Origin of the sequence: Micromonospora sp. NPDC002296 (assembly GCF_040296145.1) — a bacterium.
Taxonomy (GTDB): domain Bacteria; phylum Actinomycetota; class Actinomycetes; order Mycobacteriales; family Micromonosporaceae; genus Micromonospora.
In genome coordinates, this window is sequence record NZ_JBEOWQ010000015.1 from 1 (window position 1) to 57,671 (window position 57,671).

The 57,671-nt window shown below is 72.5% G+C and carries 42 protein-coding genes (1 of these 42 running past the window's edge); 19 read left to right on the forward strand and 23 right to left on the reverse strand.

The window, feature by feature from the left end:
• Position 1 precedes the first annotated feature (1 nt).
• The 7 genes from ABT023_RS14490 to ABT023_RS14520 all read left to right on the forward strand — a co-directional run bounded on the left by ABT023_RS14490 (position 2) and on the right by ABT023_RS14520 (position 20,417).
• Positions 2 to 3,097 (forward strand): non-ribosomal peptide synthetase, encoded by a 3,096-nt coding sequence (locus ABT023_RS14490; RefSeq protein ID WP_350885414.1) that lies wholly within the window; start codon positions 2 to 4, stop codon positions 3,095 to 3,097.
• Positions 3,094 to 10,860: a non-ribosomal peptide synthetase gene (locus ABT023_RS14495; RefSeq protein WP_350885416.1), complete on the forward strand. Its 7,767-nt coding sequence runs from the start codon at positions 3,094 to 3,096 to the stop codon at positions 10,858 to 10,860. Before ABT023_RS14490 ends, ABT023_RS14495 begins: the two co-directional genes overlap by 4 nt.
• Before the next feature lie 95 nt (positions 10,861 to 10,955).
• Complete coding sequence (locus ABT023_RS14500; RefSeq protein ID WP_350885418.1) at positions 10,956 to 12,731, forward strand: carbamoyltransferase family protein; 1,776 nt, start codon at positions 10,956 to 10,958, stop codon at positions 12,729 to 12,731.
• Positions 12,728 to 16,207: a non-ribosomal peptide synthetase gene (locus tag ABT023_RS14505; RefSeq protein ID WP_350885420.1), complete on the forward strand. Its 3,480-nt coding sequence runs from the start codon at positions 12,728 to 12,730 to the stop codon at positions 16,205 to 16,207. Before ABT023_RS14500 ends, ABT023_RS14505 begins: the two co-directional genes overlap by 4 nt.
• Positions 16,188 to 17,390, forward strand: a complete 1,203-nt coding sequence (locus ABT023_RS14510; RefSeq protein ID WP_350885422.1) for a cytochrome P450 — start codon at positions 16,188 to 16,190, stop codon at positions 17,388 to 17,390. Before ABT023_RS14505 ends, ABT023_RS14510 begins: the two co-directional genes overlap by 20 nt.
• Positions 17,391 to 18,677, forward strand: a complete 1,287-nt coding sequence (locus ABT023_RS14515) for an MFS transporter (RefSeq protein ID WP_350885424.1) — start codon at positions 17,391 to 17,393, stop codon at positions 18,675 to 18,677. It begins immediately after the preceding gene.
• A 45-nt stretch (positions 18,678 to 18,722) separates the two neighbouring features.
• Positions 18,723 to 20,417, forward strand: coding sequence for a condensation domain-containing protein (locus ABT023_RS14520; RefSeq protein WP_350885426.1), 1,695 nt, complete (start codon positions 18,723 to 18,725; stop codon positions 20,415 to 20,417).
• A 294-nt stretch (positions 20,418 to 20,711) separates the two neighbouring features.
• On the opposite strand, the gene ABT023_RS14525 is transcribed toward ABT023_RS14520, so the two are convergent.
• From ABT023_RS14525 to ABT023_RS14535, 3 genes are all read right to left on the reverse strand, one after another.
• Positions 20,712 to 21,692, reverse strand: a complete 981-nt coding sequence (locus ABT023_RS14525) for a DUF2804 domain-containing protein (protein WP_350885428.1) — start codon at positions 21,690 to 21,692, stop codon at positions 20,712 to 20,714.
• Between the two features lie 93 nt (positions 21,693 to 21,785).
• On the reverse strand, positions 21,786 to 24,044 hold the full coding sequence (locus tag ABT023_RS14530) for a carbohydrate-binding protein (protein WP_350885430.1): 2,259 nt from the start codon (positions 24,042 to 24,044) through the stop codon (positions 21,786 to 21,788).
• A 143-nt stretch (positions 24,045 to 24,187) separates the two neighbouring features.
• A complete protein-coding gene (locus tag ABT023_RS14535; RefSeq protein ID WP_350885432.1) occupies positions 24,188 to 26,197 on the reverse strand; it encodes a ricin-type beta-trefoil lectin domain protein in 2,010 nt (669 codons plus the stop codon).
• Between the two features lie 477 nt (positions 26,198 to 26,674).
• Between ABT023_RS14535 and ABT023_RS14540 the strand changes: the two genes are divergently transcribed.
• The gene (locus tag ABT023_RS14540; RefSeq protein WP_350885434.1) at positions 26,675 to 27,757 is read left to right on the forward strand and encodes a prenyltransferase; all 1,083 of its coding nucleotides are present in this window, start codon (positions 26,675 to 26,677) and stop codon (positions 27,755 to 27,757) included.
• 249 nt (positions 27,758 to 28,006) lie between these two features.
• Here the strand turns inward: ABT023_RS14540 and ABT023_RS14545 are convergent, their stop codons facing one another.
• Together ABT023_RS14545 and ABT023_RS14550 are read right to left on the reverse strand one after the other, a co-directional pair.
• Positions 28,007 to 28,564, reverse strand: a complete 558-nt coding sequence (locus ABT023_RS14545; protein ID WP_350885436.1) for a DUF2087 domain-containing protein — start codon at positions 28,562 to 28,564, stop codon at positions 28,007 to 28,009.
• Positions 28,565 to 28,630: 66 nt separating this feature from the next.
• Complete coding sequence (locus ABT023_RS14550; RefSeq protein WP_350885438.1) at positions 28,631 to 28,960, reverse strand: DUF6204 family protein; 330 nt, start codon at positions 28,958 to 28,960, stop codon at positions 28,631 to 28,633.
• A 286-nt stretch (positions 28,961 to 29,246) separates the two neighbouring features.
• On the opposite strand from ABT023_RS14550, the gene ABT023_RS14555 reads away from it, so the two are divergent.
• Positions 29,247 to 30,506: an MFS transporter gene (locus ABT023_RS14555; RefSeq protein ID WP_350885440.1), complete on the forward strand. Its 1,260-nt coding sequence runs from the start codon at positions 29,247 to 29,249 to the stop codon at positions 30,504 to 30,506.
• 187 nt (positions 30,507 to 30,693) lie between these two features.
• On the opposite strand, the gene ABT023_RS14560 is transcribed toward ABT023_RS14555, so the two are convergent.
• Entirely contained in the window at positions 30,694 to 31,398 is a 705-nt protein-coding gene (locus tag ABT023_RS14560) for a TetR/AcrR family transcriptional regulator (protein ID WP_350885442.1), read from the reverse strand.
• A 64-nt stretch (positions 31,399 to 31,462) separates the two neighbouring features.
• Here ABT023_RS14560 and ABT023_RS14565 point away from each other — a divergent pair, with 64 nt between their 5' ends.
• From ABT023_RS14565 to ABT023_RS14575, 3 genes are all read left to right on the forward strand, one after another.
• Entirely contained in the window at positions 31,463 to 32,245 is a 783-nt protein-coding gene (locus tag ABT023_RS14565) for a HipA family kinase (protein ID WP_350885444.1), read from the forward strand.
• Positions 32,242 to 32,637, forward strand: coding sequence for a DUF3037 domain-containing protein (locus ABT023_RS14570; protein WP_350885446.1), 396 nt, complete (start codon positions 32,242 to 32,244; stop codon positions 32,635 to 32,637). Before ABT023_RS14565 ends, ABT023_RS14570 begins: the two co-directional genes overlap by 4 nt.
• A gap of 152 nt (positions 32,638 to 32,789) precedes the next feature.
• Entirely contained in the window at positions 32,790 to 33,530 is a 741-nt protein-coding gene (locus tag ABT023_RS14575; protein ID WP_350885448.1) for a DUF1275 family protein, read from the forward strand.
• A 69-nt stretch (positions 33,531 to 33,599) separates the two neighbouring features.
• Here the strand turns inward: ABT023_RS14575 and ABT023_RS14580 are convergent, their stop codons facing one another.
• The 9 genes from ABT023_RS14580 to ABT023_RS14620 all read right to left on the reverse strand — a co-directional run bounded on the left by ABT023_RS14580 (position 33,600) and on the right by ABT023_RS14620 (position 41,884).
• Positions 33,600 to 35,264 (reverse strand): ammonium transporter, encoded by a 1,665-nt coding sequence (locus ABT023_RS14580; RefSeq protein ID WP_350885450.1) that lies wholly within the window; start codon positions 35,262 to 35,264, stop codon positions 33,600 to 33,602.
• Positions 35,265 to 35,270: 6 nt separating this feature from the next.
• Entirely contained in the window at positions 35,271 to 36,317 is a 1,047-nt protein-coding gene (gene yut, locus ABT023_RS14585) for an urea transporter (protein WP_350885452.1), read from the reverse strand.
• Positions 36,318 to 36,336: 19 nt separating this feature from the next.
• Positions 36,337 to 37,254 carry an urease accessory protein UreD gene (locus ABT023_RS14590; protein ID WP_350885454.1) on the reverse strand — a complete coding sequence of 306 codons (918 nt, stop codon included), beginning with the start codon at positions 37,252 to 37,254 and terminating at the stop codon, positions 36,337 to 36,339.
• The gene (gene ureG, locus ABT023_RS14595) at positions 37,251 to 37,880 is read right to left on the reverse strand and encodes an urease accessory protein UreG (protein WP_350885456.1); all 630 of its coding nucleotides are present in this window, start codon (positions 37,878 to 37,880) and stop codon (positions 37,251 to 37,253) included. The genes ABT023_RS14590 and ureG overlap by 4 nt, the downstream gene beginning before the upstream one ends.
• A 105-nt stretch (positions 37,881 to 37,985) precedes the next feature.
• Positions 37,986 to 38,663 carry an urease accessory protein UreF gene (locus ABT023_RS14600; RefSeq protein WP_350885592.1) on the reverse strand — a complete coding sequence of 226 codons (678 nt, stop codon included), beginning with the start codon at positions 38,661 to 38,663 and terminating at the stop codon, positions 37,986 to 37,988.
• Between the two features lie 21 nt (positions 38,664 to 38,684).
• A complete protein-coding gene (locus ABT023_RS14605) occupies positions 38,685 to 39,248 on the reverse strand; it encodes an urease accessory protein UreE (protein ID WP_350885457.1) in 564 nt (187 codons plus the stop codon).
• A gap of 62 nt (positions 39,249 to 39,310) precedes the next feature.
• On the reverse strand, positions 39,311 to 41,029 hold the full coding sequence (locus tag ABT023_RS14610; protein WP_350885459.1) for an urease subunit alpha: 1,719 nt from the start codon (positions 41,027 to 41,029) through the stop codon (positions 39,311 to 39,313).
• A gap of 48 nt (positions 41,030 to 41,077) precedes the next feature.
• On the reverse strand, positions 41,078 to 41,539 hold the full coding sequence (locus ABT023_RS14615; RefSeq protein ID WP_502890676.1) for an urease subunit beta: 462 nt from the start codon (positions 41,537 to 41,539) through the stop codon (positions 41,078 to 41,080).
• Positions 41,540 to 41,581: 42 nt separating this feature from the next.
• Positions 41,582 to 41,884 (reverse strand): urease subunit gamma, encoded by a 303-nt coding sequence (locus ABT023_RS14620; RefSeq protein WP_350885461.1) that lies wholly within the window; start codon positions 41,882 to 41,884, stop codon positions 41,582 to 41,584.
• A 298-nt stretch (positions 41,885 to 42,182) separates the two neighbouring features.
• On the opposite strand from ABT023_RS14620, the gene ABT023_RS14625 reads away from it, so the two are divergent.
• Together ABT023_RS14625 and ABT023_RS14630 are read left to right on the forward strand one after the other, a co-directional pair.
• A complete protein-coding gene (locus ABT023_RS14625) occupies positions 42,183 to 42,728 on the forward strand; it encodes a hypothetical protein (protein WP_350885463.1) in 546 nt (181 codons plus the stop codon).
• 16 nt (positions 42,729 to 42,744) lie between these two features.
• On the forward strand, positions 42,745 to 43,755 hold the full coding sequence (locus ABT023_RS14630) for a hypothetical protein (RefSeq protein WP_350885465.1): 1,011 nt from the start codon (positions 42,745 to 42,747) through the stop codon (positions 43,753 to 43,755).
• A gap of 64 nt (positions 43,756 to 43,819) precedes the next feature.
• Here ABT023_RS14630 and ABT023_RS14635 read toward each other — a convergent pair whose 3' ends face one another.
• Positions 43,820 to 45,049 (reverse strand): S8 family peptidase, encoded by a 1,230-nt coding sequence (locus ABT023_RS14635; RefSeq protein WP_350885467.1) that lies wholly within the window; start codon positions 45,047 to 45,049, stop codon positions 43,820 to 43,822.
• 715 nt (positions 45,050 to 45,764) lie between these two features.
• Here ABT023_RS14635 and ABT023_RS14640 point away from each other — a divergent pair.
• From ABT023_RS14640 to ABT023_RS14660, 5 genes are all read left to right on the forward strand, one after another.
• The gene (locus tag ABT023_RS14640) at positions 45,765 to 45,938 is read left to right on the forward strand and encodes a hypothetical protein (protein ID WP_350885469.1); all 174 of its coding nucleotides are present in this window, start codon (positions 45,765 to 45,767) and stop codon (positions 45,936 to 45,938) included.
• The gene (locus ABT023_RS14645) at positions 45,935 to 46,948 is read left to right on the forward strand and encodes a glycosyltransferase family 4 protein (RefSeq protein ID WP_350885471.1); all 1,014 of its coding nucleotides are present in this window, start codon (positions 45,935 to 45,937) and stop codon (positions 46,946 to 46,948) included. Before ABT023_RS14640 ends, ABT023_RS14645 begins: the two co-directional genes overlap by 4 nt.
• A gap of 166 nt (positions 46,949 to 47,114) precedes the next feature.
• Positions 47,115 to 48,251 carry a glycosyltransferase gene (locus tag ABT023_RS14650; protein ID WP_350885473.1) on the forward strand — a complete coding sequence of 379 codons (1,137 nt, stop codon included), beginning with the start codon at positions 47,115 to 47,117 and terminating at the stop codon, positions 48,249 to 48,251.
• A complete protein-coding gene (locus tag ABT023_RS14655) occupies positions 48,248 to 49,312 on the forward strand; it encodes a glycosyltransferase (RefSeq protein WP_502890677.1) in 1,065 nt (354 codons plus the stop codon). The genes ABT023_RS14650 and ABT023_RS14655 overlap by 4 nt, the downstream gene beginning before the upstream one ends.
• Entirely contained in the window at positions 49,309 to 50,841 is a 1,533-nt protein-coding gene (locus ABT023_RS14660) for a glycoside hydrolase family 130 protein (protein ID WP_350885474.1), read from the forward strand. Before ABT023_RS14655 ends, ABT023_RS14660 begins: the two co-directional genes overlap by 4 nt.
• Positions 50,842 to 50,866: 25 nt before the next feature.
• On the opposite strand, the gene ABT023_RS14665 is transcribed toward ABT023_RS14660, so the two are convergent.
• The 7 genes from ABT023_RS14665 to ABT023_RS14695 all read right to left on the reverse strand — a co-directional run.
• Positions 50,867 to 51,889, reverse strand: a complete 1,023-nt coding sequence (locus ABT023_RS14665; RefSeq protein WP_350885476.1) for a fatty acid desaturase family protein — start codon at positions 51,887 to 51,889, stop codon at positions 50,867 to 50,869.
• A gap of 318 nt (positions 51,890 to 52,207) precedes the next feature.
• A complete protein-coding gene (gene eda, locus ABT023_RS14670) occupies positions 52,208 to 52,831 on the reverse strand; it encodes a bifunctional 4-hydroxy-2-oxoglutarate aldolase/2-dehydro-3-deoxy-phosphogluconate aldolase (RefSeq protein ID WP_350885478.1) in 624 nt (207 codons plus the stop codon).
• A complete protein-coding gene (locus ABT023_RS14675) occupies positions 52,818 to 54,161 on the reverse strand; it encodes an FGGY-family carbohydrate kinase (protein ID WP_350885480.1) in 1,344 nt (447 codons plus the stop codon). The genes eda and ABT023_RS14675 overlap by 14 nt, the downstream gene beginning before the upstream one ends.
• A complete protein-coding gene (locus tag ABT023_RS14680) occupies positions 54,158 to 55,141 on the reverse strand; it encodes a 1-phosphofructokinase family hexose kinase (RefSeq protein WP_350885482.1) in 984 nt (327 codons plus the stop codon). Before ABT023_RS14680 ends, ABT023_RS14675 begins: the two co-directional genes overlap by 4 nt.
• A gap of 4 nt (positions 55,142 to 55,145) precedes the next feature.
• The gene (locus ABT023_RS14685; RefSeq protein ID WP_350885484.1) at positions 55,146 to 56,132 is read right to left on the reverse strand and encodes a sugar phosphate isomerase/epimerase family protein; all 987 of its coding nucleotides are present in this window, start codon (positions 56,130 to 56,132) and stop codon (positions 55,146 to 55,148) included.
• A 28-nt stretch (positions 56,133 to 56,160) separates the two neighbouring features.
• A complete protein-coding gene (locus tag ABT023_RS14690) occupies positions 56,161 to 57,195 on the reverse strand; it encodes an ABC transporter permease (RefSeq protein WP_350885486.1) in 1,035 nt (344 codons plus the stop codon).
• Positions 57,192 to 57,671, reverse strand: the 3' end of a protein-coding gene (locus ABT023_RS14695; protein ID WP_350885488.1) for a sugar ABC transporter ATP-binding protein. Its footprint extends 1,074 nt past the window's final position; the window shows 480 of its 1,554 coding nt (coding positions 1,075–1,554); its start codon lies beyond the right edge, outside the window; it ends in the stop codon at positions 57,192 to 57,194. Before ABT023_RS14695 ends, ABT023_RS14690 begins: the two co-directional genes overlap by 4 nt.

Consider the following 57,671-nt stretch of genomic DNA (forward strand, 5'->3'; position numbering starts at 1 on the left):
GTTGAAGGCGGGGGCGGCGTATGTGCCGTTGGATCTTGGTTATCCGGCGGAGCGGTTGTCGTTGATGTTGGTGGATTCTGGTGTGTCGGTGGTGTTGGGGGGGTTGGGTTCGGCGGGGCGGTTGCCGGTGGGTCGGTGGCGGGTGGTGGAGGTTGGTGCGGAGGGTGTGGTCCCGGCCGTTCCGGTGCCTGTTCCTGTGCCTGTTCCGGTGCCTGTGCCGGTGGGGGTGACGGGTGACAGTGCGGCGTATGTGATCTACACGTCGGGTTCCACCGGCCGACCCAAGGGCGTCACCGTCCCGCACTCCGCCGTCACCCGGCTGCTGCACTGGGGCGAGGACTTCCTGCGGGCCGGACCCGACGACGTCTGGTCGATGTTCCACAGCGCGTCGTTCGACTTCTCCGTGTGGGAGATGTGGGGCGCGCTGAGCACCGGCGGCCGGCTGGTCGTGGTGCCCTACTGGGTCTCCCGCAACCCCGAGGACTTCCACCGCCTCGTGACCGGGGCCGGGGTGACCGTGCTCAACCAGACCCCCTCCTCCTTCGCCCAGTTCGAGGACCTGGACGCCCGGGCGGACCAGCCGCACGCGCTGCGCTGGGTGATCTTCGGCGGCGAGGCGCTGGAACACGCGGCGGTGCGCCGGTGGGCCGAACGGCACGGCTGGGACCGGCCGCGCCTGGTGAACATGTACGGGATCACCGAGACCACCGTGCACGTGACCGCCCGTACCCTCGGCCCCGACGACGTCGGCGACGGCCTCAGCCGGATCGGCCGCGAGGTGGCCGGGCTGACGGCCCACGTCCTCGACCCGATGCTCGTACCCGTGCCGGTCGGCGCGGTCGGCGAGCTCTACGTCGGTGGCGCGCGGCTGGCGCGCGGGTACGTCGGACGGCCGGGACTCACGGCGGAGAGGTTCGTCGCCGACCCGTGCGGCACCCGGCCCGGCGGGCGGCTGTACCGCACCGGCGACCGGGTGCGGCTGCGCCCCGACGGCGACCTGGAGTACGTCGGCCGGGTCGACGACATGGTCAACATTCGCGGCTTCCGGGTCGAGCCCGGGGAGATCGAGGCCACGCTCGCCCGGCACCCGGCGGTCGCCGCCGCCGTCGTGGCGACGCGCGCCGACGAGTCGGGGCGTGCCGGGCTCGTCGGGTACGTCACGCCCGCGGGCGCCGCCACTCTCGCGGCGGTGGAGGTACGCGAGTGGCTGCGTCACCAGCTTCCGGAGCACATGCTGCCGGCACGGCTCGTGGTGCTCGACTCGCTGCCGCTGACGCCCACCGGGAAGGTCGACCGGTCGGCACTGCCGGAGCCCGAACTCGACGGGTCGCTCACCGGCCCGGCCCCCCGTACGCCGGCGGAGCGCATCCTGTGCGAGCTGTTCAGTGAGCTGCTCGGAGTGCCCGAACTCGGCATCGACGGCAGCTTCTTCGGCCTCGGCGGCGACAGCATCATGTCCATCCAGCTGGTCAGCCGGGCGCGCCGCGCCGGCCTGCGCATCAAGCCGAAGGACGTCTACCAGCAGCGCACCGTGCGTGCCCTGGCCGCGGTGGCGACCGTGGTGGACGGCACGGGAGCCGACCGGTCGGACAGCGGGGTCGGCGCGGTGCCGATGACACCGATCCTGGCCTGGGCCCGGGAGGAACTCGGCGGCCCGCTGGACGCGTTCAGCCAGTCGATGCTGGTCCGGGTGCCCCCCGGGCAGACCGTCGACCAGGTCCGGGAGGCGTTGCAGGCGCTGCTCGACCATCATCCCGCGCTGCGGATGCGGGCCCGGACCGGGCCCGGGGACGGGCCGTGGGAGCTGGAGATCCCGCCTGCCGGGGCGGTGCGCGCCGAGGACTGCCTGCGCAGTGTCGACCTGACGGATGCCGACGCGACGGACCGACCGGCGCTCATCGCGGCGCAGGCGCAGGCCGCCCGCGACCGGTTGCGCCCGGCCGACGGTGAACTCGTGCAGGCCGTCTGGTTCGCGGCCGGCCCGGACATCGGGAACCGGCTGCTGCTGGTCGTGCACCACTTCGCCGTCGACGGGGTCTCGTGGCGGATCCTGCTGTCCGACCTCCGCGCGGCCTGCGCCGCGATCGGCGTCGGGCAGCGGCCCACGCTGGAGCCGGCGGGCACGTCGCTGCGGGGCTGGGCGCGGCAGGTCGCGGCGCTCGCCGACGAGCCGACGCACGACGACGAACCGGCCGGGTGGACGCGGCTGCTGGACCGGCCGGAGCCGACGCTCGGCAGTCGGCCCCTCGACCGTCGCGTCGACGTCTTCGAGCGGATCCGCAGCGTCTCCCGGAGCGCGTCGCCGGCCTGCACCTCCGCCGCGCTCACCACCGCCCCCGCCGCGTACCGCACCGGAGTGAACGAGATCCTGCTGACCGCGCTCGCCCTGGCGATGCCGCCCTGGCTGGCCCGGCGGGGGCGCGGCGGCCGGGACGGCGTGCTGGTCAACCTGGAGGGGCACGGCCGCGACGGGCTCGTGCCGGACGCCGACCTGTCCCGCACCGTCGGCTGGTTCACCCGCCTCCACCCCGTCCGGCTCGACCCGGGCCCGGTCGACGGGGCGCAGGCGCGATCCGGTGGCCCGGCGGTCAGCGCGGCCGTCAAACGGATCAAGGAACAGCTCCACGCCCTGCCGCCCACCGGCGGGTACGGGGTGCTGCGGTACCTCAACCCCCGGACCCGTCCCGTGCTGGCCCGGATGCCGGCTCCCCAGGTGGCCTTCAACTACCTCGGCCGGTTTCCCGCCGCCGAGCCGGACGACTGGGGGCCGGCCGAGGAGGGCCTCGTGCTGCGGGGCGGGGCCGACCCGCGCCACCCCGTGCCGCACGCCCTGGAGATCGCCGCCGTCACCGTCGACGGTCCGGCCGGTCCGGAGCTGCGTACCACCTGGTCGTGGCCGGCGGAGCTGCTGGCCGACACCGACGTGGCCGACCTGGCGGACGACTGGCACGCCGCCCTGGAGGCCGTCGTGGCCAGCTCGACGACACCGTCCGCCGGCGGTCACACGCCGTCGGACCTGACCCTCGTCTCGCTGACCCAGGACGAGATCGACGACCTTGAGCAGGAAATGGCGGCGGAACCGGGAGTGGTGTCATGACGGCGTCGAGCATCGAGGACATTCTGCCGCTGGCACCGTTGCAGGCCGGGATGATGTTCCACTCGTGGCACCAGACGGCGGGCCCGGAGGTGCAGACCGCGCAGCTCATCCTGGACCTGCACGGCCCGCTGGACGTCGCCGCGCTGCGGGCGGCGGCGGGCGGGCTGCTGCGCCGGTACCCCAACCTGCGGGCGAGCTTCCGGGAACGCCGCTCGGGCGCCCCGGTCCAGGTGATCGGCCGCCGGCCGGAACTGTCCTGGACCGAGGTGGCGGCCGAGCCGGGGGAGGACCCCGACATCGCCCTCGCCCGGCACACCGAGCTGGACCAGGGCCGGCGGTTCGACCTGCGCCGGGCCCCGCTGATCCTGTTCCGGCTGATCCGGGTCGACGGCCACCGGCACCGGCTGGTCATCACGTACCACCACATCCTGCTCGACGGCTGGTCCACGTCCCTGCTGGTCCGGGAGCTGTGCGAGCTGTACCAGCGCGGCGACGGCGACGGGTCGTCGCTGCCGCCGCCGGTGCCGTACCGGGACTTCCTCGCCTGGCTCGCCGCGCAGGACCGGCCGCGCGCGGAGGACGCCTGGCGGGCGGCGCTGGCGGACCTGGACGGGCCGACCCACGTCGCCCCCGCCGACCCCACCCGTGCCCCGGTCTGGCCGGGCAGCCTGCCGGCCGAGCTCGGCCCGGCGGCCACGGCGGACCTGGTCGCGTTCGCCAGACGGCACGACCTCACCGTCAACACCCTCGTCCAGGTGGCGTGGGCCCTGCTCGTCGGCCAGCTCACCGGGCGCGACGACGTCACGTTCGGCGCGGCCGTGTCGGGCCGGCCCCCCGAGCTGAGGGGTGCCGAGAGCATGATCGGCCTGCTGATGAACGTCGTGCCGGTGCGGGTCCGGCTGCGCCGCGACGAACCGCTGTCGGCGCTGCTGGAGCGCGTCCAGCAGGAACAGGCGCACCTGATCGAACACCACCACCTGGGCCTCGCGGACATCCAGAGGGTGGCCGGGACCGGCGAGCTGTTCGACACCTGCGTCGCGTTCGAGAACTTCCCGGAGTCCGGCGGGCTGCGCTGCGGGCCCCTGCGGGTCGAGGCGAGCGCGGCCGACGCCGCCCACTACCCGCTGAGCCTGAACGCGGCGGCCGGTTCCCGGCTGCGGCTGTTGCTGTCGTACCGTCCGGACCTGTTCCCGGTGGGGTTCGCCCGGGGCCTGCTGCGGCGGTTCACCCGGCTGCTGACGGAACTGCCCGCCGTGACGGCGGTGCGGACCGGGCGGCTCGACCTGCTCGGCGTCGAGGAGCGGCACCGGTTGTCGACCCAGGGCCGCAACCCCGCGCCGGTGCCGGCCGCGACCCTGCCGGACCTGGTCGAGGCCTGGGCCGCCCGCACGCCCGACGCGGTCGCGGTCCGTTGCGGCGCGCGCAGGCTGACGTACGGCGCGCTGAACGCGCGGGCGAACCGGCTCGCCCACGCGCTCATCGACTCCGGGATCGGCCCGGAGCGGCTCGTCGCGCTAGCCCTGCCGCGCGGCGTGGACCTGGTGACCGCGATCCTCGCCGTGACCAAGGCGGGCGCCGGGTACCTGCCGGTCGACCCGGAGTACCCGCGCCCGCGCGTCGAGCAGATGATGGCCGACGCCGCGCCGGCCTGCGTGGTGTTCGCCGGGGCGGACGCCGCGCCGGTGGCCCGTGCCGTCGCCGTGGCCGCCGGGCTGCCCCGCCTCGACCTCGACGACCCAGCGGTGGTGGCGGAGCTGTCGGGACGCCCGGACCGCGACCCCACCGACCGGGACCGCCTCACCCCCCTGCTCCCGGCCCACCCCGCCTACGTGATCTTCACGTCCGGGTCCACCGGGCGGCCGAAGGGCGTCGTCGTCACCCACCGGGGCGTCAGCAGCCTCGCCGCCACCCAGGCCGTCCACCTCGGGGTGGACGGCCGGGCGCGGGTCCTGCAGTTCGCCTCGCCCAGCTTCGACGCCTCGTTCTGGGAACTGTGCATGGCGCTGACCTCGGGAGCCGCCCTGGTGGTGCCGACCGAGCGGCTGCTCGTCGGCGAGCCGCTCGCCGAGTTCGTCCGGGCGCACGGGGTCACCCACGCGACGCTGCCCCCGGCGGCGCTCACGCAGTTGGCCGTACAGCCGCTGCCGACCCTGCGGTCCCTGGTGCTGGCGGGCGAGGCCTGCCCCGCCGAACTGGTGGCGCGCTGGGCGCCGGGACGCCGCATGGTCAACGCCTACGGCCCGACGGAGACGACGGTGTGCGCCACCATCAGCGCCGACCTCCGGGCCGACCGCGTCGACGCCGGGGCAACCGTGCCCATCGGCCGCCCGGTCCGCAACTGCCACGTGTACGTCCTCGACGACAACCTGCGGCTGGTCCCCGCCGGCGTGGCCGGTGAGCTGTACGTGTCCGGGCGGGCACTGGCCCGGGGCTACCTGCGCCGGCCGGGGCTGACCGCGACCCGGTTCGTGGCCGACCCGTACTCGGGGCCGGGCGAGCGGCTGTACCGCACCGGCGACCTGGTGCGCTGGCGTCCCGACGGGGAACTGGAGTTCGTCGGCCGGGTGGACGACCAGGTGAAGGTCCGGGGTCACCGGATCGAGCCGGGCGAGGTGGAGGCGGTGCTGACCCGGCACGACGCGGTCGCCCAGGCGGCGGTGGTCGTCCGCGAGGTGGGAGCGGGCGGCCGGCAGTTGGTCGCGTACCTGGTGGGCGTGCCGGGCGGCCCCGCACCGGACCCGGCCGCCGTGCGCGCCTTCGTCGCCGCCCACCTGCCCGAGTTCATGGTGCCGAACGTCCTCGTGCCGCTGGCCGTCATGCCGCTGACCCGCAGCGGCAAGGTAGACCGGCTGGCCCTGCCCGCGCCCGGCCAGGAGCCCGCCACCGGCGACGACCTGCCGGGCACCGCCGCCGAGAAGCTGCTGTGCGAGCTGTTCGCCGACGTGCTGGGAGTGCCCGACGTCGGCGTGGGGGACAGCTTCTTCGGCCTCGGCGGCGACAGCATCTCGTCGATCCAGCTGGTGAGCCGGGCGCAGAGCGCGGGGCTGGCCATCCGGCCCCGGGACGTCGTCGCGCACCCGACCGTCGCGCGGCTGGCCGCCGTCGCCGAACTGGCCGCCGACCGGGCCCGCGACGCTGCCACCGCCCGCGCCGACGACGGGCTGGGTGAACTGGACCCGACGCCGATCATGGAGTGGCTGCGGGCGGCCGGCGGACCGGTGGACGGCTACTACCAGTCCATGGTGGTGCGCGTGCCGGCCGGCCTCGCCGAGGCGGCCCTTGCCGCCGTCCTGCAGGCGGTGCTCGACCGGCACGACACGCTGCGGATGCGGCTGGACCGGCCGTCCTGCCCCGACGGCCCCTGGCGGCTCGACGTGGCGGCGCCGGGCACCGTGCCGGCAGCCTCGGTCCTGGTCCGGGTGCCCGTCGACCCGGACGAGCCGGAGCCGGCCCTGCGCCGGATCGTGGCCGAGCACGCGGCGGCGGCGCAGGCCCGGCTCGCGCCGCAGGCGCGGGTCATGCTCCAGGCCGTCTGGTTCGACGCCGGTCCCCGGCACCGGGGCCGGCTGCTGCTGGCCGCCCACCACCTCGCCGTCGACGCGACCTCCTGGCGGATCCTGCTGCCGGACCTGGCCGCCGCGTGGGCGACCGTGTCCGCCGGCGGGCGGCCCGAGCTGGCGCCGGTCACCACGTCGTACCGGCGGTGGTCGGCGTTGCTCGCCGAGGAGGCGGCACGACCGTCCCGCATCGCCGAGCTGGACCTGTGGCGCGGGATGCTGGCGGCGCCCCCGCCGCCCATCGGCACTCGCGCGCCGGACCCGACCCGGGACACCGCCCGTACCGCCCGGTCCCTGGCCCAGACCGTCCCGGTGGAGCTGTCGGCGGCGCTGCTGCGCCGCGTGCCGGACGCGTTCCACGCCGGCGTCGACGAGCTGCTGCTGGCCGCGCTGACCATCGCGGTCGCGTCGGCCCGGCCCGGCGGGCTGCTGGTCGACGTCGAGAGCCACGGCCGCGAGCCGCTGGCCGAGCACGTCGACGTCTCCCGTACCGTCGGCTGGTTCACCAGCCTGTTCCCGCTGCGTCTGGACCCGGCGGGCGTGGACTGGGCGGACGTGTGGGCGGCCGGGCCCGCCGTCGGCACCGTCGTGAAGCGGGTCAAGGAGCAGCTCAGGGCGGTGCCCGACAACGGCATCGGGTACGGGCTGCTGCGGTACCTGAACCTGGGCACCGCACCCGAACTCGCCCGGCTGGGCCGCCCGCAGCTCGGCTTCAACTACCTGGGCCGGCTCGGCGGCGGCGCGGCGGAGGCCGACTGGACGCCCGTCGCGCAGGACGCCCTCGGTGGCGACGTCGACGCGGACATGCCGCTGCCGCACACCGTGTCGCTGAACGCCGTCACCGTGGACCTCGCCGACGGGCCGCAGCTTCGGGCCACCTGGACCTGGGCCGGTGACGCCGTGCCCGAGGCCCGGGTCCGCGAGCTGGCCGACGGGTGGCTGCGCGCGCTGCGGGTGCTGGCGGACAGCACCGCGACCCCGGCGGCGGGCCGGATCCCCTCGGACTTCCCGCTGGTCACGGTCGGTCAGGAGGAACTCGACGCGATCGGGGCCGAGCACCCCCGCCTGACGGACCTGCTGCCGCTGGCGCCGCTGCAGGAGGGCATCCTCTACCACGCCACGTACGCGGGGGCCGGCGCGGACGTCTACACCGCCCAGTTGACGCTGGAGCTGACCGGCCGGCTGGACCCGGCGGCGCTGCGCCGGGCGGCCCAGGCCCTGCTCTCGCGGCACCCCCACCTGGGCGCGGCGTTCCGGCAGCGGCTCGCCGGCCCCCCGGTGCAGGTGATCGGCGACGGCGTGGAGCTGCCGTGGCAGGAGATCGACCTGTCGGCGCTGCCCGGGGCGGAGGGGGACGCCGAGGCCGCCCGGATCGCCGACGCCGAACGCCGGCGGCGGTTCGACCCGGCCCGGCCGCCGCTGCTGCGGTTCTGCCTGATCCGGCTCGGCGCCGAGCGGTACCGCCTCGACTTCACCCACCACCACATCCTGCTCGACGGCTGGTCGCTGTCGCTGGTGGTGCGCGACCTCATCGCGCTGTACGAGCACCACCGGGGGGCCGCCGCGCCGCAGCCGCCGGTGCCGTTCCGGACCTACCTGTCGTGGGTGGCCCGGCAGGACCGGCCGGCCGCCGAGGCGGCGTGGCGGGGGGCGCTGGCCGGGCTGGCCGAGTCGACCCTGCTGGCGGGGCCGGGTGCCGCGCACCCGACGTCGCTGCCGCGCGACCTCGACGTCGAGTTGGACGAGGAGCTGACGGCGGCCCTGACCGCCCTCGCGCGGGATCGCGGCGTGACCGTGAACACGGTGTTCCAGGGCGCCTGGGGCGTGCTGCTCGGCTACCTCACCGCGCGGGACGACGTGCTGTTCGGCATGCCGGTGGCGGGACGCCCGCCGGACCTGCCCGGCGCCGAGCAGATGGTGGGGCTGTTCCTCAACACGCTGCCGGTGCGGGTGCGTACCTCCCCGGGGGAGGCGTTCGGCGACCTGCTCACCCGGCTCCAGGACGAGCAGTCGGCCCTGGTGCCGCACCAGTACCTCGGGCTGGGCGCGGTGCAGCGGCTCGCGGGCGGCCACGGCACCCTCTTCGACACGCTGTACGTGTTCGAGAACTACCCGGTCGCGCTCGACGGCACCCCGGCCGTGGGCGAGGCCCGGATAACCGCCGTCGAGGGCCGCGACGCCACCCACTACCCGCTGGCCGTCGTCGTGCTGCCCGGCGCCCGGATGCGCGTACGCCTCAGCCACCAGCCGGACCTCATCGACCCGGCGACCGCGGCGGCGGTGCTGGAGCGGTTGCGGGCGCTGCTGCGGGCGGTCGTCGCCGATCCGGGCACCCCGGTGGCCCGGCTGTCGCCGCTCACCGGGGCGGAGCTGCGCCTGCTCGCCGACGCCAACGACACGGCCCGCCCGGTCGCCCGGGTCACCCTGACCGACCTGTTCGAGGCGCAGGCGCGGCGCACCCCCGACGCGGTCGCCGTCCGCTTCGGCGACGACGAGCTGAGCTACGCCGACCTCGACGCCGCCGCCAACCGGCTGGCCCATCTGCTGATCGGTCGCGGCGCCGGCCCGGAGCGGGTGGTGGCCGTCGGGCTGCCCCGCTCCACGTCCAGCCTGGTGGCGATCCTCGCCGCGCTCAAGGCGGGCGCCGCGTACCTGCCGATCGACCCGGACTATCCGCCCGCGCGCCGGGCGCTGATGGTCCGCGACAGCGCGGCGGTCTGCGTCGTCGCGACCCGGGAAACCGCTGGGCAACTGGTCGCGGACGGCTGCCCCGCCGACCGCTGCCTCGCGGTCGACGACCCGGCCGTCGCGGACCTGCTCGACCGGCAACCGGCGACCGGCCCCACCGACCGGCAGCGGCCCGGGCCGCTGCGCGCCGAGCATCCCGCCTACGTCATCTACACGTCCGGCTCGACCGGCCGGCCCAAGGGCGTCGTCGTCCCGCACGCCGGCATCGTCAACCGGCTGCTGTGGATGCAGGACCGGTACGGGCTGACCGCCGCAGACCGGGTCGTGCACAAGACGAGCCTCAGCTTCGACGTGTCCGTGTGGGAGATGTTCTGGCCGCTGTCGACCGGTGCGGCGGTCGTCGTCGCCGGCGCGGAGGAGCAGCGTGACCCGACGCGACTGGCCCGGCTGATCGCCCGGCACCGGGTCACGACCGCCCACTTCGTGCCGTCCGTCCTCGCCGCCTTCCTGGCCGAGCCGGTCGCCGCGTACTGCGCCGGCCTGCGCCGGGTCATCTGCAGCGGCGAGGCGCTGGACCCGGAACTGGCCCACCGCTTCCACGCCGCCTGCGGGGCGGAACTGCACAACCTGTACGGGCCCACCGAGGCGTCCGTGGACGTCACCCACTGGCCCGTGCCGGCCGGCGCCCGGCCGGCGTCCGTGCCGATCGGCCGGCCTATCTGGAACACCCGGGTGCACGTCCTGGACGGCTGCCTGCGACCGGTCCCGCCGGGCGTGGTGGGCGACCTCTACCTGGCCGGCGCCGGCCTGGCCCGGGGCTACCTGCGCCGGCCCGCCCTGACCGCCGAGCGGTTCCTGGCCGACCCCTTCGGTGCCCCCGGGGACCGGATGTACCGCACCGGTGACCGGGCGGCCTGGGACCCCGCCGGCCAGGTGGTGTTCCACGGGCGCGACGACCAGCAGGTCAAGGTGCGGGGCTTCCGCGTCGAACTGGGCGAGATCGACGTGGCGTTGGCCCGCTGCGCGGGCGTGGCCGCGGCGGCGACGGCGGTCCGGGAGGACGTACCGGGCATCCGGCGCGTCGTCGGCTACGTGGTGCCGACGCCGACGACACCGTTCGACCCGGCCCGGCTGCGCGACGAGCTGGCCGCGAGCCTGCCGGCGTACCTGGTGCCGGCGGCGTTCGTCGAACTCGCCGCGCTGCCGCTGGCGCCGAACGGCAAGCTCGACCGCTCGGCCCTGCCCGCGCCGCCGCCGCCGGCCGGCGAATCCGGTCGCGGGCCGGCCGGCGTCTGGCAGGCGCGGCTGTGCGAGCTGTTCAGCGAGGTGCTCGGCGTGCCCGCCGGGGTCGACGACGACTTCTTCGACCTGGGCGGGGACTCGTTGACCGCGATGCGGCTGGTGCACGGCGTCGAGGCGGCGCTGGGCGTCGAGCTGGAGGTCCTGGAACTGATGCTGCATCCCACCCCCGCCCAACTGGCCGCGCACCTGCCCGAGCCGGTGCCGGCGGCCGACTGACCCCAACCGCCTGTCGGCCGCCGCCGACCACGAGCGCCCGCCGACCACGGCCCGCCTGTCGGCCCCCCCACCCCTGCGAACGAAGGTTGATGACAATGCTGACGCTGGGATTCAGCGGCCTCGACCGCGGCACGGCGCTCAAGCGCGCGATACTCGGCGACGGGTGGCGGCGGGAACAACGGATCGTCCAAGGCCTGGACTCCGCGGCGGCGCTGGTCGACGAGACCGGGGTGCTCGCCGCCGCCGCGCAGGAACGCTACGACGGCGAGAAGGGCACCGGCCGCTTCCCCCGGGACGCGATCGACGCCTGCCTGCGGGCGGCCGGGGCGACGATGCGGGACGTCGAGGTCGTCGCGCACGGCTTCCGGTACGAACCCTCCACCGTCTGGCAGCTCGACCACCTCTCGACCCGGTGGTACCAGGAGGTGTACGCGTCTCGGATCCAGCGGGAGGTCTTCCGCGCCCACTACCCGGCCGCCGTCGGCGAGCCCCGGTTCACGCACGTCCGTCACCACGTGGCCCACGCCGCCAGCAGCTACTACCTCAGCGGCTTCGACGAGGCGCTGGTGGTCGTGGCCGACGGCATGGGCGAGCAGGAGTCGCTGTCGGTGTTCGAGGGGCGGGGCGCCTCGCTCGACCCGTGCGGCAGCTACCCGATCATGAGTTCGCTGGGGATCCTTTACAGCGTCTTCACGCACTACCTGGGCTTCCAGCCCGGCATGGACGAGTACAAGGTGATGGGCCTGGCGCCGTACGGCGTCCGGCAGCGCTACCGGGCCCCGTTCGACGAGTTCGTGCGGCTGGACCCCGACGGTGGGTTCGCCGTCCCGCTGCTGTCGGCGAACAAGTCCCCGATGGAACGCGAGACGCACCAGGGCGTGCTGCGCCGGCTGGAGGAGAGGCTCGGGCCGGCGCGCGCGCCGGACGCGGAGCTGACGCAGCACCACATGGACGTGGCCGCCGCCCTGCAGGACGCGCTGGAACGGACGCTGCTGCACGTCCTGCACGAGTACCGGCGCCGCACCGGGCTGCGCCGGCTGTGCCTGGCCGGCGGCGTCGCGCTCAACTGCTCCGCGAACGGGGTGATCCTGCGCAGCGGCCTCTTCGACGAGGTGTTCGTCCAGCCCGCCGCCGGTGACGACGGCAGCGCGCTGGGGGCGGCCCTGTTCGCGCTGCGCGAGGCGCGGCCGGCACCCCCGACCGGCATGCGGATGCCGTACTGGGGCGACGGATTCGCCGCCGCCGACGTCTCGGCGGCGCTGCGGGACCTCGGCCCGGGCTTCGCGGCGCACCGGTACGCCGAGGCGGACCTGGTCCGCGAGACCGTCGGGCTGATCGAGGGCGGTGCCACGGTGGCGCTGTTCCAGGGCCGGATGGAGTTCGGCCCGCGCGCCCTGGGCAACCGCAGCATCCTCGCCGACCCGCGCTCGCCGACGATGCGCGCCCACCTCAACACGGTGGTCAAGCAGCGCGAGGAGTTCCGCCCCTTCGCCCCGGCGGTGCCGGTGGAGGACGCCGCCACGTACTTCGACATCCCGCCGGGGGCGGAGGCGGCGTTCCGCCACATGCTGATGGTCACCGCCGTGCGGGCGCCCTACCGGGACCGGCTGCCCGCCGTGACCCACGTCGACGGGTCGGCCCGGGTGCAGGTGGTGCAGCGCGAGTCCGCGCCGCTGTTCTGGGGGCTGCTGCGGGAGATGGGCCGGCGGACCGGGCTGCCGGTGCTGGTCAACACGTCGTTCAACCTGCGGGGCCAGCCCATCGTCCGGACCCCCGCCGAGGCGGTTGCCACGTTCGCCCGGTCCACCCTGGACGCCCTCGTCATCGACGACCACCTGGTCCGCCGTGCCGACGCGGGGAGGACCGCGTGAGTGTCGACAACGAGCGGGCGGCGGCCGGCGCCCCGCCGTACGAGGACATCGTCCGCGCCGCCTTCCGCCAGGTGCTCCGGCGGGCGGAGGTCGACCCGGACGCCGACTTCTTCGACCTCGGCGGGCAGTCCCTGCAGGCCGTGGAGGTGGCCCTCGAACTGCGTCGGCGCATCGGCATCCCGGTCGACCTGGACCTGCTGTTCACCTGTCGGCGGCCGGTCGACGTGGTCGCGCACCTCGCCCGGCACGCGCCGTCGGTGCGGGAGACTCCGATGTCGCCGACCGAGGAGCGCCTGCTGTTCCTGGACCGGCTGCATCCGCGCTCGCCGCTGTACTGCGTGCCGGTGCGGTACCGGTTCAGCGGCGGCGAGGTCGCCGCCGAGGCCCTGCACGCCGCGTTGCAGGACCTCGTGGACCGGCACGAGGCGCTGCGGACCTGCTTCACGGCGGACGGCCGGCGGCTGGTCCGGACGGCCGCCACGCTGCCGTGGTCGGTCGTGGACCTGTCCGGGGAGGAACCCGCGCGGGCCGCCGCCGAGGCCCGGCGGTACGTCGACGCGGAGGCGCGCCGCCCGGTGCCCGTCGACGTGCCGCCGCTGGCGAGGGCCTGCCTGGTCATCGAGCCCGGTGACCGCGCGGTCCTGCTGCTCACCCTGCACCATCTGATCGCCGACCAGCACTCGCTGGACCTGCTCGACCGCCAGCTCCAGCAGTCGTACGGCGGGCACGTCGGCCTGGACCGGGACCTGCCGCCGCTGCGCCGCCGGGGACTGGCCGGCCGCCCCGACGAGGCGGCGTCGCTGGCCCACTGGCGAGGTCAGCTCGCCGGCCTGGGCGGCCGGATGGAGCTGCCGGCCGACCGGGCCCGGCCCGACGTGGTGGGTCCGGACGGCGAGGTGGTGACAGCGCCGCTGGACCCGGCGCTCGTGGCCCGCCTGACCGACCTGGCGGCGGCCTCCTCGGCCTCCGAGTTCATGGTGCTGCTCGCCGCCTGCACGGCCTTCCTCAGCCGGGTCGCCGCGCCCGAGGGCGAGGCCCACGCCCCGGACGTCGTGGTGGGCGCGCCGCTGGGCGGGCGGACGGCAGACGACGAACACACCGTCGGGATGTTCGTCAACGTCCTGCCGATCCGGGTCCGCATCGGCGCCGACACCACCTTCCGGCGGCTCATCGTCGAGGTGCGCGGGCAGGTCAGCGCGGCGCTGGCGCACCAGCGGACCCCGTTGCAGGAGCTGGTGGCGGAGGTGACCCCCGAGACCGGGCCGGGGGGGCACCCGCTGACCCAGGTCAGCATCTCGCACGTCGACAACCGCAACTGGCACTGGGCCCCCGCCGGGGCCACGGCGGTCCGGGACGTCCTGCCGACCGGCACCGCCAAGTACGAGTTGCTGTGGACCGTCACCACCGACGCGACCTCGGCGACGTCCACCCTGGAGGCCGCCGGAGACCTGTTCACCCGGGGCCGGGCCGAGCAGCTGCACGGCCGGCTGCTGGCGGACCTCGCCCGGCTCAGCGAGGCCCCGGACGTGCCGATCACGGTGGCGACGGCGACATCGGACGTGCCGGCAGCGGTGGCCCCGGGTCGCCCCGGCCCCCGGGCAGCAGGCGGGTACACCCGCCAGCCCGTCGACCGGCCGGTACACGAGCTGGTGGCGCTGCGGGCGCGGGCCCACCCGGAGGCGATCGCGGTCCGGCACGGCGACCGGAGCCTGAGCTACGGCGCGCTGGACGCCGCCGCCTCCGGGCTCGCGCGCCGCCTCGTCGAGGCGGGCGTACGACCGGGGGAGCGGGTCGCGGTCGCCGCCGAGCGGGGCGCGGACGCGGTGACCGCGTTCCTGGCCGTGCTGCGCGCCGGGGCGGCGTACGTGCCCGTCGACGTGGCCCAGCCGCCGGCCCGCAGCCGGACGATCGGGCGGGACAGCGGCGTGCGGCTCGCGCTGTGCGAGCGGGGCCACGAGGAGCACGTGCCGGCCGGGGTGCCGACGGTCGAGCTGAGCGCCGCGCTGGCCGGGGTCACCGACCCGCCCGCGCCGCCGCCGCAGGTCCCGGTGACGGTCCGGCACCCCGCGTACGTCATGTACACCTCCGGCTCCACCGGAGCGCCGAAAGGGGTGGTGATCCCGCACGAGGCGATCCTGCGGCTGGTGCCGCGCTCCAACTTCCTGCGGCTGCACCCGCAGGACGTCGTCGCACACCTGTCGAACATCGCCTTCGACGCGGCCACCCTGGAGATCTGGGGCGCGCTGTGCGCGGGCGCGACGCTGGCGGTGGTGCCCCGCGAGGTCGCCCTGTCGCCGCACCGGATGGGGCGGTTTCTCGCCGAGACCGGCGTGAGCGTCATGTTCACCACGAACGCGCTGCTCAACGCGATAGTCACGCACGTCGCCGACGCCTTCGCCGGCCTGCGGGTGCTACTCATCGGCGGCGACCAGTACGCGCTGGAGCAGGTGCGGCGGATGCTGGCCGCCGGGGCTCCCCGGCACCTCGTCAACGCGTACGGGCCGACGGAGAACACCACCTTCTCCGCCGCGCACGAGGTCGTCCCCGCCGACCTGGAACGGGGCGTCATCCCGATCGGCGGTGCCATCGACGGCACCTGCCTGCGGGTGCTCGACGACCGGCTGACCCCCGTCGCGCCGGGTGGCACCGGCGAGCTGTACGTCGGCGGCCAAGGGCTGGCCGACGGCTACGTGGGCGACGCGCGGCGCACCTGCGCGGCGTTCGTCGCGGACCCGTTCGCCGCCGAGCCCGGCCGGCGGCTCTACCGCACCGGGGACCTGGTGCGGCTGCTGCCCGACGGGGACGTCGTGTTCCTGGGCCGCCGCGACGACCAGGTCAAGATCAGCGGGTTCCGGGTCGAGACCGGCGAGGTGGAACGGGTCCTCGGCGACTGCCCGGGGGTGGGCGACTGCGTGGTGCTGGCGGTCACCGGTGCGGACCCCACGGAACTGGTCGCCGTGCTGACGGGCCCGGCCGACCCGGGCGAGGTGCGGGAGTTCCTGCGGGCCAACCTGCCGGCGTACATGGTGCCGTCGCGGTGTCACCGCGTGCGGCGGCTGCCGACGACGAACAACGGCAAGGTGGACCGGTCGGCGCTGCTGGCGGCGCTCGAACGCGACCCGGACCCGGACGCGCCCGCCCCGGCGGCCGGTGCGCCCGCGCCCGCCGGTCCGCCCGCGCCCGGCGCGGCGCTGCCGACGGACCCGGTCTCCGCCGGCCTCGCCGACATCTGGCGAGACCTGCTGGGAGCCGCCGACCTCGGCGCGGACAGCCACTTCTTCGCGCTGGGGGGTACCTCGATCAAGGCCCTGCACCTGGTCGGCGCCGTGCACCGACGATTCGGCGTCGACCTGCGGATCGTCACCGTGTTCCGGCGGCCGTCCTTCGCCGACCTGGCCGGAGAGATCACCGACCTGGTCCGGGCGGACGGCCGGACCGAGCGCAGAGGGAGCGACGATGGACCTGGGCGACCCTGACCTGTACCTCGGCCCCGGCCGGTTCGCCCGCTGGCGCCGGTACGCCGCCGCCGACGCCGTGCTGTGGAGCGAGGCCGGCGCGTCGCCGGGCGGTTTCTGGTCGGTGTTCTCGCTGGCGGGGTGCCGGGCGGTCCTGGCGCCGAAGGCGCCGTTCACCTCCGAGTACGGGATGATGATCGGGTTCGACCGCGACCACCCCGACAAGGCGGGCGGCGGGATGCTGGTGGTCGCCGACGGCCCCCGGCACAGCCGGCTGCGGAGCGTCATCATGCCGTTCCTGTCGAGGGCGATGGCCGAGTCCCTGGAGGACATCGTCCGGCAGGAGGTCCGCCGGCTCGTCGCGGACGCCGTGTCGGCCGGCGGCATCGACGTCGCCGCCTCGCTCGGGCCCGTGATCCCGGCGAGCGTCGTCTGCCGGATCCTGGGCGTGCCGGCGGCCGACCGCGACATGCTCATCGAGCTGACCAGCCACGCCTTCGGCGGCGCGGACAGCACCTTCGACCGGATGCCGCCGGAGGCGGCCCACTCGGAGATGATTCTCTACCTCGCCGACCTGGTGGCCGACCGGCGGCGCAACCCGGGCGACGACCTGATCAGCGCGCTGGCCGGCGACAGTCGCTTCGACCTGCGCGAGGTGCTCCTCAACTGCGACAACGTCCTCGTCGGCGGCAACGAGACGACACGGCACGCGATCGCCGGCTGCTTCCACGCGCTGGCCACGGCGTCCGGGACCCTCGACGGGCTGCGGGCCGATCCGGACCTCGTCGGACCGGTCGTCGAGGAGGTCATCCGGTGGACCTCACCCGCGATGCACGTGCTGCGGGTCGCCACCGGGGACGTCGACCTGCCCGGTCAGCGGGTGTCGACGGGCGAGGCGGTCGTGGCCTGGCTGCCGGCGGCCAACCGCGACCCGCGGCACTTCGAGGCCGCCGACGAGTTCCGCCCCGGCCGCCCGGCCAACCACCTGGGCTTCGGCTACGGCCCGCACCACTGTTTGGGAGCGGCGCTGGCCCGGCTGGAACTCCGGGCGCTGCTCCTCGCGCTGGCCGAGTTCGTGGGGTCGGTGGCCGTACTCGGGGAGCCGGTGCCGCTGCGGTCCAACCTGGTCCACGGCTATCGCCACCTGCAGGTGCGACTGGAACCCGTCGGCCGCGCCGCCAACCACCGAGAGGAGCTGAGTTGAGTGACCGCATTCAGGGACGGCCGGTTTCGGCGGCTGTACGTCGGCGACGCCCTGTCGGGCTTCGGGGACACCGCGCTGCTGCTGGCCCTCGGCGTCTGGGTCAAGGATCTCACCGGCAGCAACTCGGCGGCCGGTGCCGTGTTCCTGGCGATGGGCCTGCCGGTGCTGTTCGCCCCGCTGGCCGGGCGGCAGATCGACCGGGTTCGCCGCAAGCCGCTGCTGATGGTCACGAACGCGATCGCCGGGCTGGCGGTGCTGGCCCTGCTCCTGGTGCGCACCGCCGAGCACACCTGGATCATCTACGGCGTCGCCGTCGTGCACGGCTGCGTCGCCACGGTGCTCATGGCGGGACGAAACGCCCTGCTCAAGGACCTGTTGCCCGACCAGGACCTGGCCTCGGCCAACGCGGCGTTCGGCACGCTGTTCGGGTTCACGCGGATCCTCGCGCCGCTGGTCGGGTCCGGCATCTACGCCGCGTTCGGCGGCCGTCTGCTGGCGCTGTTCGACGCGCTGACCTTCCTCGCCGCCATCACCGCGCTCGCGACCGTGCGCATCGTCGAGTCGCCACCGGAACGCACCGGGGACCGGTTCGGCACCGAGCTGCTCGCCGGTCTCCGCTACATCCGGTCGGTCCCGCTGCTGTCCCAGGTCACCGTGGTGAGCGCCATCGCGTTCGGTGCCGTGGGCTTCCTGGAGCCGATCATCTTCGTGGTGGTCGAGGACGGGCTGCACCGGCCGGCGGCGTTCTTCGGCGTGATCGTCAGCGTCCAGGGCATCGGCGCCATCATCGCCGGATTCACCGGCGCGTGGCTGCTGCGCCGCGCCGGCGAGGCCCGGGCCATCGGCGGCGCGCTGATCGGGCTGGGGCTCGGCTGCGCCACCCTGGCCGTCGGCGCGACGCCGGTCGTGCTGGGTGGGGCGATCGGGATCGGGCTCGCGGTCACCTGGTTCTCGATCGGCTGGAACACCACGTTGCAGCGGCACACCCCCTCGCGGCTGCAGGGTCGGGTCTTCACCACGGCGGGGATGCTGGTGACGGTCCCGCAGACGGCGTCCATCGGGGTGGCCGCGGCCCTCATCGTCGTTGTGGACCACCGGCTCCTGCTGGCCGTCCTGTCGCTCGTGATCCTGCTTTCCGGGCTGCGACTGCTGACCCGTCCGAGGCCGGCGCCGGTGGCCACCGCACAGGCCGGCGACGCGGCGGCGGGCCGTGAACCGGTGCCGCAGGGCGCGGTGCCGGACGGCGGCGCGGTGCCGGACGGAGCGGTGCCCGGCCGCCGGGACTAGCCGGTCCCGTGGGAAGCCCGACCATCCAGACCTGGGGGTAGCCAGATGACCACAGCCGAGACGTCGATCGCCCGACGGACGGTGCGGGTGCCCTTCGCGGGGCGCCGCTCGGGCCGGTGGCCGATGCCCCACGGCCAGGGCAACGTCTTCGACTGGCTGCCGCACGAGGGCAGTGGGGCGGTGTTCGTCGTGCACGCCGACCTTCCCGCCGGGCACACCGTCGACGAGGTGCTCGAAGCGGTCGGCGTGCTGGTGTCCCGCCACGAGGGGCTGCGTACGGTGTACGAGGCGGGCCCCGCCGCCGAGCGGGCCCAGTCGGTGTCCCGGTCCGGCCACGTCGACGTGGTGCTCCTCGAACTCGGGCCCGAGGCGCGGGACCGGACCTGGATCAGCGACCCGCCCCGCCCGTTCGACCACGGTGCCGAGTTCCCCGTCCGGATGGCGGTGACCACGGACGCCGGGGTGCCCGTCCGGGCCGTCTTCGAGTTCTCCCACGCCGTCGCGGACCTGGTGGGCGCGAGCATCGTGCTGGACGAGTTCGTCGGGCTCGTCGCGTCGCCCGCCGCCCGCACGGTGGGCCCGCCGGTCTGGCAGCCCGCTGACCAGGCCGAGCACGAGCGGACGCCCGAGGCGCGGCGTCGGATGGCGAAGACGCTCAGCTACTGGCGGGACCAACTGCACACGCTTCCACCCTGCCTGCTCTCCGTCCCGGCCCGCCGGCAGGGGGCGCCGGAGTACCGGCTCGCGACGCTGCGGTCCGCGCCCGTCGCCGCGGCGCTCGGCGAGGTCGCCAAGCGGACCAGGGTCACTCCGACCAGCATCCTCGTCACCACCATGGCGACCCTGCTGTCCTGGTGGACCGACACCGACCTGGCGGCGTTGGAGAGCCTCTACAGCAACCGCGCGCTGCCCCGCATGCAGAACTTCGTCGGCAGCATCGCGCAGAGCGCGATGGTCCCGTTCGCCCCGGCCGCCTCGTTCGACGAGACCCTGCGGCGGACGCACCACGCGATCTTCAACGCCTACCAGTACGCCTACTTCGACGCGACTGCCGTGGAGGAGATGGTCCAGTCGGTCGGTGCCCAGCGGGGCTGCCAGCGGCACCGGGACCTGGTGATCAACGACATGAGCACCACCCGGGGCGGTGTCTTCGACGGGCGCGCGGGGGTGCCGGTGCGGGGGACCGAGGTGGAGAGCGGCCTGGACGCGACCACCACCGACCCGGTCCGGCTCACCATCCTGCACACGCGGCCCACCGTCGTGGTCGGTCTCACGCACGACGTGCGGCACGTGACCACCGACGAGGCGGCGGCGCTGCTGTGGTCGATGGAACGGGTCCTGCTGACGGCCGCCGAGCGGGACATCGACTTCGAGAAGCTCGGTGACCTCGTCGGACTCGACCGGGTGGAGCGCGGCGACGCCTGGGTGGAGATCGACTCCGCCTGGATCGACCTCGTCGCCAGCGAGCGGGTGCTCCGGGAGGCGGCCGGCGATCCGACGGCCCGGATCGTCCTGCGGGCCGGGCCGGGCGGCACCCGGTCGCTCGTCGGGTACGCCGCGCCGGCGGACCGGCGCGTCGGCCCGCGCGAGGTGCACGCGGCGGTCATGGCCGCGCTCGGCGGCCGGCACGGGGCGATGGCCCCGGACTCGTACGTCCTCTGTGCCCACCCGCCGTGCCGGCCGGAGGACCAGGCCGCGTGGCGGACGCAGCCGATCCGCGCGGCGGGCTCCGGCAGGTAACCGGGCCCGGACCAGGAGCAGGCACCCCGCGCCAAACGCTACCGCACCGGTGCCGAGTTGGCCGGGGCGTTCACCCGGCTGCACGAGGAGCAGATCGTGCCCGCGATCCCGGTCGGTCTCGCGGCCACCGTCTACACCCAGCTGTCCGACGTGGAGGACGAGCTGAACGGCCTGTTCAGTTACGACCGGCGGGTGCTCAAGCTGCCCGAGGAGGTCCTCCGGCGGGCCAACGGCCGGCTGCGGCTATGGACCCCTCGACCGGGCCGGCGGACGGTGCCGCCGGTCCGGCCGGCGCTACCAGCGGTTGCGCGCTTCCTCGGCCCAGCCGACCAGGCCGTCCAGGTCGACCCGCTCGCCGTCGTCGGCGGCCGCCCAACCGGTGAAGTGCCCGAAGCACTGGTGCGTCTCGTTGGCGAGTACACCGAAGTTGGTCCGGGCGATCTTCTCGTGGAAGGGGTGGAACTCCACCGCCACCCGTTCACCGGTGATTCGCCACGGTCGTAGCCAGTCGGCGCGGTCGTACTCCCAGCGCAGCTCGTCGCCGATCTTGTGCAGGCGGCCGTCCACGAAGAGGCCGTTCTCGGTCGAGCCGGTGCCGTCGGTCCACTTGCCGCCGAGCTGGATCGCCCGGCCCGGGCCGCTGCCGGCGGCCCAGTTCCAGCGGATCGCGTACGGCCACCTGCCGCGGCCGTGGTCGAGGACGGCGAAGGAGTCCGCCTCGGCGACCGGATGATCCACCCCGGCCACCCGCAGGGTGCCGCTCACCGGGCGGCCGACGTCCTTGACGGTGTACTGGAACCGGCGGGTGCTCCAGGGCACCACCACGCCGAGCGACTCGTGACCCGCCGGCAGCGGCACCACGAGATCGACCTCCAGACCGGGGGCGGTGGCGCGGATCGTGGTCCCCGACGGCCCCTGGTCGATGTCGATCGAGAGCCCGCCGCCGCGGGCGCGCACGGCACCTGCCCCGCTGACCGGCGGGAAGACCGTGCCCCGGGCGAAGGGGACCACCGCACCCCTGTCGATCTCGACCTTCGTCGCACGGTCGAGCACGTAGAGGCCGTGCACGCCCGCGTAGTCCAGCGACGAGGCGACCAGGCCGACGATGTGGGTCGGGGTGACGATGCCCCAGTACTCCCAGCGCTTGTTGCGGCCCCAGCCGCGCAGGTTCGCCCGGTGCACCGGGCGGCGGCTCCAGCCCACCGCTGCGGGCTGGAGCCGTCCGCCCGGAAGGCACAGGTCGGTCGGCTCGGTGATCTCGTTCTCGTGCGTCACGACGGCGAGGGTATCCGGCCGGTCGGGACCGGGTCGGCGACGGCGTGGCAGCATCGGCGCCGGCACAGCCGACCGTGGCCGGTCAGGTCCGACTCACGATTCGCGAGACAGAGCCGGGGGCGCGAGCCGGAGGTAGTCGAGGTTGAATCCCCAGGTCTCGCAGTACAGCGTGACGACCTGGTCGCCCGCCGGCAGCTCGACGGTCGCGTGCACCGACTGGTAGGCGGCCCAGCCGCCCGTGTCCGGTACCGAGACCGTGGCCAGCACATTGCCCGCGGCGTCGCGCAGCGACAGCGCGTCCGTGACCGCGGAGCCCATGCCGGTGGCGACCCTGACCTCGAGGTCGTACGTGCCGGCCCGGGCGACGTCGATGCGGTACTTCAGCCACTTGTCACCCTCGGTCCAGCCGACGTTCCTGCCGCCGCTGGCCGTGGGGTTGTCCTCGATGAAGTTGCTGCCCCCCTCGGTCCACCCATGTTGCTCGACGTAGGCCTCGGCCTCGATCCGTTCGCCGATCGGAGCGCCGTGCGGCCGAACGTTCACGTGGACGGTCACCGTGTCGTTCGCCATGCCGTCGGTGACGGTGAACGTCAGGTCCTGTTCGCCGGCGACGGTCGGGTGGAGCGTCACCACACCTGTGGCGGCGTCGACGCGGACGCCGTCCGGCAGGTCGGACGCGTAGTAGGCGAGCCGGTCGTGGTCGCGGTCGAACGCGGTCAGCGGCACCTGAACCGTGCTGTACTGGTCGGCGACCACGTCGGCGACGTCGCGCAGGATCGGGGCGTGGTTGCCGTGCGCCGACGGCAGCTCAGCCTTCCACCGGTAGGTGGCGAACGAACGCGCCGGCACCGTGACGACGAAGGACCTGGCGGCGAGCACGACGCGCGTCGTGGCGGGAGCGTCGTTGCTGTTTGCGAGGACGGCGACGAAATTGTCCCTGTCCCGGTAGACGACGTTGCTGACGCCGCCGCTGGTGGCGCTTGACTCCACCCGCACGTGCTCACGGCCCAGGTACCTCGAGAACTGCCCGAGCTGGTAGAGCTCGTCCCGGACGGTGAAGTCCCGGGTCGAGGTGTTCACCTTGACCATGCGGTTCGGCCACTTCGTCGTCCGGCCGACCTCCGCCCAGTCGATGTTGTTGTCGCGCGAGGGCGTCCAGTGCAGCGTCCCCCCGTCCTGGTCCGTGGTCTGTGCCCACATGACGTACGAACTCGCGTCGAGCCGGAAGTAGCTCAGCACCGTGGCCGGGGACAGGTCACTCGTCTCGGTCAGGTGCACCGGCTTGCCGGTCTGCTCGTACGCGTCGCGCATGACCCGCGGGTCGCCCCAGTAGGGATGGAAGGCGATGCCGTCGGTCGCGCGGCTGACCTGCTCACCGGTCACGGAGCCGTCCGGCGCGTCGTCGAGGATGCGGTGGTAGTTCTTCGTCCCGGCGCTGTTCGGATCGCGCCAGTCCCAGAAGTTGAAGTCGTGCACGTAGAGCTGGGTGCGCAGCCGGGCGGCGGCGAGCTCGCGCTCGATCGCGAGCGCCAGCTTCTGCTGCTGCGCCACGCTGATGTCCATGGCCGGGTAGACCACGTCCATGCCGGGCTCGTTCAGCAGCGTCAGCGCGTCGACGTGAATGCCCCGCTCCGCGTACGCCTGGACGAACTTCACGTAGTAGCGGGCGAACACGTCGATGCAGTCGTCGCGCAGCTTGCCGACCTGGTGGTAGTTGGTCGTGCTGCCCGGCTGGAGCGCGACCTCGCCGGTGAACCGGTTGTTCGTCTTCATCCACGCCGGGGCGCTCCAGGCCGAGGCGAAGAATGTGGCGCGCGGGTTGTAACGCTGGATCAGTTTGACGGTGTCGATGATGTGCAGGTCGATGTCGCGCTGGATGGAGAAGTGCTTGAGGCCGAAGTCCTCGGTGACCCCGGAGGGAAGGTCGTCCGCCGACCAGAACGGCAGATGCTCGATCAGGTCGGGGCTGCCGATCGTCAGGCGGAACCGGTCGAGACCCGCGCCGGTCAACGGGTCGACGAGCAGCCGGATGGCCTCCTCGCGCTTTGCCGGGGTGAGCTTCCACAGGTTGGAGACGCTGGTCTCGTCCAGGGAGAACCCGATGCCCTCGTAGCGCTGGCGGGTCCGACCGGGGTCGACCACGACGGTCGCGTCGACGGGTCGGCCGCTGTCGTCGCCGACGCGGACGGTCGGCAGCTGTTGCCATGCGTGTTCGGCGCCTGCGGAGTAGGTGCCGGTCACGAGCGCACCGCGTCCGGGGTGGCCGGCCGTGCCGGCTTCGGACGGCGTGCTCGTGAGCACGACCAGGGTCGTCGATGCGGCGACCAGCGCGGTCATGGTGGAACGCCTCATGGCGCCTCCTCGATATCGGGGACCGTTCTCGTGGCCGGCGCCATTCGACGGACCATGGGGATCGATGCGGGTCCTGTCCTGACCCGAGTGGGGTCCGCCGTGGGCTGACCGGGACAGGGCAGCCCACGGCGGACTCGGTACGGCTATCCGTTGAGGACCCAGGTCTGGTTGGGCTGGGCGTGGCAGTCCCAGATCTGCAGCCGGGCGCCGTTGGAGTTGTTGACGTCCACGACGTCCAGGCACCTGTTGGACTGCGGGTTGACCAGGGTGCCGGCGGTGGTGGCCGTCCAGCGCTGGGCGGCGGTGCCGTTGCAGGTCGTGATCTGAACCCTGGCACCGTTGTTCGTAGCCGCTCCGCTCACGTCGAGGCACTTCCCGAGCGATCGAAGTGTCCCGTCCCCGGGGCGTGACCACTGCTGGTTCGGTTCGCCGTGGCAGTCCCAGATCTGCACGGGCGTTCCGTCACCGCTCTGCTTGTCGACGACGTCGAGACACCGGCCGCCCAGACCCGTGACCGTCCCGGAACCGGTGGGCGGATTCGTGGTCGGCGGCGGCGTGGTCGGGGGCGGGGTCGTCGGGGGCGTCGTGGTCGCGGGCGGCGTCGTCGGTGGTGTCGCGCCGCCGCTCCAGGTGAAGGTGGCCGTGGTCCGCGCCGGCATCGTGTAGGTGAACGACTGGCCACCCGAGTTGACCTTGACGGGCTGGGCGTCGGCGGCGGGGTTGTGCACGATGAGCGCCTTGGATCCGTCGGTGTTGCGCCACGCGACGTTCTGCACGCCCCACGTCTGGGTGGAGTCGATCCGCTGCGCGCCGGGGCGGACGAACTTCGTCAGGTGGCCGGTCGTGTAGTACTCGACGGTGTAGTCGACCTGACCGGCCCGTGCTCCGCCTTCCTGCACGGTGATCAGGCCGGTGCAGGCGTCGCACCCGCCGTTGTGCGGGCCGTGGTTCTGGTTGAGCGCGAGGCTCCATTTGATCAGGCTGCTGCTGTAGTTGCGGGCGTAGTTGACGATGTCGCTGAGATCCTCGTTGTGCTGGTTGCTGATCCAGGTCCCGCCCGAGTGCTCCGTGCTGAACTGCCGCACATTCGGGAAGTCGTGGTGCACCACGGTGCCGATGTCGGGCTCGCCCCAGTAGCCGTGCCAGGCGATGCCGCCGAAGAGCGGGTCGTTCCGGATGGCCGGATCCTGCAGGAGGTTCTGGCCGAGGGTCCAGTAGTCGCCGTAGTTGAAGTCCTGCACCATCACCTTGGTGGTGAGGCCGGCGGCCCGCAGCGCGGGGTAGACGTGATTCTTGGTCAGGTCGATGAGCTGGTCGGGCGTCCAGGCCATACCCGGATAGTTCATCTCCGTGGGGTTGTCGGCCTTGCAGCAGTTGGGTTCGTTCTGCACGGAGATGTAGTTGATCGGCACGCCGGCGCGGGCGTACGACTGGATGTACTTCACCAGATACTGGGCGTAGAGCGCGTAGTACTGGGTCTTCAACGATCCCATCTGGTCCATCCGACCGTTGGTCTTCATCCACCCCGGCGCGCTCCACGGCACACCCTTGACCCGCAGCTCCGGGTTGAGTTGCTTCGCCTGCTGGGTGAGCAGGCGCACGTTGGTGTCATAGCCGTTCGTGCCGAAATCGGCCAGGTCGCAGCACGTGTCGTCGAGCGACGCGTTGCCCGGGCGGGACAGGTCGGAGGCGCCGATCGGGTTGCGCACGAACGACAGCCCGATGCCCGTGGTGGGACTGAACAGCGTGGCCATCACCGCATCGCGGGTCGCGGCGCTGACGACGCCGCCGCGAAGTAGGTGAGCGGTCGTGTCGGTGATCGACGCGCCGCCGCCTTCGAAGTTCTGGTAGCGGACCGAGTCGTCGACGGTGATGGTCTGGTCGGCGTTCGGGCTGCTGGCGGCGAACCCGACCGGTGTCTGCTGCTGCAGTCCGCGCGTGACCGTACGGCCGGCGGCGTCGGACGTGGTGGTGAGATGGACGCCGACAGAAACCGGCGCGGCGAAGGCGGATGGGGCAGTGGCCACGGCGATCCCGGCGGCTGCCGGCAGGCAGACGGCGAGCAGGGCGGTGGCCAACCTGCGGTGGCGTCGGGTAGCGGTGGGCGGGTGGTTGGGCGGCGGGTCGTGCGGCGGATTCCCGGACGGGGACAAGGAGGGACTCCTTCCACGGAAGCAAGGTACGCAGGGGCAAGCCGGCGGGACGGTCGACTCGACGCGGCGCGGTAACGGGGCGGGACGGACAGCCATCGACGCGACCCTTGCAGGAACATCAATGAGTGCTGATCAAAGCAACGTTCAATGGTTTAGTCAAGACGCAAAAAAAGCTGCCTGCGGCGGGTTTGATGCGATTCGTCTTCCCGACTTCAATGAATCGCGTCGGACGCGGATGCGGATCGGTCAACCGGATGTCCGTCCAGGTGCGGCCGGCGCCCGCCTCGACGCGGTCGTCCGACGTCGCCCCGGGATGGGCGGGGCGACTGCGGCCGGCCCCTCCGGTCCTTGGCGAAATGGGCGGGTCCGCCGAAGGGGGTATCGAGCTTTTTCCGGACAGATCGTTTCCGTTGCCGTTCCCCGAGATATAGGTTGCTGCCACTGTCTGACTACGGGGAGGCGTCGACCATGGCCGCGATGCGGGAATCTCAGTTGGTCCCAGGACCTCGTCAAGCTGCCGCCGGGCGGGACGGAACTTCCTGGAGGGGTTTCCTCCGGCTGGCCCGACTGCGCTTCCTGCTGTACAACGTCCTGCCGGTGGGCCTCGCCGTGGCGGTGTCGGTGCACCAGGGCCACCCGCTCGATCTCACCTGGTACGTCGTCGCGCAACTGTTCGCGTGGACGGTCCACGTCATGACCCACTACTGTAACGAGTACTTCGACCTGGAGGCCGACCGGGCGAACGTCTACTTCACCCCGTGGACGGGTGGCAGCCGGGCGCTCGTGGACGGGTCCGTCGCACCCATGGTGTCGCTCGGCGCCGCGTTCGTGCTGTTCAGCGCCTCGACTCTCATGGTGGCCGTCATGCCGTCCTGGCAGGCGCGCGTGCTCGCCACCGGGGCCGTGGTGCTGGCCTGGTTCTACACCGCCCCGCCACTGCGGCTGAACTACCGGGGCGCGGGAGAGCTGACGGTTGCCGCGATCCTCAACGGCCTGTGGCCCGCCGTCGCGGCAGTGCTCCAGGCCGGCACCGTGCCGATGCTGCTGCTGGCCGTGCTGGCGCCCACCGCGGTGCTGCAGGTGGTCCGAATGATGGTGATGAACCTGGGTGACCGCCGGTCGGATGCGATGGTCGGCAAGCGGACGCTGCCTGTCATCATCGGTTACCAGCCGGCGGTGCACGTGATCGTCGGCGCGCAGTTCGTCGCGTACGCGATGCTCACCGTCCTCGCGCTGCTCGGCTGGTTGCCGTGGCTGGTCTGGGCCGCGATGGCCGCCACCGCGCCGCTGTCGGTCTGGCTCGTCAGGCAGCTCCGGGGCGGCGCGATGCGTGACCTCGACCCCAGGCGCATGACGCCGGTGGTGTTCTGGGCGTCGAACCACGTGTCCCTGATCGTCGCGGCGGCGATGCTGGGCGTGATCCTGGACGCGGCGCGCCGCTCCGCCGACACCGGTGCGCTGGCGCTGCTCGGCGCGGTCCTCGCCGGCTACGGGATGCTGTTCGCCCACCGGCTGTGGTTGGCCCGCCGGCCCGCCGGGCAGGGGCAGGCCCGCGCCTGAGTCGCCCTGGCCGGAGCGAAGAACGGTGGAGGGCTGGTCGCTGGCCGGCCCTCCACCGTGCCGGCCTTGGCGCGGCGTTCGCTTCCCGCGCCGGTAGGTCGGGGTGATCTCGAATTGGACGCCGGTGTCCGGCTGTGTCGAGACCACGAACGTTCCCGCCCCCGACATCCCGATTCCGACACTCCCTGATCGGACGAAGCGCCGCGGGGAGGGTGGACGGCCGACCATGCCGCTCCGTCGTCCTCGGCGTCACCGCGTCGCCACGGATCCGTCCGGGGTGACCAGCACGTACCGCCCGGAGTTCCGCCGCAGGAGGCCGCCGTCGACGAGGAGCCGCCGCAGGTGGACGGCGTCGACCGCGCCACCCGCGCACCAGGGCCGCAGGCGGTCGGTGACGTCGCGTTCGTCGTACTCGTCACCAGGGACGAGGGCCGTCTCCGCGACGTGCCGCAGCACGGTTCGCCGGGCGTCGGCGTCCTCCTCCGGCAGGTGCACGAGGACGCCCCCGCGGACGAAGCCGCGCAGCTGCGGGTCGGGCTGCTCGGCGACGGCCCGCTCCTCCTGCCGGAGGGCGGCCACCGCCGCCACCGTGGCGAGGGTTTCCTCGTTCACCGCGAGGCGACCGGGCCCGTCGGACCTGAGCAACCCGGTCCGGAGGAGCTTCCCGATGGCCGGGGCGGCCTTCGACGCTTCGAGACCGGAGGCGGCGAGGATCTCCGTGGGGGTCGCCCCGCCCAGGTCGACCGCGCAGAACACCCGACGCGGGGTGGGTTCGCAGAGCAGGAGGGTGAGTTCTTCAGGGGTCATGAGACGGCTCGCGTCCTTTCGACGAGTGCCCGGCGGTCCGACGCGCCGGGGCGCGTACCGACAGGGTCAGCGTCCCCGCCGTCGGAGCATGTCCTCCAGGTCGCTGGAGACCGAGTGCAGGTCGCTGCTGTCCGCGCCGAGCTTGCGGACGGCGGCCGTTGCGGCCTCCTCCGCCTTCCCGAAGACGACTGCCTCGCTGTCGTCGGGGGTGACGGGTACGAGGCAGCGAAAGGTGAAGATGCGCAGGGGCCGTTCGTAGGTCACCGTGCCCTCGTCGGTGAACCTGGCCGCGAAGAGGTCGTGCTCGTCGGCCCGGGCGAGCAGCGAGGCGCGTTGCTCCTCGGTGAGCGGGGCGAACTTGCCACGGACGATGACCTTGTAGGTGTTGCTGCTCATGGCTGCGGGATCTCCACATCGGGGTGTAGGTGGTGGTGGTTCGACCGCCCGGGGCGGCCGGCGTCAGACGTCGGGAGTCGGGGCGGCACGTCCGCTCCCGGCGCTGCTGCCGGGTCAGCCGTAGCGGCGATGGCGGCCTCCTCCGACGCGTTCAAATACAGCATCATATCCTAATGCACTCCCGTATTCGAAGCGCCGGCCCCGGTCCGCGCCGGGTTCCCGCAGATCGCGACACAACCCGATATTCACCTGCCGTGGGCGAACGGGATCGCGCAGAATCGGCGAGGTGTTGATCCGTTACCTCCTCTCCCACGCCCTGTCGTTGCTGGGGAACTCCATCGCCGCGATCGCCCTGCCGTGGCTCGTGCTGGTCCGTACCGGGGACCCCGCCGCGGCCGGCTTGATCGCCGCGGTGAGCGCGCTCCCCATGCTCGTGGCGGCGGTGGCCGGAGGGCTGGTCATCGATCGGTTCGGCAGGCGCCGGACGTCGATCTGGGCGGACCTCGCCTCGGCGCTGGCGGTGGCCGCGGTGCCCTTCGTCGACCAGGTCTCGGGGCTCACCGTCGCCTGGTTCATGGTGCTCGGCGTCGCGGGCGCGCTGTTGGACGTACCCGGCATGACCGCCCGCGAGTCCCTGGCCCCGGACGTCGCCGCGGCGGCGGGGGTCGGTCTGGAGCGGCTGGCCGGCCTGCGCGAGGGCGTCAACGGCGTGGTCCTGGTCGTCGGCCCGGCCGCCGCGGGTGGGCTGCTCGTGCTCCTCGACCCGACCACGGTCCTCTGGATCACCGTGGCCTGCTCGTCGGCGGCAGCGTTGACCACGGCCACGCTTCCCGCGCGGCTGGGCCGGGGCTCGGGCGAGGCGGGCGGCGGCATCCGCATCGAGCTGCTCAAGGGCTTCCGCGTCCTCGGCGGCGACCGGGTGCTCGCCGCGATGACCTTCGTGGTGACGATCAGCGTCCTCGTCCTGGCACCGCTGCAGAACATCCTGCTTCCCGTGTACCTGGTCGCCCGCGATTCGCCCGGCGGGTTCGGCCTGGTGGTGGCCTTCCTCGCGGTGGGCGGCATCGGCGGGTCGATCGGGTACTCGATCGCCGGCGCGAGGCTCTCCCGGCGGGCGGTCTTCGTCGCTGCCCAGGTGGTTACCGCGTTCGGCACGGTCGGTCTGGCCCTGCTGCCGCCGACCCCCGTGCTGCTGGCCGCCGCCGCCCTAGCCGGGTTCGGCGCGGGCCCCATGCAGGCCCTCGCCCTGGTGCTGGTGACCGAGCGCATCCCGGAGCGTTACCGGGGCCGCGTCCTGGGGCTGCAGAACGCCGCCATCATGACTGCCGTGCCGGCGGGCACGCTGGTGGCGGGTCTGCTGATCGGCGGGATCGGCCTGCGCGAGACGGGCGTGCTGCTCGCCGTCGCCTGGGGCGTGGTCGCCGCGTTCGCACTGCTGGTTCCGGCCCTGCGTCGGCTGGAGCCGCCGACGGGCGAGCAGCCGGCCGAGGAGCCGCCCGTGCGCGAGCGGAATTCCGTTGTGGAGAGCGTCTCCGCCGCCGAGTGACGACAGGGCGGCGGACACCGGTTTCCGGACCGGAGGGTCCGTGGGCGACTGCCACGTTGTGCGAGTGGACAAACCCGGAGGCGGTCGACGCCGCCGGCGATCCCGAGGACCGTCGGGTCGGTGGCGGAGCAGGCGGGCCTGACCCGGAAGGCCGCGGCGAGCGGGTTCGGGGCGGCCGGCCACCGGTTCACGGGCGAGGTGTGTCGTTCCCGGGGTCGGGCGGGTCGGTGGGCTCGTTCGCACGGGTCCGGGCCAGGGCGGTCCAGGACCTGATCAGGAGATCCACCGCGTCCATGACGTCTCCGGCGGTGTCGTCGGGCGAGAGCGCGCGTTGGATGGACAGCCCGTCGTCCAGTGCGTGCACGATCAGGGCCAGCAGCTCCACCGGTGCGGGTGGCGTGACCGAGCGGGCGGCGAAGCCCTGCGCGAGCGCCTGGGTCATCGCCTCGCGGGAACGCCGCTCCCGATCGGCCAGCAGCGGCAGCATCTCCGGATCGCGCAGTCCGTAGAGCCAGAGTTCGGTACGCAGCGCCAGCCAGCTCGCGAAATTCCTGTCCCGCTCGCGGTGCCAGCCCCGTAGGTGCTCGATCGTCTCCTCGAACGAGCCCGCCCGCAGGGTGAGCGCCTGGACCTCCTTGAGCTCGTGCTCGGTCCGCTGTTCCAGCAGGGCCAGGACCAACTCGTGCTTGCCGTCGAAGTTGCCGTAGAACGCGCCTCGGGTGTAGCCGGCGCGCTCGACGATCTGCTCGACCGAGGTGCCGTTGACGCCGCACTCGGCGAACAGCTCGGCTGCTGCCCGCAGCAGCTCCTTACGGGTTATCTCGCGGCTTTCCTGCCGCGTCAGCCTCTTGTTGATGATGATCGACCCCCTCCGGGAACTCGGATACGCCATCGTATACTGATACAGTTCAGTATGTGAAATTCGGACCATCGGCCGTCAGTAGGGTGGAATTCTGTTGCAGAGAGTAATGGGAACGCAGTACCTGACTCCCCTGCGGGAGGGCGGTTCCCTGCCCGGGGTGGTGGAGGCGGACAACGACGGGACCTACGTCGTGAAGTTCCGCGGAGCGGGGCAGGGCAGCGCGGCACTGGTGGCGGAGGTCGTCGTCGGTGAGCTCGGCCGTCGGCTCGGCATCCGGGTGCCCGAGCTCGCCGTCGTCGGCGTCGACCCGGAGGTGGCGCGCCGTGAGCCGGACCAGGAGGTTCAGGAGTTGTTGCGGGCCAGCGCCGGGGAGAACCTCGGCATGGACTTCCTGCCGGGATCGGTGGGCTACGACGGTGTCGGGTGGGAGCCGCCGCCCGAGGAAGCAGCCCGGATCTACTGGCTGGACGCACTGACCGCCAACGTGGACCGGACCTGGTCCAACCCCAACCTGCTCATCTGGCACCGCCAGTTGTGGGCGATCGACCACGGCGCGGCGCTGCTGTTCCAGCACTCCTGGCCATCGGTGGCGGCCTGGGCCGACCGCCGGTACGACCTGTCCCAGCACGTGCTCGCGGATCTCGTGACGAAGCTGGGCCCCGCGTTCCTCGCGAAGCTGGACGCCGAGCTGGCGGCGATCGTGACCGCCGAGCTCCTGGCGGAGGTCGTCGCCCTGGTGCCCGACAGCTTCCTGGTGAGCCTGAACTCCGTGGCGGAGGCCGCCGACCCGGCGGAGCTGCGGCAGCGGTACGTCGATTACCTGCTGGCCCGGCGGATGGGCGAGCGTGGCTGGTGGCCGACGGAGGCGATCGCGTGACCGATCGCCCGATCCCCGCCCTGGGCTTCGACTACGCGTTGCTGCGGGCTGTTCCCCGGGTCGACCGCGGCGAGCAGGTGAATGTCGGGGCGCTGCTCTACTGCCCGGGTGCGGATTTCCTCGGCGCCGCCGTGCACGTCGACGTCGAGCGGCTGCGCGCGCTGGATCCCGGCGTCGACGTCGGCATGGTCTCCACGGCCCTCGACGCGATCCGCGCCGTGTGCGCGGGTGATCCCGGTGCGGGCCGCATCGCTGCCGGCACCCGGCGGGCACGGTTCGGCTGGCTCACCGCGCCGCGCAGCACGGTGATCCAGACCAGTCCGGTGCACGGGGGCCTCACCACGGATCCGGCCGCTGAGCTCAAGCGGCTGATGGGCCGGCTGGTGCACTGACGGCGCCGGCGGGAGGCGCGTCCAGGATCACGACCTGCGACCGGCGGGGGCCCGCGCACCCCTTCCATGTCCGAAATCAACTAACATGGGGGAGGTTTGCGGTCCGGTCGAGGCGACGTCCCCGACGTGTGCGCCCGGGGGTGCCGACGACAATGAGTAGCTCTCAACCCGCGCCGCCGGCACCGGACGGCCCGGCCCGGCCGGGGCCGGAGGATTCGTACCGCGAGTTCCGTCGCCCCGTCGCGGTGCTGGCGCTCTGCACCGGCACCGCGGGCTTCCTGGACGCCTTCGCGTTCCTGCGCTACGGCACGTTCGTCGCCAACCAGTCCGGCAACCTCATCTTCCTCGGTATCGGTCCGGCCGGATGGCACCCGGCCTGGCCGGCCGCGGGCGCTTCGCTGCTCGCGTTCGCCGCCGCGGCCGGCGTGGTCTCCTGGATCCGCTCCCTGCCGGGCCGCTGGTCGCCGGCCCTGCGGGGCCTGGGTGCCACGACGCTCGCCCTGGCGCTCTGGACGTTCCTCAACGTCCTGCTCCACCACGGGCAGGACGGTCCGGTGTCGCGGGCCGTCCTGGCCGCTGCCGGCGGGCTCGCCACGGGCGCTTTCACGACGCTGTTCGTCCGCACGGCGGGGGTGATGACCACCATCACGTACCAGTCGGGCACGGTCGCCAAGACCGGTGGGCACATCGTCCGGTGGATCGCCGCCCCCGGCACCGACCGGAGCCGGGCCAGGCAGGCATCGCTGCTCGGACTGCTCACACTCGTCTGCTACTCCATCGGGGGCGGCATCGGGGCCGTGGCGCAGCAGCGACCCCACTGGGTGCCGGCCTGGGGACTGCTCGCGCTGGTGCCGGTGGCGTTGCTGGTCCGCCGGGTCAGGGCCGGGACGTGAGAGCGGTGGACTCAGGCCCCCGCGCAGCGCCCGGGCACCGCCCTGCCGGCCCCCGGCAACCCGAACCGGTCAGTGTAGGTCCGTCGCGGGCCGGACGTCCTGCACGTAGCTCTCCGACCGGTCGGCGCCGTACCGGCTGAGCACGTCCAGCACCGCGGCCGTGGCTTCCTGCCCCACCAGCACCTCGACCCGTACCCGGTCGAGGAGATCCTGCTCCTGCCAGTATCCCCGGGGCAGCGCCAGGGCGGCCGGCGTGGCGGTGGAGACCGTGGCGTCGGAGACCACGATCGAGCCGGCTCCCGCGCTGAGCAGGGTGTCCCGCAGCTCCCGGGTGTCGGGCAGCAGAACCGGATCCAGCATCGCGATGACCAGCCTGTCCCGCTGGGCCGCCCCCCGGGTGGGCCGATCGGCGGACCGGCCCTGCCCGCGCCGGTTGCCGCGCTGGGCCGCCCCCGTTCCACTCAGTCCCGCGACGCTCCCGAGGTGGTACGCGTCGGTGTCCTGCTGGGTCCGGTCGAGGCTGTCCTGCGTGTCGGCCGGGGCGCGGAGCCCGACGACCGCCTGCACGGCGGCGGCGATCGCCCAGCTGAGCACGAAGGAGAAGACCACCACGGTCACCACGCCGACGATCTGGTGCCAGAGCAGGGACCCGCCGCCGCCGAGAAAGAGACCGTCCACGCCCAGCGGGTTGATGCCGCTGTCGCCGAAGAGGCCGAGCAGCAGTGAGCCGAGCATGCCGCCGACGAAGTGGACCGCGAGGACGTCCAGCGCGTCGTCGAGCCGGAGCAGGTACTTCAGCCGGAGTGCGGTGTGGCAGACGATGCCGGCGATGGCGCCGATGGCGATGGCGGAGAGCGTGTTGACGTAGCCGGCGGTGGGGGTGACCGTGGCCAGCCCCGCGACCGCACCGGTGACGCTGCCCACGACCGTGCAGTGGCCGTCCTTGAGCCGCTCCGCCACCAGCCAGACGAGCATGCCGGCCGCGGCTGCGACGTGGGTGTTGATGAGTGCCTGGGCGGCCACCCCGTTGGCTTGGAGCCCGTCGCCGGCGTTGAACCCGAACCAACCGAACCAGAGGATGCCCGCACCGACGATGGTCAACGGAATCGAGTTGGGCGGGGCGGCGGTGTGTGGCCAGTTACGGCGGCGGCCGACGACCAGCAGAATCCCCAGGACCGCGGCTCCCGCCGAGGAGTGGACCACCATCCCGCCGGCCCAGTCCTGGGTGCCGAACTTGGCCAACCAGCCGTCGGGATGCCAGAGCCAGTGCGCGACGGGCGCGTAGACCACGATGGACCACACCGCCAGGAACAAGGCCCAGCCGGCGAGCCTCAGCCGACCGGCCGTGGCTCCGGTGACGAGCGCGGGAGTGATCACCGCGAACATCATCTGGAAGGCGATGAACGCCAGGGTCGGAATGGTCACCTGGCCGGCGGCCACGTGCAGGCTGGGCGCGGGCGGAACCTTGAGGTCGGTCAGCCCGAGCAGCTCAAGGTTGCCGAAGAGGCCGGTGCCGGCGTCGTCGCCGAAGGCGATCGTGTACCCCACCAGCACCCAGGTCAGGCTGACGACCCCCAGCGCGATGATGTTCTGTTGCAGCATCGCGAGCACGTTGCGGGCGGGGACCATGCCACCGTAGAAGACGGCCAGGCCGGGGGTCATGAACAGCACCAGGCCGGCGCAGACCAGCACCCAGGCGGTGTCGCCCGGGTTCACCGCGTTCTGAGCGAGCACGGGACCTCACCTCTCCTTGTGCAAGGGTTGGATGGTGCGTCTTGCCGCGGAGTCGACGGTCTCCTTGACGCTTTCGTGGTCGGGCACCTGCCCGAAGTGCCGCTGGGGCAGCAAGAGCAGCCAGGTGGCGATGTTGAACGGCCCGGTCAGCACGGGGATGGCCAGCGGGGTGAGTACCGTCGCGAGAGCCACGTGCACGAAGAGCGTCAAGGCGATTCCGAAGAGGGTGTAGATCGTCACGAGCACACCGGGACGGTGCAGCACCGCGCCCACCGCGATCGCCGTCAACACCGCGTTGAAGCCGTACAGGCCCTTGTCGATCGACAGCCCGTCGGCCCCGAACCAGAGCGCCAGCAGGGTCGCGCCGGCACTGCCGACCAGTGCGAAGAGCGCCGACCAGCGAGAGTTGATCAGCAGGGCGACCAGGATGATCAGCCCGCTGACCCAACTGTTGGTCAGGTACACCTGGGAGATCCCACGGAACAGGATCGGGATGAGGTCCCAGTCGAAACGGCCGCCGGCCAGCGCCCCCTCGCCGGGGAACTTCGGCGTCATGTTGGTCAGGACGGTGAACCGGTTGAACTGGTACGCCCCCAGCAACAGCACCCAGGTGGTCAGCACGAACGGGAAGGTGAACGCGGTCAGCCCCCAGGTCTTGAAGACCCTGTTCAGGGCCAGGGTGACCACGGTGGTGGCCGCGGCGCCGAGCACCAGGTAGAGCCACATCAACGGCCGGTCGTCGAGGAACGTCGGGATGGCGATCCCGGTCAGCAGCGGGCTGAAGCCGAACAGTCCCTTCCGCAACGAGGGCCGGTCCACCTTGAGCATGATGGCGGTGGCCGTGCCCACCACGAGACCGAGGACCGCCCCGCCGATGATCCGAGGCTGCCCGTTCTCGAACGCACCCCAGGCGATCGCGACGAGGATGAGCAGGCCGGAGAGCGGATTGTTCTGGAAGACGACCTGCGCGGCGCCGCGCAGGCACGCGTCGACGAACTCGATCAGCGGATTGCGGTCGCTCAGACCGTTCCAGCCCCGCACGACCTGGGTCATGACCCTCTCCTTCGCCTCGTCATCGCCAGCTGAACGCCGGCGGGAAGGTCCGGCCCGTCACCTCTTCGCGGGCGGCCACGCAGAAGGCGCGTACCGCGGCGCGAACCGGCTCCGTCTCCCGCCCGAGGACCTTGAAGATGAGCCCGGCGTCGTTCGGCAGTCGGCTGACCGCGCTGGCCAGCGGCGTCTCGGTGTCCCAGACCGGCGTCGAGGTCCGGTCGAAGACCCGTGCGGCCCGCTCGGGGCTGGTGAGCAGCACGACGTTGCCGAAGATGTGGAAGTGGTCCATGACCCCGGTCCGGGCCACCTCGAACCGTTCGGGGCTGACCACGAACTTCTCGACGAACAAAGGCCGACCGTCGGGCCGTTCCGCGCGCAGCGTGGAGGAAAAGAGGTCGTAGGCGAAGAGTTCGCCGTCGCGGTAGTACTTCCGGCCCGGTTGCAGCACCTCGGCGTAGAGCATGGTGGCACTCTCGGGGAGCCGCACCCGACTGTCGGTGACGAAACGGCTGCCCCGATAGGGGATCACGGGCTCCGGGAGGAATTCGAGGTACGCGTCGTCGGCGAGGGTGAAGGTCTGGATCTGGGTGCCGTAGTTCGCGTCCATTTCCTGGATCTTGGTGGCGGCCTGGGTGACCAGGTGGGCCTGGCTGCCCGGCGCCATGTCGACGTCCATCCGCAGGCGGTCGCCCTGGAGCACGCCCCCGGAGGTGGTGAGGATCATGACGCAGGGCAGCTCCGGCATCTCCTCGTCCCAGTAGAGCGCCCGCTGCACCAGCAACGGCGACTGCCGATAGAGGTCGTCCAGGATCGTCCGGTCGCCGCGTCGCTCGAAACCCATCCGCAGCACGCCGACCTTGCCGTTGGACGCGGCGGGCAACTGGGCGGGTTGGTCCTGGTACGGCTCCAGTTCCCGGACGGTGTCCAGTGAGATCATGCGACCACTTCGGCGTCGAACAGCGCGTTGCGGCGGACCAGTGAGACCAGTTCGTCGATGCCGTCACCCGTCTTGCAGTTGGTGAAGACGACCGGCTTCCCGTTGCGCATCAGATCCGCGTCGTGCGCCATGACGTCGAGATCGGCGTCCACGTACGGTGCGAGGTCGGTCTTGTTGATCACGAGGATGTCGGACTTGGAGATCCCCGGGCCGTTCTTGCGCGGGATCTTGTCGCCGGCGGCGACGTCGATCACGTAGATGAAGTAGTCCACCAGGGCCGGGCTGAAGGTGAGCGTGAGATTGTCCCCGCCGCTCTCGATCAGCACCACGTCGCTGTCCGGGAAGCGGGCCTCCATGTCCTCCACGGCGGCCAGGTTCATGCTGGGGTCCTCGCGGACGGCGGTGTGCGGGCACGCCCCGGTCTCCACCCCGATGATCCGCTCCTCGACCAGGACCCCGGTCAGCGCGCGTCGCACGTGCTTCGCGTCCTCCGTGGTGACGACGTCGTTGGTGATGATCAGTACCCGCAGTCCGTTCTCCACGAGGCGGGGCACGACGGCTTCGATGATCGCGGTCTTGCCGCTGCCCACCGGGCCGCCCACTCCGATACGACTTGCCGACTTCATGACGTGACCTCTGCTTCTGGAAGGTTTCACCAATTTCGGGACCTGCTGATGCCGGAATCTCTCCGGGGGGCGGTCCGGAGGCCCGGCGGGTTGGGCCAGGGACGCTCAACTCATGAACATCCGTACGTGCACGTGCTGGTGCGCGGCCGCCAGAACGTCGATGTGGGGAGCGAAGTTCTGCATGTCGTCGAGGTTCGCCGCGCGCACCTCGCGGTAGTCGTCGGGGACCTTCTCGTTGACCGCGTAGAGGATCGACTGCGCGTCGAGGTGGTCGACCCGCATCAGCCGGAGCGCCGCGCCGAGCACCATCGAGGCCGCGCCGTACTGGTGGGCCGCGAAGGCGTCCTCCTCGCTCACCCCGAGTTCGGCGAAGAGCACTCCGAGCGCGACCGGATAGGTCACCGGCACCCCGTTCGCCGACTCGCTGATCCGCTTCTTGAGCAGCGACTCCCCGACGATCCGGGTCGAGGCCTCGGCCAGCTTCCGTCCCATGCGTACGGACATGGTCCGCATCTCTTCGTTGATCTTGCGCAGGCAGACGGCCTCGTCCGCGTGCCGGATCCGGTCGAGGTCGCCGGAGGCGGCGCCGCGGTGCCCGGCGAGCAAGGCGACGCCGTCCCCCGTGGCGGCGAGCCGGGTGACCGTCCGGACGAAGTCCTGCAGGGTCCTCCGGTCATGGACGACGCCGTGCTGGACGGCCATCTCCAGCCCGTTGGAGAAGGAGAAGGCGCCGACCGGGAAGACCGAGTCGCCGAACTGCAGCAGTTTCAGTGTCTCGACCATCGCGCGCACCGGCCGGCCTCCTCAGTTGAGGTCGGCGGGGAGGTGGGTGTGCGGCGTGGAGTCCGCGCCACCGAACAACCGCCGCGACTCGTGCGGCGCGAGGTAGGCGATGATCTCGGTGCCGGGGACGAACTCGTGGGTGATCCCGGTGAAGGCGTGGGTCCGCATCACGGAGTCCATGACCTTGCGGTCCACGGTGAGCGGGACGTACATCTTCGCGCCCTTGACCACGGCCGGCCAGTGCTGGTTGCCGATGGCGTGGCCGAGTTCGACGGCCGAGCGGATCACCAGGTCCGGTGATTCCCCGTGCAGCCCGTCGAGGTGCACGACCATCACGTCGCCGAGCCTGATCCGGGCCACCACCGCGGTCGCGGTCAGATCGTCCCAGGCCAGGATGTCCCCGTCGCGTAGCCTGACGCCACGGTTGAGCGAGACCGCCAGCTCGGCGCCGGAACTGGTCGTCTTGCGCAGGCGGCTCTTCTGGGCGTCCCACTGGTCGAGCACGAGATCGTCGATCCGTGCCTGGCTCAGCCGGGCGGTCCAGTTCGGCTCGCTCACATTGCCCAGCACCGTTTCGATGAGCACTGGTTTCTCCTTTCACGCGGGTGTGCCGGAACCCGGCACGACCGCGAAGACGTCCTGTGGGGTCAGCTGAAGAAGTAGAGCTGGCTCATCGGGAGATTCCTGGCCGGCGGCACGGTCGCGTGCACGCCGTCCATCTTCACCGCGAAGGTCTCCGGATCGACCTCGAGCTTCGGCATCCTGTCGTTGCGGACCATGTCCCGCTTGGTCAGGCCCCGTGTCCGGTAGACCGGGAGGATCTGTCGTTGCAGGCCGAGCTGCTCGCCGATCCCGTTCTCATGGGCGGCGCGGGACACGAAGGTCACGCAGCTCTTGGCGAGCTGGCTGCCGAAGGCGCCGAACATCGGGCGGTAGTAGACGGGCTGCGGCGTCGGCAGCGAGGCGTTCGGGTCGCCCATGACCGACCAGGCGATCAGCCCGCCCTTGAGGACGAGCTTCGGCTTCGTGCCGAAGAAGGCCGGCTCCCAGAGCACCAGGTCGGCCATCTTGCCCGGGGTCACCGACCCGAGCACATGCGAGATGCCCTGGGTGATGGCCGGGTTGATGGTCATCTTGGCGACGTAGCGCAGCACCCGGAAGTTGTCGTTGGCGGCCGAGTCCTCGGCGAGCTTGCCGCGGGCGATCTTCATCTGCCCGGCGAGCTGGATGGTCCGCAGCCAGGTCTCGCCGACCCGTCCCATGGCCTGCGAGTCGCTCTGCATCATCGAGATGACGCCCTCGTCCAGCAGCACGTCCTCGGCCGCGATGGTCTCCGTGCGGATCCGGCTCTCCACGAAGGCGACGTCGGAGGGGACCGCCGGGTTGAAGTTGTGGCAGACCATGATCATGTCGTAGAGCTCGGACTGGCTGTTGATGCCGTAGGGCACCGTCGGCGTGGTCGAGCTCGGCAGCACGTTCGGCTGGCCGGCGATCTTGATGATGTCCGGCGCGTGCCCACCACCGGCGCCCTCGGTGTGAAAGGTGTGGATGGTCCGTCCCTCGAGCGCGGCGATGCTGTCCTCGATGTAGCCGCTCTCGTTGAGGGTGTCGGTGTGGATGCTGACCTGCACGTCGTACTCGTCGGCGACGGCCAGGCAGGATCGGATCACGGCGGGCGGCGCACCCCAGTCCTCGTGGATCTTGAAGCTGGGCGCGCCGGCCATGATCTGCTCCACCAGGGGCGCACGGCCGCTGCTGTTGCCCTTGGCCATGATGCCGATGTTGATCGGGATGTTCTCGAAGGACCGCATCATCGCCTGGATGTTCCACGGGCCGGGGGTGATGGTCACGCCGTTGGTGCTGTCGGTGGGCCCGGTGCCGCCGCCCCACAGCGTCGTCACACCGTTGCTGAGCGCCGCGTACGCCTGTTGCGGCGCCACCAGGTGCACGTGCGCGTCGATGCCACCCGCGGTTAGGATGAGGTGCTCGCCGGAGATGGCGTCGGTGCCCGGTCCGGTCACCAGTTCGGGGGTGACCCCGTCCATCACGCGCGGGTTGCCCGCCTTGCCGATGCCAGCGATCTTGCCGTCCTTGACACCGACGTCCGCCTTGACCACTCCGAGCGTCGCGTCGACGATGGTCACGTTCGTGATGACGAGGTCGAGGGCGCCGGCGGCGTTGGTGTACTGATTGTCGACGCCCATGCCGTCGCGCAGCGTCTTGCCGCCGCCGTACATGACCTCGTCGCCGAGAACGCGGAGGTCCTTCTCGATCTCGATGTGGAGGTCGGTGTCCCCCAGCCTGATCTGGTCGCCCGTGGTGGGGCCGTACATTCCGGCATATTCTTTGCGTGAAATCTGACTCATCGAAGTCTCTCCCGTGCCCGAGGTCGGGCAGCCCGCGAAATAGTGGATCTACTGTTTCTTGCTCTTGGTGTCTTCCTGCGTTTCCGGGCTGGTTTTGAAGCCCCGGGTCTTGGCGTTGTGGATCGCCTCGGACCGGTCGGGACGGTAGCCGGGGATGGGGCCGGAGCCGGTCCAGCCCTGGACCAACCCGTTGAACCCGTAGACCCGTTGTGTGCCGCCGAAGGGAATGAGCTGTACCGTCTTCTTGTCGCCCGGCTCGAAGCGGATCGACGTCGTCGCCGGGATGTTCAACCGCTTGCCGAAGGCCGCTTCGCGGTCGAACGCCAGCATCCGGTTGGCCTCGAAGAAGTGGAAGTGCGAGCCGACCTGGATCGGTCGGTCGCCGGTGTTCTGCACGACCACTTCAGTGACCGGTCGACCCGCGTTGAGCTCCAGCGGCTGGTCGCTGAGCAGGTATCCGCCGATGGGTCGAAGGTGCTTCGAATTGGGCCCGGGATGTTGTTTGGCCATGTCGCCACCGCTTTCCTGGAGAACACGTCTCCGCTTGTACCCCTATCGGATGGGTGAGTGGACGGTGACCAGGCGCGAGCCGTCGGTGAAGACCGCCTCCACCTGAATCATGGGCAACATGTCCCCCACGCCCGGCATCACGTCGTCCGCACTGAGAACGTTGCGCGTGTCGTTCATTACCTCCTCGACGGTCTTGCCGTCGCGGGCCCCCTCCATCGCGGCGGCGCAAATCACCGCGACGGCCTCGGGGTGGTTCAGCTTCACTCCTCTGGCCCGTCGGGCATTGGCCACCACAGCCATCGAGAGAATCGTGAGCTTGTCGAATTCCTTCGGTGTCAGATGCACTGTCCTGATCCTTCGCGACTGTCGATCGAGAGAGCCGCCGGTCAGTCCGGGTGGGCGTGGCGGCCGGCCTGGTGCGGCTGCGGGCACCTCGGGCGAGACCGGGGTATTTACCCCGTTACGACTGGTTTGCCCCGGTCGCTTCCCGGAGGTTACCAGTCGCGTCCGGTCCCGGAGGTCGGAAGCCGAAACCTCGCAGCGACCTCCGGGGCCCTGGATTCAGGGGCGCGTTTCACGCCGATAGCGGCAGGTAGCAGCTAGTATCCCGACTTGTTCCTTTTAACCCATACGTGGAGGTTTCATGAGATCCAAGCTCTTCGCGGCCGGCCTGGCCGGCTCGGCGCTCGTCCTCGGGTTCGCCTCGCCGGCCACGGCGGACACTGCGGACACCATCGTGACGCTGACCGTGACGGCCGAGGACGGTCTCTCGATCAGCGCTCCGGCGACGGCGAACATCGGCAGCGGCAACCCGGGCGACACGGTGTCCGGACAGATCGGGCCGGTTGCCGTGACCGACGAGCGCGCCGCCCTGAACGCCAACTGGAACGCCACGGCCATCGCCACCGACTTCACCACCGGTGGGGCGACCGGGCCGGAGACCATCCCCAACATCAACGTCCTCTACTGGTCCGGCGGGGCGACCGCGACCACCGGCAGCGGTACCTTCACCCCTGGCCAGGCGGGTGCGGGGGACGCGGTGATCATCAACGTGCCGCGCGACGCGTTCACCCACACCGGAGGCAGCGGCGACAACTCCGCCACCTGGAACCCGACCCTCGTGGTCAACGTCCCCGAGGGCGTCGTCGCCGGGGTCTACACGGGCACGGTGACCCACACTGTCCTGTGACCGCCCGCGCCGGCTGGTGATGCTGGCATCGGCCGCCGTCCTGGCGTGCCTGGTGCCCGCAGCGCCGGCCGGCGCCGGGGCAGCGCGTGAGCCGGCCGGGGACGACGCGAGGATCGGCATCCGGCTCGTGGACATTCCGGTCGCGCGGCTGACGGACCCGCGCGCCCGGAACTACATCATCGACCATCTCAAGCCCGGCGCCACGATCGACCGCCGGATCGAGGTGCACAACGCCTCACCCGAATCACAGCACGTCGAGTTCTACCCCGTCGGCGCCACCGTCGAGAACAACACCTTCACTGCCCTCGACGGCCGCGGCGGCAACGAGCTGAGCGGCTGGGTGAGCGCGGCGGTGAACAGCATCGACCTGCCACCAGGTGCCAAGAAGGTGGTAAAGGTCAAGATCGCCGTGCCGGGAACCGCCTCCGCGGGCGAGCGGTACGCCGCCGTCCTCGCCCAGGTCGCCCGCCCGCCGACCGACCGTGGCAACGTCGGCCAGGTCCACCGCGTCGGTGTGCGCATCTACCTGAACATCGGCCCGGGCGGGGAACCGCCCACCGACTTCAGCATCGGGGACATCGCGGTGGGCCCCGGCCCCGGGCAGTGGCCGGTCGTCACCGCGCAGGTCCGCAACACGGGTCGACGGGCGATCGACATGAGCGGAAACCTGTCCCTGTCCCGCGAGTCCGGCTCGTCCAAGGCCGGGCCCTTCAGAATCGCCGCCGGCGTCACGGTCCTGCCCGGCCAGGTCGGCCAGGTCAGCACCGAACTGAACGAGCCACTGTCCGTCGGCAGGTGGCATGTCCAGCTCGAACTGACCAGCGGGACGGTGCGACGCACAGCGGAAGGCACGATCACCCTTCCCGTACCGGTCAAGGCGGTGGTGGCCAGGAGCGCCGGGGGCACCCGGACAGCGGTCCCTGTCGTTGTCGGAGCGGCACTCGTGGGCGCTCTCCTTGCTTTCCTCGCCTACCGCCGCCATCGGCGGAGCGGCCACTACCGCCGCTCCGGTCGAGCCTTGTCATGATCGGGACTGTGGTCGAACGGACGGTTCCACACAGCGCCTGTGGCGCCCGGTGGGCGTCGCGGAGTCACGGGCCGCAGTAGAGCAGGCGGTTCGGGGTGCCGGCGACGACGCCGGTGACGACTCCGGCGGTCGACCGGCTGGCCAGGTAGCCGGCGACCTGGGCCGGGGTCCAGCCCGGGTTGGCCGACAGGGCCAGCGCGGCGCAGCCGGCCACGTGGGCCGAGGCCGCCGAGCCGCCGCTGATCGTGGCGGTCGCTGCGTCGCCGGTGTGCCACGTGGACGGGATGTTCGCCCCCGGGGCGAACAGGTCGATGCAGGCGCCGTAGTTGCCGTTCGGCATCCGGGCGTCGGTGGACGAGGTGCCGACCACGGTCAACGCGGCCGGCACCCGGCCGGGCGAGTTGTTGCAGGCGTTCCCGCCCGAGCTGCCCCCGGCGGTGACGTAGGTGATCCCCCGATTGATCGAGTTGGTCACCGCCGTGTCCAGGGTGGTGGTGGCCGGGCCGCCGATGGCCAGCTCCACCACCGCCGGCCGGAGGGCGTTCGCGCTGATCCAGTCGATCCCGGCGATCACCGTGGCGGTGGTGCCGCTGCCGGTGCAGTCGAGCACCCGGACCGGGTGGATCTGGACCTCCTTGGCCACCCCGTAGCGGGTGCCGCCGATCGTGCCGGCCAGGTGGGTGCCGTGGCCGTTGCAGTCGTCCGCGGGAAGGGCGCCGTCGACGAGGTCGATCCCGCCGCTGACCCGGCCGGCGAAGTCCGTGTGGGTGGCCCGGACGCCGGTGTCGGCGACGTACACGTGCACGTTGTGCGCGGTGTTCGGGTAGGCGTACCGGCCGTCGAGCGGAAGGTTCCGCTGATCGATCCGGTCCAGTCCCCACGACGGCGGGTTGGTCTGCACGCCGGGGCCGATCAGCGGCGTGACCCGGTTCTGCTCGACGTACGACACCGTCGGGTCGGCGGCGAGGCGGCGAGCGGCCCGCTCCGTGAGTCGTACCTCGAATCCGGCCACGGCGCTGCCGTAGACGTGGCCGACGGTGCCCCCGTAGCGGGCCCGCAGCCGGTCGGCCGCTCGGCTGACCTCAGCGGCGGCGGCGCCCACCGACGTCCGGAGCGGGGCCTCCCGGAGCACGACGAGGTAGCTGCCCGGTACGGCGTCGGCGGTGCCGGCGTAGCGGATGGTTCCCTCGGCGGCAGTCCCGGCGGCCGCCTGTCCACCCGGGAGCAGCGCGGCGCTCAGTGCGGTCGCCAGGGCGAAGGCGAGCACCCGACCCCGCACGCGTGAACTGGTCATCGCTTCTCCTCACCGGATGGGACCGGCCCAGGGCGGGACCGCCTCGGAGCCGGTGGAACGACGGTGCTGATCAGAAGGGGGGAGCCAGGTGCGGCAGGTGCTTCGGCGAACCCGTTCCCGGGCTGGTGATCACGCCGGTCGTGGCGTGGCTGACCAGACACGAGTGTACTGATCGAAATGAATCGATGGTAGACGTTGAGTGACCGGACGGCGGCGGCGGTGAGCAGTTCGAGCTGTCCACGACCGGTCTCGATGACGTGCTCGGGGCGGGCGGCGTGGAGGCAGCCGACATTCGGCGACTGGTCCGGAGTCGGGTAAGCTGCACGTAGGGCCAGTCCTGATCATCAAGACGCGGCCGAGTGGTACGTCCAGGTGCTCCTTGAGGGCTTGCACCCTGCCGCTCCCGCCGAGGGACATCGCGAAAGTCCCGGGGGAAACGGACCGCAGGCTGACCTCATGCCGGATGAGGCGTACGGTTGCCGAGTCGTCCGGGTCCCCGGTGGCCCCGCCAGTTCCGCCGCCGCCAACCCCTGACGGGCAGTGAGCAACGCTCAGCTCCGTCGCGACAGCGACGGCACCCTGACTGCCGGCCCCTCGGTCAACCTGGAGATTTGCGGGCCCGCAGAGTCGGGCCCGGCACCTGCACACCGCTACCTCCTCCGAGCCGGGAGGAGGCCACACCCGTACCCACGGTTCAACAGAGGGAGCGCAGACGATGAGGATCGCACGGCACCGGATTGTCGACGCCCTTCGCGGGCGGGACCAGCACGCCAGAGCCGACTGGGTCGAGCGTGAGCTGCCGGAGTGGGTGGACCCCGCCAAGCACACCGGGCTGCTCTCGACGCTGCGTCTCGATCCGGCCGACCTCGCCGAGGCGTTGTCCCCATGAGGGTGGCTCTGCTCGGACCGGTGGCGTGGCGGACACCGCCGCACCACTACGGCCCTTGGGAACAGGTGACGGGCCTGCTGGCCGAAGGGCTGACCACCCGCGGGGTGGACGTGACGCTCTTCGCGACGCTGGACTCGGTCACCTCCGCCGCCCTCGACGGCGTCTGCCCGCGGGGGTACGCCGACGAGCCGTCGATGGACGGGCGGGTGTGGGAGGCGATGCACGTCTCGCACGCGTTCGCCCGCTCGGCGGAGTTCGACCTGGTGCACAACCACCTCGACTGGCTGCCGCTGGCCTTCGCCGAGCACTGCCGCGCTCCGCTGCTCACCACCGTCCACGGCTTCTCCGGCGCCGGTATCCTGCCCGCGTACGCCAAGGCCCGGTCGTCCTACGTGTCGATCTCCGACGCCGACCGGGTCGCCGGGCTCGACTACGTCGCCACGGTGCACCACGGCGTGGACATGACCGGGCTGCCGTTCACCCCGGAGGCCGGCCCCGGCCTGGTCGCCTTCGGGCGGATCCACCCCGACAAGGGCACCCACACCGCCATCGAGATCGCCCGGCTCGCCGGTCGGCCCCTGACGATCTGCGGCATCGTGCAGGACGAGCGGTACTTCACCGAGATGGTGGCGCCGCACATCGACGGCGAACGGGTCATCTTCCTCGGCTCGGTGGGCCCCCGACGGCGCGCGGAAATCCTGGGCGCCAGCGCCGCCCTGTTGCACCCGATCGCCTTCGACGAGCCGTTCGGCCTGTCGGTGGTGGAGTCGATGGCGTGCGGCACGCCGGTCGTCGCGTACGCGCGCGGATCCATGTCGGAAGTCGTCGACGAGGGGGTGACCGGCCTGCTCGTGAACACCGTCGAGCAGGCCGTCGACGCCGTCACCACGGTCGCGAAGATCGACCGGGCCGGGTGCCGGGAGCGGGCGCGGCAGCGCTTCGACGCGGACCGGATGGTCGACGACTACCTCACCGTCTACGACGACCTCATCGGCCGCTCACAGCGCTGAACCCGCGCAACGACCGACACGACCCTGACGAACCGGACCCCGCACCCGCGGCGGCCGGACCCGGGCCCCTTCCGCCGGCCACCCACGCCGTCCGCGTGCGGTGTCACCCGCGCGGGGCACGCCCCCTGTTCCTCGGGCGGCGGCCCACAACCGAAAGGCCCAAGCCATGCCCAGCTACGGTTTCCTCAGCACCCACCCGCCGACCCGGTGCGGACTGGCCAGCTTCAACTCCCTCCTGGCCGCACACCTGACCGCCGGCGGCGCCCAGGGGGGCGTCGTACGGCTCACCGACAGGGGTGACGACCAGCGTGCCCTGCCCGACGTCGTGCACACCTGGGCGGCGGACGCCACGGCGGGCTGGCGGCAGGCCGCCGCCGCCCTGAACGCCTTCGACGTGGCGATCATCCAGCACGAGTACGGGATCTACCCCGGCGCCGACGGCCGGGAGGTTCTGCCGCTGCTGCGCCAACTCACCGTGCCGAGCATCGTGGTCCTGCACACCGTGCTCAGCAACCCCACCGCCGGGCAGAAGTCCCTGCTGGAGCAGGTCGTCGCCGAGGCCGGTGCAGTCGTCACGATGACCGAAACGGCCCGCGACCGGCTTCTCGTCGGTTACCGCGTGGAACCGGCGAAGGTCACGGTCATCCCGCACGGCGCCGATGATCACGCCGGCCTCTCCGCCCCCCGCCGTACCCGTCCGCACCTGCTCACCTGGGGGCTGCTCGGCCCCGGCAAGGGCATCGAGTGGTCGTTGCGGGCCCTCGCCCGGTTGCAGGACCTCGACCCGACCCCCACCTTCACCGTCGCCGGCCGGACCCACCCGAAGGTGATCGAGCACCACGGGGAGGCGTACCGGGCAGGACTGCACCAGCTCGGTGCGCAGCTGGGTGTCGCGCACACCGTGGACTACCAGTCGGAGTACCACGACCCGGCCGCGCTCGGCGCGCTGATCCGCTCCGCCGACGTGGTCCTGCTGCCGTACGACTCCCGTGAGCAGGTCACCTCCGGGGTCCTCGTCGAAGCGGTGGCCGCCGGGGTGCCCGTCGTGGCCACGCCGTTCCCGCACGCCGTCGAGTTGCTCACCCACGGGCCCGGCCTGCTCGTACCCCATGGCAATCCGGTGGCGCTGGCCAAGGCGATCCGGCGGATCCTGACCGAGCCCGGCCTGGCCGCCCGGCTGGCCGGCCGCGTCCGGCCGGCGGCCGCGGAGCTGCGCTGGCCGGCGGTGGCGGCCCGGTACGACGCCCTCGCGGAACGGCTCACCACCGCCCGCCCGCCGGTGGTCAGCGCGGCGGCGGCGTGACCCTGACCGGAGGCCGTCCCGCGACGAGGGCCGGCAGCCAGCCGCCCGCCCGCCGCCTGAGCGCGCCCGAGCCGAGCTTCGCCCATCTGGCCCGGTTGAGCGACGACACCGGCCTGTTCGAACACGCCCGGCACGCCATCGTCCGCCGGGAACACGGCTACTGCACCGACGACGTCGCCCGGGGTCTGCTCGTCACGAGCCGGGAGCCGGAGCCGACCGGCGCGGTGCTCCGGCTCGCGGAGTGCTACCTCGGCTTCCTGACCCACGCGCAGGACACCCGCGGCGCCTTCCACAACCGGCTCGGTCACGACCGGCGCTGGGCCGACCGGCCCGGGCTCGGCGACTGGTGGGGACGGGCCCTGTGGGGCCTGGGTACCGCCGCCGCCCGCAGCCCCGCGGCCTGGATCCGGGAGGAGGCGCTCGTCGCCTTCAGCGCGGGTGCCGTGCGGCGCAGCCCCGCCCCGCACGCGATGGCCTTCGCCGGGCTCGGCGCCGTCGAGGTGCTGCGCCGTCACCCCACCCATGCCGCCGCGGCAGCGCTGCTGGCCGATGCGGCAGCCGCGATCGGCACCCCGTCGGCGGAGCCGGGATGGCCCTGGCCCCAGCCGCGCCTGACCTACGCCAGCGCGGCCCTCGCGGAGGTCGTCATCGCCGCCAGCCAACTGCGCCACGACGGCCCCCTGCTCGACGGCGGCCTGCGGATGCTGGCCTGGCTGCGCGACGTCCAACTGCGCGACGGGCGGCTGTCGGTCGTGCCGGCCGCGGGTTGGGAGCGGGGTGCGGCGCGGCTCCGCCACGACCAGCAGCCGATCGAGGTGGCCGCCTTCGCCGATGCCTGCGCCACGGCCGGCACGGTCACCGGCGACCCGGTCTGGGACGTCGGGGTGCGGCAGGCCGTGGGCTGGTTCCTCGGCGACAACGACGTCGGCACGCCGATGTGGGATCCGGCCACCGGTGGCGGCTACGACGGGTTGACCCCACACGGACCCAACCTCAACCAGGGCGCCGAGTCCACCCTCGCGCTGATCTCCACCCTGCAGCACGCGCGGCGGTGGTCGTGACCCGGGACCTGGCCGTCCGGCAGAACCTCACCCTGAGTCCGGACCCCAGCCGGGTCGTCGTCAAGCTCTTCGTGCCCGGCGAGGACGCCGCCGTGGCCCGTACCCGCGCGCAGGCGCTCATCGACCGCGTCGCCCGGCTCGACGACGAGGAGACCGGCCGGCTGCTGCGGGACACCCTCGACCGATTCGGTGGCCGGCACCGTGACCTGTCCGGCACGTTCCACCACCACTACGACCTCGTCCGGCACCGGGCACCCCGGGCCCGGGACCTTTCCCCCACCACCCGTCTCCTGGTCGGCGCCTACTTCAGCCACGAGTACGCGGTCGAGTCCGCCGCGCTGTGCAACCCGTCGATGGTGGTCCACCCCGATCAGGACGGCCTGGAACCGGGACAGCTGCGGGTCGCGATCAGTCTGCGCCAGATCGGCGAGGGGCACCTGTCCTCGATCGGGTTCGCCAGCGCCGTGCTCGGACCCGGTGACCGTCTCGCCGTCGCCGGTCGCCCCGGTCCGCTCGTCGTCGGGCAGCAGATCGCCGTCCGGCACCGCCGGGACCTGCTCGCCGCCGGCCTGGCCGAGGACGACTGCGACAACGAGGTCTCCGCCACCGTGCTGGACTCCCTGCCCGAACGCTACGACGAGGCCACCTTCGAGCGGACCCTCGCCGGCCTCCCGCCCGACCTGCTCTCCCGCGGCAGCGCGCCCCACACGGTCGAACAGGTGCGACGCACCAACGCCGCCAGCTACGCCGTGACCTTCCCCGCCGACACCAGTCTGCAGCAACGGGTGCTCTGGCCGGCCACCCCGGCGGAGAGCAACGGCATGGAGGACGCCCGGTTCGTCAGGTTCACCGACGAGTCCGGACCGGTGTACCGGGCCACCTACACGGCCTACGACGGCCGGCGTATCGCCACCCGGGCGCTGGCCAGCCCCGACCTGCGGCGCTTCGAGATCACCCCGATGCGCGGCCCGGGCGCCCGCAACAAGGGCGTCGCGTTGTTCCCCCGTACCGTCGGCGGTCGCCACCTCGCACTGTGCCGCGCCGACGGCGAGACCATCGGGCTGACCTGCCTGGACGGCGACAACCGGTGGCAGGCGCCGGTGCTGCTGCACGCCCCGGGCCGCAGCTGGGAACTGATCCAGGTCGGCAACTGCGGGTCACCCATCGAAACCGACGCCGGGTGGCTCGTGCTCACCCACGGCGTCGGCCCGATGCGCCGGTACGCCATCGGCGCCCTCCTGCTCGACCTGAACCGACCGGAACGGGTCCTCGCCGAGCTCCCCGGCGCGCTCCTGGCGCCGGACGAGTCCGAACGCGACGGGTATGTGCCCAACGTCGTCTACTCCTGCGGAGGGCTCGTCCACTCCGGCCTGCTGTGGCTGCCGTACGGGGCCAGCGACGCCCGGGTCGGTTTCGCCACCGTGCCGGTGGACGCGCTCGTCGCGGCGATGGTCGAACTCCCACCACCGCCCGACGGACGGCGGGGGAGCCCCGCTCAGCAGCCGCCCGGGGGCGGCGCCCACGCGTAGTGGCCGCAGCGGCTGCGACGTCCCTCTACGGGGTACGCGATCCGACGTCGTGCAGGTGGCGCAGTGCCTCCGCCCAGGAGCGGCCCAGGGTGGTCTCGTGGTAGGCGATGTCGTGCTCGGCGCAGAATCGCATGATCAACGGCCGGGCGCGGCGCAGGTTGGGGCACGGCATGCTCGGGAACAGGTGATGCTCGATCTGGTAGTTCAGGCCGCCGAGCAGGGTGTCGAGGAACGCCCCGCCGCGGACGTTGCGGGAGGTGAGGACCTGCCGCCGCAGGTAGTCGAGATCGTCCTCGGCGCTCAGGATCGGCATGCCCTTGTGGTTCGGGGCGAAGGAACAGCCGAGGTACAGGCCGAGCAGGCCCTGGTTGACGAGGACGAATGCGACCGCCTGGGCCGGGCTCAGGACAAGGAGGACGGCGGTGAGGTAGCCGCCGAAGTGCAGGGCCAACAGCCCGGCTTCGACGGGTCGACGCGCGATGCGGCGCCCGCCGAGGACCGCCCGGACGCTGGCGGCGTGCAGGTGCAGGCCCTCCAGCAGGAGCAGCGGGAAGAACAGGTACGCCTGGTGACGGACGGCCAGTGCGCCGAGGCCGCGCCGCCGCCGGGCCTGGCCGGTGGTGAAGGACAGGGCCGCCAAGGTGATGTCGGGATCTCTGCCCTCGGTGTTCGGGTGGGCGTGGTGCCGGTTGTGCTTGTCCACCCACCAGCCGAAGCTGATCCCGGTCAGGAGGTTTCCGAGCACGAGGCCGATCAGGTCGTTCACCCGGCGCGAGTGGGCTATCTGCCGGTGCCCGGCGTCGTGGCCGACGAACCCGGCCTGCGCGAGAACCACCGCGAGGGCCACCGCGACGCCCAGTTGCCACCACGATTCACCCAACCGACCGAACAGGGCCCACAGCCCGGCGAAGCAACCGACGACGAGACCGATGCGTACCGCGTAGTAGCCTCGCCGCCGCCCGAGCAGGCCCTCCGCACGGACCTGCCGGGACAGGTCGGCGTAGTCGCTGCCCCGCTGACGGTCGGTGCCAAGGCTGGTGTCGCTCATGATGGCTGCTCCCGCTGGTCCCTGTCCGCCGGCCGGCTCAGCGGCGCCGGCCCGACCGACCGGTCAGGCGGGCCACCAACTGTTGAAGCTTCTGCTGAGTGCCGGGTTTGGCCGCCTGGTGGCGGCCACGCCGCATCCAATCACGCCCTCTGGGGCTGTTGAGCAGATCCTTGATCCGTCGGCTCATCGATCCCGATGTCACGGTGTGCTCCCTCCCGGCCCTTCACCAGCTGATTCTCGTGCCTCTGCACCTCCAGTGTCGTCCGATCGGTGAGCCGGCCAGGGCGGTTTGGGCTTTGTTGCGCAACCGGGACGGGCTCAGCGCGCGACGGCCGCCACGCTGGCGGCCACCAGGTCCGCGACGCGGTCGAACTCGCCGGCCGCGATCGCCGCACGGGGCACCATCCAGCTACCGCCCACGGCGAGGACCGACGGCAGCGCGAGGTAGTCGGCGGCCGAGTCGGCGTCGATGCCGCCGGTCGGCACGAAGGAGACCTGACGGAACGGCGCGGACAGGGCGGACACCGCCGCGGCCCCGCCGGAGCTGCCGGCGGGGAAGAACTTGAGCACCGTGACCCCCGCTTCGAGGGCCGTCATGACCTCCGTCGCGGTGCTCGCGCCCGGCAGCACGAAGATCCCGTGCTCCTGGCACCTGCGGACGACGGCCGCGCTGAACCCGGGCGACACGACGAACCGCGCACCGGCCCGCACCGCCGCGTCCACCTGGTCGGGGGTGGTGACCGTGCCGGCGCCGACCGTGACGCCGCCATGGGCGGCCATCCTGGCGATCGCCTCGGCCGCCGCCGGGGTGCGGAAGGTGACCTCGGCGATCGGCAGGCCCCCGGTCGCCAGCGCGTCGGCCAGCGGTTCGGCCGACGCGGCGTCGTCGAGGACGACGACCGGAACCAGGCGGTGCGTTCGCAGCAACTCAGGCGTGTTCATGGTTTCCTCCGGGGGGTTCGGCGGTGGTCAGGTGCACCGGGACGTCGGCCCGGCCGGTGACACCGAACTGGGCGAGAACGGCGACGCCGAGAACGGTCGCCTCGGGCTCGTCCACGAATCTCAGTCGACGGCGGGTGGCCTCCTGGCGCAACCGGCGCCACGTCTGCCAGCCGGCGGCCACCCCTCCGACGGTGACGTCGGTGATCTCGACGGCGCTGAGCCGGCCCAGCCGCGCGGTCGTCGCCTCGGCCTCCACCGCGAGTCCCTTCAACAGGCTGGCCATCACGTGAGCGCGGGTGACGTCCACCGGCATGGCGGCCAGGCGGGCGCGACGCAGGTCGGCCTCGACCACCGCCGGGTCGACCTGGTCGACGACGCGGGCCAGTTCCTCCCACATCGTCGCGTCGGGGACGCCGGTGTAGAGCATGTCGTGCCAGGCCTGGTAGTACCGGCCGGACGGGGTGGCGCGGTGCACGAAACGTAGGCCGCCCGCCACGAAGATCCCCGTGTCGAGGCCCGGTCCGACCCTGTCGGGCAGTTCGTCGACCAGCAGCACCTGCGCCTCCGAGGTGCCGACCGACACGTAGACGTCGCCGGCGGTGCGGACGCCGGTGCCGAAGGCACCGCACATGTGGTCATGGCCGCCGGCGACCACGGGGACACCCGCCGGCAGCACGCCGCCGCCCGACGTACGACCCACCACGGTGGCGCTGTCGACCAGGTCGGGCAGCGCCGGCGTGGCCGCACCGAGGTCCGGCAGCACGTCCGTACGCAGCAGGCCCGCGCGGATGTCGAGCAGCCCGGTACGCGAGGCGTGCGAGACGTTGAGGAACACCGGGGCCGTTCGGTCGGCGAGCAGGTCCCGGGCGACGAAGTCGGCGAGCGAGGTGAAGGTGCGCGCCGCCGCCAGCTCGCCGGGCAGGTGCTCCGCCAGCCAGCGCAGCTTGAACACCGAGAAGGTCTCGTCCGTGCCGGCCCAGCCGCTGTCACTGCCCAGGGCCGCCTTGGCCTGCTGGCCGTGCCCGGCGAACCAGGCGAGCACCGGCGCGGTGACGGTGCCGTCGGCGGAGAGCAGGACGACCTCCTCCCCGACCGACCCGACGCTGATCCCGGCGAGGTGGTCGGGCCGTACCGCCGGGTCGGCCAGCAGCTTCGTCAGCAGGTCGCCGACCGCCGCCGCGAGTCGCGTGGCGTCCCGCCGACCGCCCCACGGGTCGGGGTCGACGACGGTGGGCGCGTGCCGGAGCGCGACGAGCCGGCCCGCGTCGGTGTCGTAGCAACCGACCTTCGTCCGCGTGGTGCCGATGTCGACGCCGATGAACTGGCTCATCCGTGGGCCGCCCGTCCGGCCGTTCCCCTGGTCACCGTCACCCTCTCCCGCAGCCGCCCGACCAGCGCCGGGTCGACGTCCGGTGCGAGCGAGGCGGCGTTCGCGGCCCCCATCGCGGAGGCCAGGGTCAGGGCCGACGCCGGGCTCTCGCCCCGGCCGAGGGCGACCGCGAGGCCGGCCAGGAACGAGTCACCGGAGCCGGTCGCGTTGACCGTCTCGACCGTCGGCGTGTCCACCGCCAGGTCCTCGGCGCCGTCGGTCCAGACCGCCCCGGCGGTGCCGAGGGTCACCACGAAGGTGGCGCCGGTCTGCGCGTGCAGCTCGCGTACGGCGGCCGTGGTGGCGGCCCGGTCCGGCAGCGGACGGCCCAGCACGCCGGCCAGTTCCTCCGCGTTGGGTTTGACCACGAGCCGGCCCTCGGGCCGGGTTCCCCGGGCGTCGTCGACGACCCGGGCGAGGGGCTCGCCGTGCGCGTCGACGAGCGCTGTCGCCCCCCGGGCGAGTGCCAGCCGGGCGACCCGGGAGTGCAGGTCGATGGTGCAGCCCGGCGGCAGACTGCCTGTGGAGACCACGACGTCCCCCGGGCGCACCGTCGCGTCGAGTCCGGCGAGCAGCTCTTCCTGTTCACCGGCGGTGACCTGTGGGCCACGCTCGTTGAGCACCGTCGAGCGACCGGTGCTCCGGTCGATGACGACCGGCGTCACCCGGGTCTCCCCGGCGATCCCGACGTGCCGGTCGAGCACGCCGAGGTCGCCGCAGCCGTCACGGATCACCTGGCCGACGGCGCCACCGACGAAGCCGTGCGCCGCGACGCCCGCGCCGAGGCGACGGGCGCCCCGACAGACGATCAGGCCCTTGCCGCCGGCCAGAGCGCGTACCTCGACCACCCGGTTGACCTCGAACGGCCGGAACCGTTCCACCACCTGGAGCCGGTCGAGGGCCGGGTTGGGACACACGACGTGCAGCGTGAACGCCGGCATCGGACTACTCGGAGTCGATCTGGTAGAGGGCGTAGAGCTCCTCGTCGCTCGCGCCCAGCACCTCGTCCTCGCGCTCGCGGAACGTCCGCACGGTGTCGCGGACCAGCTCGTCGAGCCGCTCGGGCTGCGGCGGCAGGTTCATCGCGGCGTAGGGGTTTCCGCCGGCGCCGAGGGGCTCCGCCGAGCAGTAGTTGTCGCCCCGCTGGTAGCCGATGGCGTACAGCGCCATGAGCACCACGTCGAGGTCGAGCAGTCCGTGGCCGAGGGCCCGCCGGTTGGTGTCGGCCAGGTGCAGGTTGATCATGCGGTCGCCGTGGTCGAGGATCGTGGCGCCGATGTGCAGCTCGCCGCTGAGCATGTGGTAGAGATCGCCGTTGACGTGCGCGATCGCCGGGTGGTCCACCAGGTCGAGCAGCCGCAGGGCCTGCGCGAAGGTGTGCACCACGCTGGTCTCCTCGGGCCGGATGGGCTCGACCGCGCCCCGGATGCCGGCGGCGGCGAAGTCGTCGGCCACGAGCCGCATGGTCCGGGCGGAACGCTCCAGCTCGTAGGAGTCCAGCACCGTGGGCCGGCCGACCGAACCGGCGCCGAAGAGCAGGTACGAGCCGCCGACCGCCTGGGTGAACGTCGCCTGGCGGCGGAAGTACTCGATGGCGCGGGCCCGCACGTGCGGCAGGTTGTGGGCGAACTCCTGGTCGGGGGTGACCATGCCGCAGACGCCGGAGACGGTGATGCCGTGCTCGCCGAGCACCCGCAGCGTCTCGTCGGGCCGGTACCCGAGGTCGGGGGAGTAGAGGTTGCCGTGCAGCTCGATGTACCGCACGTCGTTCTTCTCCAGCCGTGCCGCGGTCGCGGCCAACTCCTCGGTGCCGAACCCCCAGTTGCTCCAGCCGAACTTCAGCCGCGGCTCCGTCGGGGTGTGCCCCCGACGGGCCTCGACGAACGCCCGGACGACCCGCTGGTCGTGGAGGCGGAAAGGTTGAGGCTTCATGGTGCGGATCCTTTCGCGGAAGCGGAGGTCAGGCCCTGCGACGGACGAGCTGCTGACGGAGGTTGCGCGGGTGCAGGTGCCCCAGGTTGCCCTGACGCCACTGGTCGAACACCGCCGCCAGGACGATGACCAGACCGATGCTGAGCTGCTGGAGGAACGGCGACAGGGCCAGCAGGATGAACGCGTTGCGCAGGACGCCCAACAGACAGGCGCCCAGGAAGGCGCCGATGATCGAGCCCCGGCCGCCGGAGAGGCTGGCACCCCCGATGACGGCCGCCGCGATGACGTCCAGTTCGTAGCCCATCCCGGCCTGGGCCTCGGCCACGCCGACCTGGGTGGAGAAGACGATGCCGGCGATGCCGGCGAGCGTGCCGATCAGGACGAAGGTGAGCACCCGGGTCCATGCCACCGGGATGCCACCGGTGCGGGCGGCGGCGTCGTTGTCACCGATCGCGGTGACCCGCAGGCCGAAGACGGTGCGGGTGAGCAGGAGCTGGCCGATCAGGACCAGCACCAGGAAGATGATGACGCTGACCGGGATGCCGCCGAAGACCCGGCCCTGACCGATGAAGGACAGCTCGCTCGGCATCGCCTGTGGCAGGCCGCCGGTGATGAGCTGGGTCAGGCCACGCGCGATGGAGAGCATGCCGAGGGTCACGATGAACGAGCTGACCCGGCCGAGCACGACGACGGAGCCGACGGCGAAACCGCACAGCGCGCCGACGCCGACGCCCACGGCCGCGGCCACCCACGGGTTGGCCCCGCTGCCGTAGACCGACCCGGCGGTGACCGCCGATAGGGCCAGCACCGAGCCGACCGAGAGGTCGATCTCCTTGGAGATCAGGACGAACGTCTGCCCGACGGCGATGATGCCGACCACGACCACCGTCTGCAGGACGTTGTACAGGTTGTCCTTGCGCAGGAAGTTCTCGTTCGCCACGCTGACGATCAGGGCCAGCACGATGATCACGCCAAGCAGCCCGGTCTCCTGGCGCTTGACGAGTGACAGGACGCCCTCCTTCCAGGAGCGCTCCTGCCTCTGGGGGGCGAGAGTGGCACTCATGTTGATCCTTCGGTCGCGCCCATGGCCGCGGCGACGATGGGCTGGGGTCCGGCGTTGTTCGGGGCATCGAGGGTCACGCGTCCACCACGGACGACGACCACGCGGTCGGCCAGCTCGACGACCTCCTCGAGTTCGGACGAGATGAACCACACCGCCAGGCCCTCGTCGTGGGCCAGCGCGCGCAGCGTCGCGTAGATCTCGGCCTTGGTGCCGACGTCGACGCCCCGCGTCGGCTCGTCGAGGATCAGCACCTTCGGCCGGGCCGCGAGGGCCCGCGCGAGCAGCACCTTCTGCTGGTTGCCGCCGGACAGCGAGGTGATGGGCGCCTCGCTGGAGGCGGCCTTGACGCCGAAGCGCCTGGTCAGTTCGCGCGCCTTCGCGCTGGTGCGGCGTGGGGAGACCCAGCCGAGCCGACCCAGGGTCGACAGCACCCGGACGGTGAGGTTGTAGCCGACGCTCTGGGCGTGGAAGACCTC

Excerpts from the sequence above, each read along its gene's own strand:
- ABT023_RS14610 (WP_350885459.1), bottom strand. The coding sequence starts at position 41,029 with ATGAGTCAGATTTCACGCAAAGAATATGCCGGAATGTACGGCCCCACC.
- ABT023_RS14645 (WP_350885471.1), top strand. The coding sequence starts at position 45,935 with ATGAGGGTGGCTCTGCTCGGACCGGTGGCGTGGCGGACACCGCCGCAC.
- ABT023_RS14665 (WP_350885476.1), bottom strand. The coding sequence starts at position 51,889 with ATGAGCGACACCAGCCTTGGCACCGACCGTCAGCGGGGCAGCGACTAC.
- ABT023_RS14540 (WP_350885434.1), top strand. The coding sequence starts at position 26,675 with ATGCGGGAATCTCAGTTGGTCCCAGGACCTCGTCAAGCTGCCGCCGGG.
- eda (WP_350885478.1), bottom strand. The coding sequence starts at position 52,831 with ATGAACACGCCTGAGTTGCTGCGAACGCACCGCCTGGTTCCGGTCGTC.
- ABT023_RS14575 (WP_350885448.1), top strand. The coding sequence starts at position 32,790 with ATGAGTAGCTCTCAACCCGCGCCGCCGGCACCGGACGGCCCGGCCCGG.
- ABT023_RS14520 (WP_350885426.1), top strand. The coding sequence starts at position 18,723 with ATGACCACAGCCGAGACGTCGATCGCCCGACGGACGGTGCGGGTGCCC.
- ABT023_RS14500 (WP_350885418.1), top strand. The coding sequence starts at position 10,956 with ATGCTGACGCTGGGATTCAGCGGCCTCGACCGCGGCACGGCGCTCAAG.
- ABT023_RS14615 (WP_502890676.1), bottom strand. The coding sequence starts at position 41,539 with ATGGCCAAACAACATCCCGGGCCCAATTCGAAGCACCTTCGACCCATC.
- ABT023_RS14545 (WP_350885436.1), bottom strand. The coding sequence starts at position 28,564 with ATGACCCCTGAAGAACTCACCCTCCTGCTCTGCGAACCCACCCCGCGT.
- ABT023_RS14510 (WP_350885422.1), top strand. The coding sequence starts at position 16,188 with ATGGACCTGGGCGACCCTGACCTGTACCTCGGCCCCGGCCGGTTCGCC.
- ABT023_RS14590 (WP_350885454.1), bottom strand. The coding sequence starts at position 37,254 with ATGATCTCACTGGACACCGTCCGGGAACTGGAGCCGTACCAGGACCAA.
- ABT023_RS14650 (WP_350885473.1), top strand. The coding sequence starts at position 47,115 with ATGCCCAGCTACGGTTTCCTCAGCACCCACCCGCCGACCCGGTGCGGA.
- ABT023_RS14675 (WP_350885480.1), bottom strand. The coding sequence starts at position 54,161 with ATGAGCCAGTTCATCGGCGTCGACATCGGCACCACGCGGACGAAGGTC.
- ABT023_RS14550 (WP_350885438.1), bottom strand. The coding sequence starts at position 28,960 with ATGAGCAGCAACACCTACAAGGTCATCGTCCGTGGCAAGTTCGCCCCG.
- ABT023_RS14600 (WP_350885592.1), bottom strand. The coding sequence starts at position 38,663 with ATGGTCGAGACACTGAAACTGCTGCAGTTCGGCGACTCGGTCTTCCCG.
- ureG (WP_350885456.1), bottom strand. The coding sequence starts at position 37,880 with ATGAAGTCGGCAAGTCGTATCGGAGTGGGCGGCCCGGTGGGCAGCGGC.
- ABT023_RS14495 (WP_350885416.1), top strand. The coding sequence starts at position 3,094 with ATGACGGCGTCGAGCATCGAGGACATTCTGCCGCTGGCACCGTTGCAG.
- ABT023_RS14640 (WP_350885469.1), top strand. The coding sequence starts at position 45,765 with ATGAGGATCGCACGGCACCGGATTGTCGACGCCCTTCGCGGGCGGGAC.
- ABT023_RS14685 (WP_350885484.1), bottom strand. The coding sequence starts at position 56,132 with ATGAAGCCTCAACCTTTCCGCCTCCACGACCAGCGGGTCGTCCGGGCG.
- ABT023_RS14530 (WP_350885430.1), bottom strand. The coding sequence starts at position 24,044 with ATGAGGCGTTCCACCATGACCGCGCTGGTCGCCGCATCGACGACCCTG.
- yut (WP_350885452.1), bottom strand. The coding sequence starts at position 36,317 with ATGACCCAGGTCGTGCGGGGCTGGAACGGTCTGAGCGACCGCAATCCG.
- ABT023_RS14625 (WP_350885463.1), top strand. The coding sequence starts at position 42,183 with ATGAGATCCAAGCTCTTCGCGGCCGGCCTGGCCGGCTCGGCGCTCGTC.
- ABT023_RS14690 (WP_350885486.1), bottom strand. The coding sequence starts at position 57,195 with ATGAGTGCCACTCTCGCCCCCCAGAGGCAGGAGCGCTCCTGGAAGGAG.
- ABT023_RS14635 (WP_350885467.1), bottom strand. The coding sequence starts at position 45,049 with ATGACCAGTTCACGCGTGCGGGGTCGGGTGCTCGCCTTCGCCCTGGCG.
- ABT023_RS14560 (WP_350885442.1), bottom strand. The coding sequence starts at position 31,398 with ATGGCGTATCCGAGTTCCCGGAGGGGGTCGATCATCATCAACAAGAGG.
- ABT023_RS14680 (WP_350885482.1), bottom strand. The coding sequence starts at position 55,141 with ATGCCGGCGTTCACGCTGCACGTCGTGTGTCCCAACCCGGCCCTCGAC.